Origin of the sequence: Mycobacterium colombiense (genome assembly GCF_001665835.1) — a bacterium.
Classification (GTDB): domain Bacteria; phylum Actinomycetota; class Actinomycetes; order Mycobacteriales; family Mycobacteriaceae; genus Mycobacterium; species Mycobacterium colombiense_A.
The window spans coordinates 1-56042 of record NZ_LZSX01000027.1 but is presented as its reverse complement, the minus strand read 5'-3'; the positions used below and the strand labels follow the sequence as shown (position 1 = coordinate 56042).

General features: G+C 64.3%; 59 protein-coding genes (1 of these 59 running past the window's edge). 13 read left to right on the top strand and 46 right to left on the bottom strand.

Translation table 11 applies throughout. The features are described 5' to 3' along the window. Both A5760_RS05780 and A5760_RS05775 read left to right on the top strand, forming a co-directional pair. On the top strand, nt 1-621 hold the final stretch of the coding sequence (locus A5760_RS05780; protein WP_064878541.1) for a WS/DGAT/MGAT family O-acyltransferase. 738 nt of this gene lie to the left of the window's left edge; the window shows 621 of its 1359 coding nt (coding positions 739-1359); its start codon lies beyond the left edge, outside the window; its stop codon occupies nt 619-621. Nucleotides 622-787: 166 nt separating this feature from the next. After that, nucleotides 788-2005: a cytochrome P450 gene (locus tag A5760_RS05775; RefSeq protein WP_064878539.1), complete on the top strand. Its 1218-nt coding sequence runs from the start codon at nt 788-790 to the stop codon at nt 2003-2005. Here the strand turns inward: A5760_RS05775 and A5760_RS05770 are convergent. Beyond that, nucleotides 1994-2449: an ATP-binding protein gene (locus tag A5760_RS05770; protein WP_064878632.1), complete on the bottom strand. Its 456-nt coding sequence runs from the start codon at nt 2447-2449 to the stop codon at nt 1994-1996. The genes A5760_RS05775 and A5760_RS05770 overlap by 12 nt on opposite strands. A gap of 147 nt (nt 2450-2596) precedes the next feature. Continuing rightward, nucleotides 2597-3601, bottom strand: coding sequence for a 2-hydroxyacid dehydrogenase (locus A5760_RS05765; protein ID WP_419538223.1), 1005 nt, complete (start codon nt 3599-3601; stop codon nt 2597-2599). A gap of 210 nt (nt 3602-3811) precedes the next feature. On the opposite strand from A5760_RS05765, the gene A5760_RS05760 reads away from it, so the two are divergent. Next, the gene (locus A5760_RS05760; protein ID WP_064878537.1) at nt 3812-4669 is read left to right on the top strand and encodes an LLM class F420-dependent oxidoreductase; all 858 of its coding nucleotides are present in this window, start codon (nt 3812-3814) and stop codon (nt 4667-4669) included. 13 nt (nt 4670-4682) lie between these two features. On the opposite strand, the gene A5760_RS05755 is transcribed toward A5760_RS05760, so the two are convergent. Both A5760_RS05755 and A5760_RS05750 read right to left on the bottom strand, forming a co-directional pair. Further along, nucleotides 4683-6266 carry a SulP family inorganic anion transporter gene (locus A5760_RS05755; protein ID WP_064878628.1) on the bottom strand — a complete coding sequence of 528 codons (1584 nt, stop codon included), beginning with the start codon at nt 6264-6266 and terminating at the stop codon, nt 4683-4685. A gap of 291 nt (nt 6267-6557) precedes the next feature. After that, on the bottom strand, nt 6558-6980 hold the full coding sequence (locus A5760_RS05750; protein WP_064878535.1) for a nitroreductase family deazaflavin-dependent oxidoreductase: 423 nt from the start codon (nt 6978-6980) through the stop codon (nt 6558-6560). 154 nt (nt 6981-7134) lie between these two features. On the opposite strand from A5760_RS05750, the gene A5760_RS05745 reads away from it, so the two are divergent. Both A5760_RS05745 and A5760_RS05740 read left to right on the top strand, forming a co-directional pair. Continuing rightward, nucleotides 7135-8040, top strand: a complete 906-nt coding sequence (locus A5760_RS05745) for a class I SAM-dependent methyltransferase (protein ID WP_231122556.1) — start codon at nt 7135-7137, stop codon at nt 8038-8040. A 139-nt stretch (nt 8041-8179) separates the two neighbouring features. Next, a complete protein-coding gene (locus A5760_RS05740; protein WP_064878533.1) occupies nt 8180-8869 on the top strand; it encodes a class I SAM-dependent methyltransferase in 690 nt (229 codons plus the stop codon). Nucleotides 8870-8890: 21 nt separating this feature from the next. Here A5760_RS05740 and A5760_RS05735 read toward each other — a convergent pair whose 3' ends face one another. Continuing rightward, the gene (locus A5760_RS05735) at nt 8891-9283 is read right to left on the bottom strand and encodes a hypothetical protein (protein ID WP_064878531.1); all 393 of its coding nucleotides are present in this window, start codon (nt 9281-9283) and stop codon (nt 8891-8893) included. A gap of 124 nt (nt 9284-9407) precedes the next feature. Between A5760_RS05735 and A5760_RS26945 the strand changes: the two genes are divergently transcribed. Next, on the top strand, nt 9408-9575 hold the full coding sequence (locus A5760_RS26945; protein WP_196772001.1) for a hypothetical protein: 168 nt from the start codon (nt 9408-9410) through the stop codon (nt 9573-9575). 56 nt (nt 9576-9631) lie between these two features. Here A5760_RS26945 and A5760_RS05730 read toward each other — a convergent pair whose 3' ends face one another. The 13 genes from A5760_RS05730 to A5760_RS05670 form a co-directional block, all read right to left on the bottom strand. Further along, nucleotides 9632-9979 (bottom strand): hypothetical protein, encoded by a 348-nt coding sequence (locus A5760_RS05730; RefSeq protein ID WP_064878529.1) that lies wholly within the window; start codon nt 9977-9979, stop codon nt 9632-9634. A gap of 9 nt (nt 9980-9988) precedes the next feature. Next, entirely contained in the window at nt 9989-10213 is a 225-nt protein-coding gene (locus A5760_RS05725; RefSeq protein WP_064878624.1) for a hypothetical protein, read from the bottom strand. Between the two features lie 282 nt (nt 10214-10495). Then, nucleotides 10496-11758, bottom strand: a complete 1263-nt coding sequence (locus A5760_RS05720; protein WP_064878527.1) for a TetR/AcrR family transcriptional regulator — start codon at nt 11756-11758, stop codon at nt 10496-10498. Nucleotides 11759-11887: 129 nt separating this feature from the next. Then, nucleotides 11888-12667, bottom strand: coding sequence for a mannan-binding family protein (locus tag A5760_RS05715; protein WP_064878525.1), 780 nt, complete (start codon nt 12665-12667; stop codon nt 11888-11890). Between the two features lie 12 nt (nt 12668-12679). Then, nucleotides 12680-13273, bottom strand: coding sequence for a hypothetical protein (locus A5760_RS05710; protein ID WP_064878523.1), 594 nt, complete (start codon nt 13271-13273; stop codon nt 12680-12682). A 36-nt stretch (nt 13274-13309) separates the two neighbouring features. Then, nucleotides 13310-14560, bottom strand: a complete 1251-nt coding sequence (locus tag A5760_RS05705; protein WP_064878622.1) for an MlaD family protein — start codon at nt 14558-14560, stop codon at nt 13310-13312. Beyond that, nucleotides 14557-15789 (bottom strand): MlaD family protein, encoded by a 1233-nt coding sequence (locus tag A5760_RS05700; protein ID WP_064878521.1) that lies wholly within the window; start codon nt 15787-15789, stop codon nt 14557-14559. The genes A5760_RS05705 and A5760_RS05700 overlap by 4 nt, the downstream gene beginning before the upstream one ends. Nucleotides 15790-15791: 2 nt before the next feature. After that, nucleotides 15792-16907, bottom strand: a complete 1116-nt coding sequence (locus tag A5760_RS05695; RefSeq protein ID WP_064878519.1) for an MCE family protein — start codon at nt 16905-16907, stop codon at nt 15792-15794. Further along, nucleotides 16904-17950, bottom strand: a complete 1047-nt coding sequence (locus tag A5760_RS05690) for an MCE family protein (RefSeq protein ID WP_064878518.1) — start codon at nt 17948-17950, stop codon at nt 16904-16906. Before A5760_RS05690 ends, A5760_RS05695 begins: the two co-directional genes overlap by 4 nt. After that, on the bottom strand, nt 17943-19022 hold the full coding sequence (locus A5760_RS05685; protein ID WP_064878517.1) for an MlaD family protein: 1080 nt from the start codon (nt 19020-19022) through the stop codon (nt 17943-17945). Before A5760_RS05685 ends, A5760_RS05690 begins: the two co-directional genes overlap by 8 nt. Continuing rightward, the gene (locus A5760_RS05680; protein WP_064878515.1) at nt 19019-20578 is read right to left on the bottom strand and encodes an MlaD family protein; all 1560 of its coding nucleotides are present in this window, start codon (nt 20576-20578) and stop codon (nt 19019-19021) included. Before A5760_RS05680 ends, A5760_RS05685 begins: the two co-directional genes overlap by 4 nt. Further along, complete coding sequence (locus A5760_RS05675) at nt 20579-21436, bottom strand: ABC transporter permease (RefSeq protein WP_064878513.1); 858 nt, start codon at nt 21434-21436, stop codon at nt 20579-20581. 1 nt (nt 21437) lies between these two features. Beyond that, on the bottom strand, nt 21438-22307 hold the full coding sequence (locus A5760_RS05670) for an MlaE family ABC transporter permease (RefSeq protein ID WP_064878512.1): 870 nt from the start codon (nt 22305-22307) through the stop codon (nt 21438-21440). A 320-nt stretch (nt 22308-22627) separates the two neighbouring features. Here A5760_RS05670 and A5760_RS05665 point away from each other — a divergent pair, with 320 nt between their 5' ends. Both A5760_RS05665 and A5760_RS05660 read left to right on the top strand, forming a co-directional pair. Next, on the top strand, nt 22628-23236 hold the full coding sequence (locus A5760_RS05665; RefSeq protein ID WP_064878510.1) for a hypothetical protein: 609 nt from the start codon (nt 22628-22630) through the stop codon (nt 23234-23236). Beyond that, on the top strand, nt 23227-23982 hold the full coding sequence (locus A5760_RS05660) for a hypothetical protein (RefSeq protein WP_064878508.1): 756 nt from the start codon (nt 23227-23229) through the stop codon (nt 23980-23982). The genes A5760_RS05665 and A5760_RS05660 overlap by 10 nt, the downstream gene beginning before the upstream one ends. A 55-nt stretch (nt 23983-24037) precedes the next feature. Here A5760_RS05660 and A5760_RS05655 read toward each other — a convergent pair whose 3' ends face one another. From A5760_RS05655 to A5760_RS05640, 4 genes are all read right to left on the bottom strand, one after another. Continuing rightward, nucleotides 24038-24601: an arsinothricin resistance N-acetyltransferase ArsN1 family B gene (locus A5760_RS05655; protein ID WP_064878507.1), complete on the bottom strand. Its 564-nt coding sequence runs from the start codon at nt 24599-24601 to the stop codon at nt 24038-24040. Between the two features lie 42 nt (nt 24602-24643). Then, entirely contained in the window at nt 24644-25081 is a 438-nt protein-coding gene (locus A5760_RS05650) for an SgcJ/EcaC family oxidoreductase (protein ID WP_064878505.1), read from the bottom strand. Between the two features lie 35 nt (nt 25082-25116). Further along, entirely contained in the window at nt 25117-25842 is a 726-nt protein-coding gene (locus tag A5760_RS05645) for an esterase (protein ID WP_231122554.1), read from the bottom strand. A gap of 113 nt (nt 25843-25955) precedes the next feature. Beyond that, on the bottom strand, nt 25956-26879 hold the full coding sequence (locus A5760_RS05640; protein WP_064878501.1) for a DMT family transporter: 924 nt from the start codon (nt 26877-26879) through the stop codon (nt 25956-25958). Nucleotides 26880-27049: 170 nt separating this feature from the next. Here A5760_RS05640 and A5760_RS05635 point away from each other — a divergent pair, with 170 nt between their 5' ends. Continuing rightward, complete coding sequence (locus A5760_RS05635; protein WP_064878498.1) at nt 27050-27901, top strand: LysR family transcriptional regulator; 852 nt, start codon at nt 27050-27052, stop codon at nt 27899-27901. A 28-nt stretch (nt 27902-27929) separates the two neighbouring features. On the opposite strand, the gene A5760_RS05630 is transcribed toward A5760_RS05635, so the two are convergent. The 5 genes from A5760_RS05630 to A5760_RS05610 all read right to left on the bottom strand — a co-directional run bounded on the left by A5760_RS05630 (nt 27930) and on the right by A5760_RS05610 (nt 32815). After that, complete coding sequence (locus tag A5760_RS05630; RefSeq protein ID WP_196772000.1) at nt 27930-28565, bottom strand: TetR/AcrR family transcriptional regulator; 636 nt, start codon at nt 28563-28565, stop codon at nt 27930-27932. 62 nt (nt 28566-28627) lie between these two features. After that, nucleotides 28628-31504 (bottom strand): RND family transporter, encoded by a 2877-nt coding sequence (locus A5760_RS05625; protein WP_082279358.1) that lies wholly within the window; start codon nt 31502-31504, stop codon nt 28628-28630. Beyond that, a complete protein-coding gene (locus tag A5760_RS05620) occupies nt 31501-31938 on the bottom strand; it encodes an MmpS family transport accessory protein (protein WP_196771999.1) in 438 nt (145 codons plus the stop codon). The genes A5760_RS05625 and A5760_RS05620 overlap by 4 nt, the downstream gene beginning before the upstream one ends. A 330-nt stretch (nt 31939-32268) precedes the next feature. Next, nucleotides 32269-32448 (bottom strand): hypothetical protein, encoded by a 180-nt coding sequence (locus A5760_RS05615; protein WP_064878496.1) that lies wholly within the window; start codon nt 32446-32448, stop codon nt 32269-32271. 13 nt (nt 32449-32461) lie between these two features. Further along, on the bottom strand, nt 32462-32815 hold the full coding sequence (locus A5760_RS05610) for a UBP-type zinc finger domain-containing protein (protein ID WP_064878616.1): 354 nt from the start codon (nt 32813-32815) through the stop codon (nt 32462-32464). Between the two features lie 163 nt (nt 32816-32978). Here A5760_RS05610 and A5760_RS05605 point away from each other — a divergent pair, with 163 nt between their 5' ends. Together A5760_RS05605 and A5760_RS05600 are read left to right on the top strand one after the other, a co-directional pair. Then, entirely contained in the window at nt 32979-33317 is a 339-nt protein-coding gene (locus A5760_RS05605) for a nitroreductase/quinone reductase family protein (RefSeq protein ID WP_064878614.1), read from the top strand. Nucleotides 33318-33432: 115 nt separating this feature from the next. Beyond that, nucleotides 33433-34308, top strand: coding sequence for an alpha/beta fold hydrolase (locus A5760_RS05600; RefSeq protein WP_196771998.1), 876 nt, complete (start codon nt 33433-33435; stop codon nt 34306-34308). A 25-nt stretch (nt 34309-34333) separates the two neighbouring features. Here the strand turns inward: A5760_RS05600 and A5760_RS05595 are convergent, their stop codons facing one another. From A5760_RS05595 to A5760_RS05590, 3 genes are all read right to left on the bottom strand, one after another. Beyond that, entirely contained in the window at nt 34334-35011 is a 678-nt protein-coding gene (locus tag A5760_RS05595) for a Crp/Fnr family transcriptional regulator (RefSeq protein ID WP_064878494.1), read from the bottom strand. Between the two features lie 165 nt (nt 35012-35176). Further along, the gene (locus A5760_RS27535) at nt 35177-35308 is read right to left on the bottom strand and encodes a hypothetical protein (RefSeq protein WP_269198673.1); all 132 of its coding nucleotides are present in this window, start codon (nt 35306-35308) and stop codon (nt 35177-35179) included. A gap of 118 nt (nt 35309-35426) precedes the next feature. After that, nucleotides 35427-36860 (bottom strand): FAD-binding oxidoreductase, encoded by a 1434-nt coding sequence (locus A5760_RS05590; protein WP_064878492.1) that lies wholly within the window; start codon nt 36858-36860, stop codon nt 35427-35429. A 240-nt stretch (nt 36861-37100) separates the two neighbouring features. Between A5760_RS05590 and A5760_RS05585 the strand changes: the two genes are divergently transcribed. Further along, nucleotides 37101-37742 carry a DUF5134 domain-containing protein gene (locus A5760_RS05585; protein WP_064878611.1) on the top strand — a complete coding sequence of 214 codons (642 nt, stop codon included), beginning with the start codon at nt 37101-37103 and terminating at the stop codon, nt 37740-37742. Between the two features lie 25 nt (nt 37743-37767). Here A5760_RS05585 and A5760_RS05580 read toward each other — a convergent pair whose 3' ends face one another. The 3 genes from A5760_RS05580 to A5760_RS05570 all read right to left on the bottom strand — a co-directional run bounded on the left by A5760_RS05580 (nt 37768) and on the right by A5760_RS05570 (nt 39359). After that, nucleotides 37768-38508: an SDR family NAD(P)-dependent oxidoreductase gene (locus A5760_RS05580; RefSeq protein ID WP_064878490.1), complete on the bottom strand. Its 741-nt coding sequence runs from the start codon at nt 38506-38508 to the stop codon at nt 37768-37770. 11 nt (nt 38509-38519) lie between these two features. Further along, nucleotides 38520-38804 (bottom strand): hypothetical protein, encoded by a 285-nt coding sequence (locus A5760_RS05575; protein ID WP_064878609.1) that lies wholly within the window; start codon nt 38802-38804, stop codon nt 38520-38522. An 81-nt stretch (nt 38805-38885) separates the two neighbouring features. Next, a complete protein-coding gene (locus tag A5760_RS05570) occupies nt 38886-39359 on the bottom strand; it encodes a GtrA family protein (RefSeq protein ID WP_064878488.1) in 474 nt (157 codons plus the stop codon). 183 nt (nt 39360-39542) lie between these two features. Between A5760_RS05570 and A5760_RS05565 the strand changes: the two genes are divergently transcribed. Further along, nucleotides 39543-39848, top strand: coding sequence for a hypothetical protein (locus A5760_RS05565; RefSeq protein ID WP_064878486.1), 306 nt, complete (start codon nt 39543-39545; stop codon nt 39846-39848). Nucleotides 39849-40721: 873 nt separating this feature from the next. Here the strand turns inward: A5760_RS05565 and A5760_RS05560 are convergent. The 13 genes from A5760_RS05560 to A5760_RS05495 form a co-directional block, all read right to left on the bottom strand. Next, the gene (locus A5760_RS05560) at nt 40722-41834 is read right to left on the bottom strand and encodes a UvrD-helicase domain-containing protein (RefSeq protein ID WP_196771997.1); all 1113 of its coding nucleotides are present in this window, start codon (nt 41832-41834) and stop codon (nt 40722-40724) included. After that, nucleotides 41815-43446 carry an ATP-dependent nuclease gene (locus tag A5760_RS05555; protein ID WP_064878482.1) on the bottom strand — a complete coding sequence of 544 codons (1632 nt, stop codon included), beginning with the start codon at nt 43444-43446 and terminating at the stop codon, nt 41815-41817. Before A5760_RS05555 ends, A5760_RS05560 begins: the two co-directional genes overlap by 20 nt. Nucleotides 43447-43515: 69 nt before the next feature. Beyond that, nucleotides 43516-43728, bottom strand: coding sequence for a hypothetical protein (locus tag A5760_RS05550; protein WP_155764217.1), 213 nt, complete (start codon nt 43726-43728; stop codon nt 43516-43518). Between the two features lie 1037 nt (nt 43729-44765). Then, nucleotides 44766-45152 carry a hypothetical protein gene (locus A5760_RS05540; protein ID WP_064878479.1) on the bottom strand — a complete coding sequence of 129 codons (387 nt, stop codon included), beginning with the start codon at nt 45150-45152 and terminating at the stop codon, nt 44766-44768. Nucleotides 45153-45328: 176 nt separating this feature from the next. Then, on the bottom strand, nt 45329-46234 hold the full coding sequence (locus A5760_RS05535) for an alpha/beta fold hydrolase (protein ID WP_082279355.1): 906 nt from the start codon (nt 46232-46234) through the stop codon (nt 45329-45331). Nucleotides 46235-46299: 65 nt separating this feature from the next. Beyond that, entirely contained in the window at nt 46300-48330 is a 2031-nt protein-coding gene (locus A5760_RS05530; RefSeq protein WP_419538222.1) for a CoA transferase, read from the bottom strand. A 106-nt stretch (nt 48331-48436) separates the two neighbouring features. Then, entirely contained in the window at nt 48437-49462 is a 1026-nt protein-coding gene (locus A5760_RS05525; RefSeq protein WP_231122551.1) for a serine aminopeptidase domain-containing protein, read from the bottom strand. Nucleotides 49463-50053: 591 nt separating this feature from the next. Beyond that, nucleotides 50054-50830: an SDR family NAD(P)-dependent oxidoreductase gene (locus tag A5760_RS05520; RefSeq protein ID WP_064878475.1), complete on the bottom strand. Its 777-nt coding sequence runs from the start codon at nt 50828-50830 to the stop codon at nt 50054-50056. A gap of 4 nt (nt 50831-50834) precedes the next feature. After that, entirely contained in the window at nt 50835-52277 is a 1443-nt protein-coding gene (locus tag A5760_RS05515) for an MmgE/PrpD family protein (protein WP_064878473.1), read from the bottom strand. A gap of 47 nt (nt 52278-52324) precedes the next feature. Next, on the bottom strand, nt 52325-52744 hold the full coding sequence (locus A5760_RS05510; RefSeq protein ID WP_064878471.1) for a carboxymuconolactone decarboxylase family protein: 420 nt from the start codon (nt 52742-52744) through the stop codon (nt 52325-52327). Between the two features lie 34 nt (nt 52745-52778). After that, complete coding sequence (locus tag A5760_RS05505) at nt 52779-54056, bottom strand: cytochrome P450 (protein WP_064878468.1); 1278 nt, start codon at nt 54054-54056, stop codon at nt 52779-52781. A 3-nt stretch (nt 54057-54059) separates the two neighbouring features. Beyond that, entirely contained in the window at nt 54060-54494 is a 435-nt protein-coding gene (locus A5760_RS05500; protein WP_064878466.1) for a nitroreductase family deazaflavin-dependent oxidoreductase, read from the bottom strand. Nucleotides 54495-54532: 38 nt separating this feature from the next. Then, a complete protein-coding gene (locus A5760_RS05495; protein WP_064878464.1) occupies nt 54533-56002 on the bottom strand; it encodes an aldehyde dehydrogenase family protein in 1470 nt (489 codons plus the stop codon). Nucleotides 56003-56042 lie beyond the last annotated feature (40 nt).

Below are 56042 nucleotides of genomic sequence, written 5' to 3'. Positions count from 1 at the left end.
GCGGTCAAGGCGGCCACCGATACGACGATCAACGATGTCATCCTCGCCATGTCCGCCGGGGCTTTACGCGCCTACCTCCTGGACCAGAACGCCCTTCCGGACGCGCCCCTGACCGCCATGGTCCCGGTGAATCTGCGCAAGGACGACGATGACCGCGGCGGGAACAACGTCGGGACCTTCCTGTGCAACCTCGCAACCAACCTTGACGACCCCGCGAGGCGGCTGGAGACGATCAGCGCGTCCATCCGCGAGACCAAAGAGGTGTTCTGGCAGCTACCTCCCGTTCAGCAGCTGGCCCTGTCCGCCTTCAACATCGGGGGATTGTTCTTCGGTCTGATCCCCGGCTACCTGTCCGCGGCCTCACCGCCGTTCAACATCGTCATCTCCAACGTTTCGACCGGTAACTCCGACCAATTGTATTGGCGCGGAGCGCGATTAGACGGAAACTATCCGCTGTCAATCCCACTCGACGGCCAAGCGGTCAACATCACCGTCACCAACAACGCAGACAACCTCGACTTCGGTCTGGTCGGATGCCGCCGCAGCGTCCCGCACCTGCAGCGGATGCTCGGCCACCTCGAGGCCGCCCTGAAGGATCTGGAACTGATCGCGGGCATCTGAGACGCGTTGCATCGCTCGACGTCTCCCGGGCGTGTGAGCCCGCCAACGCGGCGCCCCGCCGACGAGCGGCCCTGACACCGACCGTGCCGAAACCTTCTGTGGGGAGTACCACAGTTCCTACTGTAAGGTCCACGGTAAGTCAGCGCAGGCGGGAGAAGGGTGAACCGTGCCAAGCACCATCGATACGCGCAGCCAGCTGCGGCCCGACATCGACCTGACCGACGGGGCCTTCTACGCGGGCGACTCGCGGCCGGTCTATCAGTGGATGCGCGAGAACGAACCGGTCTTTCGGGACCGCAATGGCCTGGCGGCCGCGGCGAGCTACCAGGCGGTGATCGACGCCGAGCGTGCGCCGGAGTTGTTCTCCAATGCCGGCGGTATCCGGCCGGACCAGGACGCGCCCCCGATGATGATCGCAATGGACGACCCCACGCATCTGCTGCGACGCAAGCTGGTCAATGCGGGCTTTACCCGCAAACGCGTCAAAGACAGGGAGCACTCGATCGGCGCGCTGTGTGATGCGCTGATCGACAACGTCTGCGAACGGGGCGAGTGCGACTTCGTCTGGGACCTCGCCGCGCCGCTTCCCATGGCGGTGATCGGTGACATGCTCGGGGTGCTTCCGGAGGAGCGCCAGATGTTCCTTCGCTGGTCGGACGACATGGTGACCCTGCTCAGCAGCACGACCGCGCAGGAGGATTTCCAGGTGTCGGTGGATGCATTCGCCGCTTACACCGAATACATGACGGGCATGATCGCGGCGCGAAAGGCGGACCCGACCGATGACCTGGTCAGTGTGTTGGTGCACGCGGAGGTGGACGGCGAAAAGCTGGCCGACCACGAGATCGTCACCGAGGTGTTGTTACTCCTGATCGGCGGCGACGAGACCACTCGGCACACGCTGTCCGGCGGTACCGCGCAAATCCTGCGGCACCCGCAACAGCACCAGCGGTTGGTCAACGACGTGGCGCTGCTACCCAACGCGATCGAGGAGATGCTGCGGTGGACCGCCCCGGTCAAAAATATGGCCCGCACCATGACCGCCGACTTGGACTTTCACGGCGCGCAGCTCAAGCAGGGCGAGAAGATCATCCTGCTTTTCGAATCGGCGAACTTCGATGAGGCGGTGTTCGGGGATCCGCAGAACTTCCGCATCGACCGATACCCCAACAATCATCTGGCCTTCGGGTTCGGAACCCACTTCTGTCTGGGCAATCAGCTGGCGCGCTTGGAGCTGTCGATGATGCTCGAGCGCCTGCTGAAACGCCTGCCGGATATGCGGCTGGCGTCCGGGGACGCGCTGCCGCTGCGTCCGGCGAACTTTGTCAGCGGTCTGGAAAAGATGCCGGTCAAGTTCACCCCATCGGCGCGATCAGGCGCCTGATTCGGGCGGTACCGGGGCGTCGAGGTGGTAATGACCGGCGGCCTCCGCGTCGGTCGCGTAGTCCAGGTAGACGCTGGTGCCGTTGGGGCGGGCATGGATGGTGCAGTGGTCGGCGAGGCCGTGCATCAGCGTGATGCCGCGCGACGCGTAGGGGTCGCTGGAGTGCGTGGACAGGGGCTTCCGCCAGTTTCCGCGGTCGCTGACGCAGACCCGGATCGACTCGGCGTCGGGGTCGTAACTGGCCTGAAGTTTCATAGCGCCGGCCTCGCGATGCGTGCGGTAGGCGTGCTCAACACAATTCGCCAGCGCCTCGTTGACGCCCAGGACGACGTCCTCACGAATTTCTTCCGGCGCGCGCACCTCTTGCTGCAGCCACCGTTGCAGCGCCCGACGCCACTCCGCCGCCGTATCGGGGCGGGCTGTGCCGGCCAGCGTCAGCCGCACCGGCGCGGCAGTCTCCGACAGACTCATAAAAGCCGCATACCCAGATGCGGAGGGGGCAATAACCTTCGGCGAGTATCGCTTCGGGCACAGATGGATAGCCGTCCCGAATCGCCAGGTCATGGCGCCGAGCCGCGTTTCAAGCAGGTTCTAACGGCGCCGCGGCAGGACGGGTGTGACCAATTCGCCGGTATCGAGGTAGCTGTCCAGGTTGCGGATCGCCAACAGTGCCATGGCCCGCCGGGTCCGCGCGGTGGCGCTGCCGATATGCGGGAGCAGCACCACGTTGTCCAGGTCGAGCAATTCGGCCGGTACCTGCGGTTCTTCGGCGAAGACGTCCAGCCCGGCGCCCGCCAGTTCCCCGGCGGCCAGAAATTCCACCAGCGCATCCTGGTCGACGACGCTGCCCCGCGCGATGTTGATCAGGTAACCCTCGGGACCCAAGGCCTGCAGCACCGCACGGTCGACCAGCTTGTGTGTGTTGCGGTCGCCCGTGGTGGCGATCACCAGGACGTCGACCGACTCGGCGAGCTCCATAGGCGACCCGGCATAGCGGAATGGCGATCCCTCCATGCGGTGGCGGTTGTGATAGGCGATGGCGCAGTCGAATCCGAGTAGCCGGGTCGCGATCGCCGAACCGATCCGGCCCAGTCCCAGGATGCCGACCTGCAGGCCGCTGACATCTCTGGCATAGGGAAACGCACCGTCGCGTGCCCATCGACCGGCGCGCACGTAGCGATCGGCGGCACCGAAACGGCGCAGTGTCATCAGGATCAGGCCCACTGCCGTGTCGGCGACCGTGTCCGACAGCACGTCGGGAGTGTTGCTCACGCCGATGCCGCGGCGCTTCGCCGCACCCAAGTCGATCAGGTCCACCCCGGCCCCGTTGTTGACGATGGCCTCCAGGTTGGGCAGGGCCGCGATCGTGGCGGCATCGACGCCGGGTGATCCCGATGTCACCAGCACGCGCACACCGGCGCCGTGCTCGGCCAGGAACTGCCTTCGCGCGGGTCCGTCGGGAAGCTTCGGAATCGCGTAACGCGCCGCCAACTCTTGTTCGAATGTCGGCTCCATCTCGCCGACGCCCAGCACCCCACGGACCCTGTCCACCGTCACGACTACATCATGCTGGAAGCCGGCTACCGACTCGGTCATCCGGCAGTGGAATATCCCGCCAACTACCGTGGTTGATGAGCCTGGCGGTGTCGGCCATTCCCCCGGGTACCACACCAGAACCGTCGCTTCGAGCGACCACTTGCCGAGAGGTGAGAAGACGACACCGCCCCCAAAACATTTGCAGTGATTGGTGCGCTGCGTCTTTCGTCGCACGGGAAGTAAACCCGATCCCATGCGGTTGCACAGCCAATGCGCATTGGAGTCGTCTTCCCGCAAACCGAGCTCGGCTCGGACCCCGCCGTCCTCCGCACGTACGGTCAGCGCGTCGAGGAACTCGGGTTCACTCACATCCTCGCCTACGACCACGTCGTCGGCGCCGACCCGACGGTGCATCACGGCTTCCAGGGGCCCTACGACATCGACTCGACCTTTCATGAGCCGTTCGTCATGTTCGGCTACCTGGCCGCGGTCACCTCACTGGAACTCGTCACCGGGGTGATCATTTTGCCGCAGCGCCAAACGGTGCTGGCCGCCAAGCAGGCCGCCGAGGTCGATGTGCTCACCGGGGGCCGCTTCAGATTCGGAATTGGTTTGGGCTGGAACGCCGTTGAGTACGAGGCGCTCGGAGAGTCGTTCACCAACCGCGGCAGACGCTCCGAGGAGCAGGTCGAGGTGATGCGCAAACTGTGGACCGAACGGTCGGTCACCTACGACGGCAAGTACCACACGGTGACCGCGGCCGGCCTGGCCCCGCTGCCCACCCAGCGCCCGATACCGGTGTGGTTCGGCGCGGCCTCCGATCGCGCGTACGAGCGTGCCGGTCGCCTCGGCGACGGCTGGTTTCCGATGCTGGAGCCCGGCCCCGGCCTCGACCACGCGCTCGAACAGGTGAACCGCGCGGCCGAATCGGCCGGTCGCGACCCGAAGAGCCTCGGAATGGAAGGCCGGGTCAGTTGGATCGAAGACCGCGACAAGCTGGCCGCCACCATCGCCGCGTGGAAAGCCGCCGGTGCCAGCCATCTTTCGGTGAACACCATGAAGGCCGGTTTCGCGAATGTCGACGAACACCTCGCCGCCTTGGAGCAGGTCGCCGCCGACCTGAGGTAGCCGCGCCGGGCGGTTACTTGGCCCCTGACGCGGACAACTCCTCGACGAGGCTCAGGTGCACGTTACGGCGGTTAGCCTTCGATGACTTCCCTGCGGGACCAACGGATTCCATGAGACCGGTGGCGGCCAGGGCGTCAGATTCACTCGTGTCGACCATGTCACGAACATGGACCTGTCCGCCGGTAGCGCAGTGCCGTCGTTGCCAGTCGCTGATCGCTTGGTGCGCCGCGTGATCGAGATAATTCGTGAGCAGGTGGATGGTGACCGAAGTGCGTTCGGGCACTGACGCCAGGACTCCGGTCAGCCGGGGTAGAGCCAGGAAGGTGCACGCGCCCTCGACGACGACGTGCCACCCGTCACCGACGGGCTCGGCCTCGATCCTGGCTCGCACCACCCGCCAACCGGTCACGGCGACGGCCAGCGCCAGGCCGATCATGACGCCGTGCAGCAGGTTGAGGAAGACGACGCAAACCACGGTCACCAGGTAGACGGCGAGATCGCCGTTGCGCAAAGCGGTTTCGATGTGCGCGGGCTTCAAGAGCTCGATGCCGATGACGATGAGCAGGCCCGCAAGCGCTGCGGTGGGGATCTTTTCGACGAGTCCCGCGAATGGCACGGCGAACAGCAGTATCCAGACGCCGTGCATGATCGTCGAGGCGCGCGTCTTGGCGCCGGCGTTCACGTTGGCGGCGCTGCGCACGATGACGCCGGCTATGGGAAGCCCACCGATGGCACCCGACGCGATGTTCGCCGCGCCCTGCCCGATCAGCTCGCGGTTGAAGTCGGTTCGCGCGCCGGTGTGCATGCGATCGATCGATACCGCCGTCAGCAGGCTCTGCACGCTGGTGATCAATGTGACGGTGATGACGGCGACGACGACAGCACCCCAATTCCCGTGCGGCACCGACGGCAGCCGCAGTGCATCGAGCACTGAGCCATCCAGCAGGATGCGGGATACGTTGAACGGGAAGATCACTGAAATGGCCGTGACCGCCACGATTGCGACGAGTGGGCCGGGGACCTTGGCCACCCGGGCCGGAACCCAACGCCAGGCAACCAGAATGGCGATCACGAGGAGACCCAGGACAAGCCCCGGCCGGTGCGCACCCATGATCTGTGCGGGCAGTCCGGTGACATTGCTCCAGGCCGAGCTCTTCGAGGCGCCGCCCAGCAGCACATGCACCTGCTGTAGCGCAATCGTGATGCCGATGCCTGCCAGCATCGCATGCACCACCACCGGTGATATCGCCAGGGCGGCTCGGGCAATGCGGCTGAACCCCAACAGGACTTGCAGGATCCCGGCGATCACCGTGATGAAACATGTGATGGCCCAGCCAAACTGCGAGACCAGTTCAGCGACGACAACGGTCAGCCCAGCCGCCGGGCCACTGACCTGTAACGGCGATCCGCCGATCCATCCGCCGACGACTCCCCCGACGATCGCTGCAATCAGGCCGGCGAGAACTGGCGCGTCCGAGGCGATCGCGATTCCGAGCGACAACGGCAGCGCCACCAGGAAGACCACCAACGAGGCCGGCAGATCGTATTGCAGGACCTCACGCACCCGGTCGCGTCGAGACGGAGCGCCATCCTCCATGCCCTGCGGTTCTGGCTGTTTCACGTGTTGCACTGGCCCTCCCCTGAATTGGTCATCGGCGGTGGGCTTTTCGATATCCGCCCGGTCACGGCAGGCCGAAGATATGTAAAGCCGTGTAGCGCAGGCGATTACAACTACCTGAACGTCATTGTTCGTCGGGGCATGCCTGGCCTATGCGTTCGAAGGTAGGTGGGCAGGACACAGGGGGTCAACCGGACCAGCCGAGTGCATATCGAATGCAAATTTTTTCGGCACCCAGTGCCAAGGGGCCCGCCAGGGGGCCGAAAGCGACTACTCCAACACGAAAACGGGGATCTGTCGCGCCGTCTTCGTCTTGTATTCCGCGTAGGGAGGAAACGCCTCAACGGCCCGCTGCCACCACTCCTCGCGCTCGGTTCCCTCGAGCTCACGAGCCGTCAACCTGACAACCTTGTCACCGTCTTGCAGCGTCACCGCAGGATTCGCCTTCAGATTGAAATACCAAACCGGATGCTCAGGGGCGCCGCCGTGCGACGCGACGATGACGTAGCGGCCATCCTTCTCGACCCGCATCAACGGGACGTAGCGCTGCTTGCCGGACTTCGCCCCGGTGACGGTCAGCAGAACGATCGGCCGATCGAAGACCTCGACTCCATCGGTCGTGCCCCGACTCAAAATCTGTTCGGTCTGGTCGCGCACCCAACCCCGCGGGCTCAATTCGATTTCGTCAGCCATACCTACAGCGAACACCCGCGCCCTACCACCACATTCCCCGGGGCCTTGCCTGGCACGGTCGGCGCCGCTTGAATCGGCGGCCCGCGCGCCAAGGAGTACAGTTGAGGAGTCGCTTAAATAAGCTAACTAAATGCGCGCAGGTCGCGGAGAGGAGATGGGCGTGGCCCGCACCGAGAACGACACATGGGATCTGGCGTCCAGCGTCGGGGCCACCGCAACGGCAGTCGCCGCGCAGCGAGCGATCGCGTCCCAGGGCCCGGACGCCTTGCTGAACGACCCCTGGGCCGATCCGCTGGTCCGTGCGGTGGGAAGCGATGTCTTCATCAAGCTCCTCGACAACCAGCTTGACCGCAGCGACGATCCGCTGCTGAACCGCCAAGCCGTGAAGGAGCAGATCACGGTGCGCACCCGGTTCTTCGATGACTTCTTCGTGCGGGCGACCGAATCGGGTATCCAGCAGGCCGTCATTTTGGCGTCCGGCCTGGACACCAGGGCCTACCGGCTGCCCTGGCCGGCGGGCACGGTCGTGTACGAGATCGACCAGCCCGAGGTGATCGAATTCAAGACCCGGACCCTGGCCGATCTGGGCGCCACACCCACCGCGGAGCGCCGCACCGTGTCGATGGACCTGCGCGACGACTGGCCGTCTGCCCTCGCGGCCGCCGGGTTCGATGCGCAAAAGCCGACCGCGTGGAGCGCCGAGGGGCTTCTGGTTTACCTGCCGCCCGAGGCGCAAGACCGGTTGTTCGACAACATCGTCGCCGTTTCGGCGCCGGGCAGCCGGATCGCCACCGAACACATGGACCTGCGCGACATTCCCGCGGATTGGGCGCAGAAGCTGACCGAGCGGTCGCAGCGCATCGGCTCCAACATCAATCTGGCCGAGTTGTTCTACACCGGCGACCGCAATCCCGCCGGCGAATACCTGGCCGCACGCGGTTGGCGAATCGACATCGAGACCACCGAGCAGGCTTTCGCCGCCCAGGGTTTCGCGGTACCCAAGGACGAGCTGGCCTCATTCGGCGAAGCGTCCGGCTACCTGACCGCGACCCTCAAGTAGGAGTAACGCCAACCCCAGCTGGGGTTAGTGGCGCGCGAATTTCGTCCGGCACCCAAGCCGCCATCCAGCGAGCCGGCGACCGCGGCCCTCTATATCAGCCCCGTTGACATATATCAGGGCGGTTGATATAAACGATGTCATGACACAACCGACTTCAGAGATGTTCGAATCCGCCTACCGAGGTGAGGCTCCCGAGATGGGTGAGGGCAACCGGCCGCCGTGGAGCATCGGTGAGCCGCAGCCAGAGATCGCGGCCCTCATCGAGGACGGCAAGTTCCACGGCGACGTGCTCGATGCCGGTTGCGGCGAGGCGGCGGTATCGCTGTACCTCGCCGAGCGCGGCTTCACCACGGTGGGTCTGGACCAGTCGCCCACCGCCGTCGCGCTGGCGACCGAGAGAGCCGCTCGGCGGGGCCTGGCCAGTGCCACCTTCGACGTCGCGGATATCAGCGCCTTCACCGGCTATGACGGCCGCTTCGGAACCATCGTCGACAGCACCCTGTTCCACTCGATGCCCGTTGAATTGCGCGAGGGCTATCAGCAGTCGATCGTGCGCGCCGCCGCGCCGGGCGCCTCGTACTTCGTGCTCGTCTTCGACCGCGCCGCAATGCCGGCCGATGGCCCCGTCAATGCGGTCACCGAGCCCGAGTTGCGTGAGGTGGTCTCGAAGTACTGGGTGATCGACGAGATCCGGCCGGCCCGCATCCACGCCAACGTGCCCGAGAGTTTCCTGGCGGGCTTTGAGGCCTTCGCCGGTGCCGACATTCGCGACGAGGACAACGGTCGCAAGTCCGTGGGCGCCTGGTTACTGTCCGCGCACCTCGGCTGACCGCACCACGGAGGGCGCGCCCTAAGGGCCGCCCCAGCTCTCCGGCAGCATCGGTATACGGGCGCCGTCACCGGATTCGTTGCCGGCCAACGTGATCAGGCCCGAAGCGCGCACGTCCGGCTTGGGTAGCGTGCCGGCGAAGCCCTGTATCGAGCCGCCGGAGCCCGAGGGCCGATACCGATCCGGCGCTGCCGATGCGACCTCGGCTGCTTCGTCATCGGCCTCGATGAATTCGTAGCGGTATCCGGGGTCGACGACCGATCGCGGCCGTCGGCGGGAGCGTCCCTGCTCCTGGTCCGCCGCCGCGACGCCGGCCGCCGATGTTGCGGTCTGTCCGGCGGCCAGGGCGCTTCTGGCCCGGGTTTGCGCCTTCGATTCCATGCCGAGGCCGAGGGCGCCGCGCTCGGTGGTCAAGCAATATTGACCCCCGCGGCGCCGTGAGCAGCGCGATCGGCACCGTCAAGGTTGGCCGGGTTTCGGGGCCCGCCATTCGGGAGATCCTGAGTAGAGGCAGTGCAGACGTTCAGAGGAGATCTCGGTGGATCAGCAAGTCAACTTCGACCCGCCCGCTGCGCCCGAGGACGCGCGGAAGGCAACCGAGGAACAGCGCAAGCTGCAGGAGGAACTCGATCACCAGGACGAAGATCCTGACGGCCCGGGATTGCATCAATCTCGGCACGATCTTCCCGACGAGAGCACGCGGTAGTCGGCGAAAGCTAGTTATTCACAGGGTGTTTGGTCCTGCATTAGCCGCCATCGGTCTCAGGATGGAGATTGCGCCGCGGACCTTGATGGCGCCGGCCGCCGGTGGTCATGGGCGAGTACCGCTGCTGCCCGCCAAGTCAGGGCCATCCCGCCCAGGACCGCCGTCGGGATGGCCCACAGGCGTCGCACCATCAGCGCGTTACCGCATTGGTCAACGTAGTTGGTGCCCGCCGGGCCGACCGCGCTTGACGCCTGGTTCAGCTCTGTCGTAAAACCGTTGCCGCACTTGACTTGCCAGCCGAACTGATCGTAGGCGTCGATGAATACCGGGAGGTACAGCGCGAAGAGCCCCCCGGCCAGGAACACCACGGCAGCGAAGACGATCAGCGGCCCGCGGTTGACCATGCGAGCCCCCTAAGTCATACACACGTTGGCGAAAAGCAGCACCGGCCATGACACGATCGAGCCGAGGAACGACACCACCAGATCGGCCCCATGCATGTCGTGCAGATGCTGGGTGTGGGTGCTCGACCAGATCACGCCGACGATCAGGTACGGGGTCCCCAGCAGTATTGCCAGGCCCAGCAGTTCGGCGATGGTCAACTGATACTCCAGGAGTGTGCGAATCCTGGCGAGCATGGGCATGCCTTTCGCGCGGGGCGCTGCCGGGTCGAAGCCGGCCCACCCGAAGTGATGAGCACCGCCCGCCCCGGCGCGCGGATTAGACGCATCTATGTTAATGGTTGTTCGTGCGACCCGGTAGTGCCGTCCGCCGATCGGCAGCGCTCAGGAACCGCGGTCCATTACGGAGATGCGGTGCCGGAACGGGACGTTCGAACGGCCCGGATGCTCCGGGAGGGTGAATGTCCAACTAGCAAGTGGAGATTCATTCTTCGGCCGAGGACCGTCCCCGAAACCCTGTCAGTGCCGCTGCCGGCCGGCCCGGGGCGCGTTACGGGCTGCTGCGGCCGGTCGTCCCAGCACCGTGACCTCCATCAGGCGGCGCACCGTGAGGCTCGCGGCCGCACTGGTGTTGGGGTAGACCAGGCGCCCGGTGTCCACCGCGAGCGCGAACGCGGCGTGTACGGCGTAGCGGGCGCGGCCGAGGGTGAGTTCCGGGCTGGCCGCGACGGCGAGGCTAGCCCAGGATTCGACGGTGGAGCGCTGAATGTTGTAGAGCAACACCGCGTCTGTGTCCGGAAGGTTGTGACGCTCGGTGTAGTACACGCAGGCCAGTTCGGGGTTGGCGAATGACCGGGTGACGTAGGCCTCGATGAGTTGCGCGAGCGCCTGTTCCGGGTCGGCGTTGGTGGCCAGAATGCTGGACAGGTCGCCGGAGAGTTGGTCGGCGGCGCGCCGGTAGTAGACCGCCAAAATGGCGGCCTTCCCCGGAAAGTATTGATAGATGCTGGCGACCGGTATGCCGACCGCCGCGGCGATGTCTTCCATCCCGGTTTCGCGATAGCCGCGCTCGTTGAATAGGCGCATCGATTCGTGCAAGAGAAGCTCATAGCTTCCGGCCGCGCTGGTCAGCGTCGAAGACCGCGACTGGTCGGATCCGCGATCCCGCAGGCTCGGCAACTCGGCATGCAACACCGCGGTAGCGATATCGGCCAGGGCCGCGCGGATCTCGGCATTACCCAGGCGGGACCGGTGGTCGGTGATGCTGCCGATGACACTCAGGGTGGCCGCGGACAAGATCCAGCGTTGCCGCGACGTCAATTTCGGCCGCAGCCTCATCAGCGGACGCTGCAGGCGCCGGTTGATCAGTTTGATCTGTTCGGCCAGGGCGCGCTGATCGTCGCCCCTCAGGTAGCGACCCTCCCACCGATACAGTCCGCCGGCGGTGCGGTTCACGATTGTGGTGTCGATGAGCGCAGCGGTGAGCGCGCGAAGTTGTTCCTCGGGATCGCCACCGGCTGGCAAAGCATCCGCGAATGCCGTGGCGTCGACGAGTTGCTGCCCCAGCGCCAAGAAGACGTCGCGGAATAAGTCGTATTTGCCCTGCGAGTGGCGGTACAACGCGGCCGCGGAGATTCCCACCCGCGCCGCGATGTTCTCCATGCTGACCGCGTGATAGCCCAACTCGCTGAACGCATCGGTGGCGGCGCGGGCGATCTGGACCTTGCGGTCCTTCGGGCGCCGCTTTACCTGATCTGCGGACGAGCGGCCAGCCGACGGCATACAGATCACCGTAGCCGCAGCGGCGGCTGTCCGGGCGATCGGTAGACGACCGGAATCGCGCAGTCGGTGAGCCGACCACGCACGACTGGACGCAGCGTTGTACCCGAGGTCATCAGACGTCTATCCCCGTTACGCTCCGCCGAATTCCGTACGCAGCACCGAGCCGAGTGCGCTGAGCGGAATGTGTGGCTCGACGGCGCCTCCGTCCATCGACCATTGCTCGGACTGCCCGTACTGGATGGGAGAGTCGTGGCCGACCGGGTAGTCCGGCATGTACAGGATCAGCTCGTCGGGCGTGAGCGCCCACGCCTTGTAGCCCCCCGAGAACACCTTGTCCGGTGTCCATCGATCGACGGTGAACGGATACGTGCCCAGGTTGTGCTGCCATGCCGCGCGGTCGAGCGCCTCCTGGATGAACGGCTCGGCCAACGGCGGAATGGCGGTCAGCGGATCGACCCCCGGCTTGGTGATGTCGGCAAGCTGTAACTGCCTGCCTCCCGCCATATCGAAGGTGAAAGTGCGATAGGCGTTGTTGAACGCCGGACCGTCGGCGTGGTAGTCCTCGTGGAAGGCCACTGTGAGCGCGCGCCCATGGGGGAACACCTGATAGTTCTCCTCACCCCAACTGTCCTGGACCATTGAAGCGCCCTTGGTACGCCAGTTGTTCATCAGGTTGCGCAGGTATTCGCGGATGGGTGGCCCGCTGGTGGGACTCTCGACCAGATCACCGGGCAGCGCCATCTTGATGTCGCGAACGGCTTTTCGCTCGGACAGCACCGAGGTGTTGCAGTACTGCCCGTCCCAATCGCCGCCGAGATCGCCGCAAAACGACTGCGCCGACGCCGATGCCACCGGTGCGCTCAACACCGCCGTCGCCGCCGCCGCGACCCAAAGCCGGATCATCCGCATAATCGAAACGTCCTAAGGTAATTCGACTTTGCTGGCCAGCCAGCGGCCACCGACGTTTTCCATCGTGACCTTCATCCGGCTTCGGTCTACCCGGCCGTCGGGACGCACCGCGTTGTTGACCGTCTGGTCCACCATCAACAACACCACCACCTTGTTTTTCGATTGCGATTGGATCGCAGAGTCCACCACTGTGCCGTGCGCCGCGGCCTTGTTGTCGATGAGCAACTGCCGAAGCTGAACACTGGCTTTGGTGTAGGTGTCCTTGAATTCCCCTGTGGCTCCGTCAAGTACGGCAGCGAAGTTCTGGTCCACCTGGTTGGAATCGATGCTCGTCAGCACCTGGGCATAGTTGACCGCCGTCCGCTGGGCGGCCTGCCCGGCCTGGCCCACCGCGTGCTCGTCCCATAGCTTGCAGCCCAGCCCGCCGGCGAGGCCGACCGCTCCCGCGTAGGCGGCGACGACGAGCATGATGCGGGCGTAGCGTTTCCACGGCCGGGCGCCTTTTGCGATGTGCTTGCCGGCGTCCACCGGGGCCAATTGCTCGTCGGCGGGCGGCTTCTCGATGTCGTCGCTTGTGCTGCATTCCTGGTCGGCGGTGATCGTCATGGTGGTGCCTCCTTGCGTTCTCGAATGCTCGTGTATTTAGTGGGGCGGCTCTATCGGCAGCACCGGTCCGCCGTACGGCGTGGGAATGGTGAAGCGCCCCTTCGGGGTTGGATCTGCCGTTTGACCGAGGTCGGCGCCCGGCGGTGGCCCCGCGGTGTCGTCACCGCCCGGTCGGGGCGCGTTCTTGGCGCCACGGACCAATACCTGGGGGTCGTCGTCTCGGCAGTAGGTGTACAGGAAGGGCTCGGGGTAATCCGCCGATGACGACGGCCGCCGGGGGGTGCCGTAGTCGCATGTGTAGCGCGGGTAGATGTCGGCGGTCGCCCACAGTCCATGCTCGTGCATGGTGGTCATCAGGGCCTCGAGTGTGGAGCCGCGATAGTCGGGGAAGACCGCGTTCAACGCCGGGACACGGAGGTAGATGATCCGTGCGGTGGTCACCAGATTGGCCAGCAGCCCGACCATGGTGTCGGAGTTGTCGTCGAACAGGTTGTCCACCGTGGACAGGGCGTGCGGGGTCTGATCGACCAATTTGCGGTAGCCACGGTCCATCTTGTTCACGCCGGTCATGAGGTCGCCGACATTGCGCGACGTCGCACCCAGGCCGGCATTCTTGTCGGAGAGGGTGGTCAGCACCACCCGGCTGGTCTTGAGCATGCTCACCGTCTGCGGCAGCACCGGGTCGATCGTCGACAGCAGGAAGGTGGAGCCGTCGATGATGTCGGTCAGCTTCTGCGGGCCCTCCTTGCTCAAACTCAGTTCCCGCTTGACGATTTCGAGCTTCTTTGGGTCGGTTTGGGCAAGCAGCCCATCGGCGTCGGCGAGCACTTGTGAGAGCGGGATGGGCGTGGCGGTGTGTTGTGGGCCGATCACGCTGCCGTTCGACAGGAACGGGCCGGTGTTAGATGCCGGCTCGAAATCGATGTACTGCTCGCCGGCCGGGGACAACCCGGACACTCGTACCGGGCTGGTGGCGGGGATCTTGGTATTGGCATTGATAGTGGCGATGACCTCGACGCCGGTGGGTGTGGGCCTCAGCGACTGGATCCGCCCGACCCGGATTCCGCGGACCGATACGTCTTGGTTGGCCAGCAGCCCACCGGATTCGGGTAATCGGATGGTGACCCGGTAGGTCGATTCCAGGGGATTGATCCGTAGCGCCCCGAGCGCCAGGTAGGTGATGCCGACCACCAGTGTCAGCGCCAGCGCGAGCCCGGATAGCCAGGCGCGCTGGCGGTGGCCGGCTCTGACGGCGCCGACGATGAGGCCGCCGATAGTCTCGATCATCGCGGCGGCTCCGGGATCGTCGGATCCGGCGGCGCCTCCCCGGCGGGTGCGGGCGGAAGCGGCGGACCGACCGGCGTCCAAGGGCTTTGGCCCATCGGTGTTTGGGGGCCGCGGCCCACGACCCGTTCTTGCAGGCGCCACAGGACGTATTTGATCGAGCCGATCATGTAGTTCCAGTCGCGGCGCATGGGTCCGTGAAATGCCGGATCGCCCTTGAATCCCCCGGTTTCCGCCCCGGTACCCGGCCGCGATCCCATGACCAGCCGATCGAAGCTGCCGCGCACCGAAATCGCGTCGCTGGGAGTGGCTTTCACGAACGGGGGGATCAACCTGTTGAGGCCGGCAAGGCTGGTATCGGGGCTCAACACGACGTCATTCCACGCGGCGGCGATGGTGTTGGCGTCCTTGATGACGCTGCGGCCCGTCTTGTCGGTGCCGGCGATCGACGGGAATTTGGACAGCTGATGGGTCGTGGCGCCGAGCTCGTCGACCACGTCGGCGATTTCGTCGGCATTGCTGGACAATACGTTGGTGGCCGGGCCTACGGCTTGCAGAACGTCGGTGAGCGCTTGGTTCTTCTGATCCAGCCGGTCGGCGAGTCCTGCCGTTTCGGTCACCGCCGCGTCAATCTGCTCGGAGCGCGAATTGAGCTTGCTCAGAAGTAGGTTGGTCCGGTTGATCAGGTCGCCGAACGCGCGTCCCTGGTCGCCGGTCGCCTTGCCCGCGCCGTTGACGATATTGGTGAAGTTGCGGACTGCGCCGCCGTTGACCAGCAGTGCGGCCGAGCTCAGGACGCTTTCCACGGTGGCGGCGGCGCGGGTCGCCGGCAGGCCGATGGTGTCGCCACTTTTCAGCAGCGGCGCGCGGGGGTCGATCGGGGTCGGTGGCTTGATCGCGACGAACACGTCACCAAGCGGTGTCGCCGACCGTAGCTCTGCGGTGCTGCCGACGGGGACCCGGACGCCGTCCATGATTCGCAGGGTGGTGACGGCGGTGTAGTTGCGCGCGACCATCGATTCGAGTTGTCCGACGTCGGCGCCGGCGAGTTTGACTTTTGCGTGGGCCGGAAGGTTCAGCGCGTTGGAGAAGATGGCATTCAGTAGATATCCGCCGTTGCCGATTCCTGGTGCCGGCAGCGGCAGGCTGGACAGTCCGTTGGTGGCGCAACCGGAACTGACCATGACTGCGCTGAGCGCCAGTGCCAACGTTTTGTTCTTGACCACCTTCATCGCTACTGCCCCATCGCCGAGAGACCGTCGAGAATGTAGGTCAGGCCGAAGTCGGGTCCGTAGTCTTGCAGTGTGCCTGTGCTGCAGCCGAGTTGGCGCAAGTGCATGAGGTTGCAGAGTTCCTTGGCGGACTGGCTGTCGGTAAGGGCCTTGTCGAGCAGCCCGTGCACACGTATCGCTCCGTTGTTCTGATCGACTGTGTTGTACAGGTTCTCCAGTGTCATGGGGAGCACGTCAAGCATTTCGGACACTCCGCGCTGATCTTCGACGATCGTCTTGGCGACGGTGTCGCCGTTACGCACCGCCTGCTTGAGGTTGTCCCGGTTCTGCTCGAGCAGCGTGGTGATTTCTTCGAGGATCCGGTTGATGGTGCGTCCGGTGGTACCGGCGCCGAACTTCTCGTCGGCGAGCATCTGACTGAGTTGGCGCGTCGTCGAACCGAATTGACGCACTTTGGTGTCGTTACGGGCGGCGGCCTCCGTTATCGAGCTGAGGTCGGTGATGATCGTGGTCAACTGCTCGCGGGTGGTCCCACCACGCTCGGAGCTCAGGCGCAGCGCGTTGGATAGCTGGTCGAGAGCAGACAGAATTTTCTTGCCGTTGCCATCGGTGATGGCGACCGCGGAGTCACTCAGGTCGGCGACGGGGCCCCCACCCTTTCCGTCCCCCTTCAGCGATTTGGAAACCTTGTCGAGCATGTCGAGCACGCGATCGAAAGCCACCGGCGTCTTGGTTCGGGTCAGCCCGATCGTGTCGTGGTTCTTCAGCACCGGCCCGCCCCGGTAGGGCGGAGTCAATTCCACCTGCCGGTCGGTGAGGATGGAGGTGGTGATGGTGACCGCGCGGGCGGCCGCCGGGATCTTGACTTTCTTGTCCACCGTCAACTCGGCTTCCACGTAGCTGCCTTTGGACGTGACCTTGCTGACCTTGCCCACCGGCATGCCCAGCACCGCCACCACATTCCCTTCGTAAAGCCCCGCGGCGCTGTCGAATTGCGCGGTCACCGTCATGGTGTCCAAGCGTGACTTCACGTAATGACCGACCAACCCGATGGCGACGGCGGCCAGCGCCGCGACCGCGGCGCCCACGGCGATGAGTTTGGGCGTGCCGGAGGTCATTTGCAGTCCTTGAAGTACTGGATCATTTTGAACTCTTTGGCGCGACCGCTGATGGCACACATCCATGAATCGATGGCGAGGCCGTTGGGAAGGTTGAACTCGACGACCGGCCCGTAGCCCGTGGCGTTGGTCAGGCCCCGCAGCGCCACCGGCGCGACCTGCAGGAGGTTGCGCAGCAAGTCATCGTGTTGGCCGACCATGTTCGTCAGCTGGTGCAGGTTCGCGAACAGCTCGTCGAGCAGCGGCCGGTTGTTGACGATGATCTTGTCGAGCTGGTCGACAAGATCCGTCAGTCCGGCGAACATGGCGTGGAAGGTGGCCTCGCGGGCCACCAGGTGTCCGAGCAGATCCTGCCCCTGATCCATCAGATGCCCGATGTTGGTCTGCTGGCGCCTCAGGGTATTGACTACTCGCTGAGTGCTTTTCAGTAATGTGCCGAGTTGGCCTCGCCGATCTGCGGTGATGGTCGAGAGTGTCTGCAGATTCGCGACCGCCTGCGGTATCAGTGGTGGCACGCCGCCAAGTTGCTTGCCCAGCACCGCGAGTGACTGCGCGAACTGGTCGGAATCAACCTGCTCGAAAGTGGTGGTGGCGTCTTCGAGTAGTGACTGCAGGTCGTAGGGCACCTCGGTATGGGCCAGGCTGATCGTCTGGGCCGGCAGGGAGCCCGAGCCGCCGGGCACCAGCTCGAGATAGCGCGAACCGAGGATGGTCATCACCTTGATCACCGCTCGGGTGTCCTTGCCGAGGATGATGTTGTCGCGCACGCTCAACCCGGCTTCGACGTGATCCCCATCGAGCTTCATGCTGGTGACGTGTCCGACCTCTATGCCGGCGATGGTGATGGGGTTGCCGGGTCGCAGCGTTGCGGCTTGCAGGAATTCGGCGGTGTAGTGGGTGTAGCCGATACCGAGCAGCTTGATACCCAACGACACCGCGACGAGAACGGCGACGACCGCCAGTCCCGCCAGCCCCAGCCAGGTCCTGTTGTATGACTCCAGCGGACGACGCCGCGACCACCGGGCCTTGAGTGAGTCAGCCATTCGCCATGTTCCTGCATCGCGGGGTATGCCACCCCATGTTCTTGGTGGTGATCGGATAGGCGTTGCCCGGTGTGGCCGCGTTGACGATGAATGTCGTGATGTCGTTGAGCCCCGGGAAGAAGCCGGTGGCGTTCAGGTCGCACGCGTAGGCATTGCCGTAGGAACCCTCACTGACGGCTCGCGCAAACCCCTTGAGTAGCAGTGGGAGGTTGTCTCCGGTAAAGGCCAGCTGGGGTTCGATGCCGACCATATGCTTGCTGAACCCGGGCTCTCGGGTGATGAGGTCGTTCAACGACGGATCCACGTCGTCGGCGATCGCCGAGAGCCGACGGGTCACCCGGGCGATCGACCCCACCGAGTCCTGCAATGACGCACGGCGGACGTCGAAATTGGCGACCACATCACGTGTTTGGTCGAGCGCGTGATCGAGGTCGTCATTCTGCCGGGCGACGGTGTCGGTGACCCTGGTCAGGCTGCCGATGAGGTCGCCCAGGGATTGATCGCGCGCCGACAACGTCCGGGTGATCGTCGACGTCTGCTCCACCAGCAGCGGGATGGACGCCTGATCACCCTGTAGCGACTGCAACACGCCCTTGGTCAGGTCGTCGGCGTCCTTGGCATTGAGCAAGGTGAACAGCGGCTCGAAACCGTTGAGCAACTTACCGACATCGAAGGACGGGTCGGTCTGCTGCACCGGTATCACGCCTCCGGCGGGGAGCAGGGCCCGGTTGCCGATTTCGCCCAGTGACAAGCCCAGGTACCGCTGCCCGATGATGTTCTGGTAGGTCACCGACGCGACCGTGTTGCCGTACACGTGCTGCTCGTTTTCGACGATGAACGAGACCTTCGCCAATTTGCCGGTCAGTTCTACGTTTTCGACGCGGCCGACCCGTACGCCAGCCATTCGGACGTCATCGCCGACGCGGAGCCCGTACACGTCGGTGAACATCGCCGCGTACCCAGTGGTCGGCCCGGCCACGTCTCGCCGCAGGGTGGCGTACACCATCCACGTCACGGCGATGGCGAGCGCCATGAACATCGACAGGCCGATCAGCGGGCCACGCACTTTCATTTCGGCCCACCCGCCCGCTGCCGCTGGGGCTTCAGCGAGACCGTTGTGCCGCGCGCCACCGGGCCGAGCAACAACTGCGTAGCCACCGACGCCGACCGCCCCTGGCCGGTGATCCAACCCAGCTGGTCACGCTCGTGTTGGCTGCCAACCGGACCGACGTTGCCGCCGTACCCCGATGGTGCGACCGCACCGGGTGGTCCTGGGCTTGGCGCCGGCGGCGGACCCGAAGGGGGTGGCGCGTCGTCGGGATCGGCGGTTCCCGGGACTCGGGGAGCCGGGCCGGTCGGCCACGGCCACCACGGCAACGGCGGATTCGGGTCCTGCAGGCTGGGGTTGGGGTTGTACAGCGGCGGTCCGACGGGAACGAGGTTGTTGTCGGGCCCGATCTGGGTTCCCGGGGGCGGCGCCAGATCGGCGGGCGGATGGTAGTTCTGCGGCAGCAGAACCTCGGGCAGGTCGGGGCGCACCGCGATCGTCGGGGCGGTGTAGCAGCTCGGTCCGACTAGCTGGCCGTAACGCGGGCAGTCGGCGCGCGTGTAGGTGTAGGTCGGGGTCAGTGCCAGATTGACCCGCATGTTTCCCGTGTCGAGTTCGGGATCCCACACCTCTTCGAAGAACTTGTCCGACAACCGGTTCAGCCTGGTGAAGATGGGCACGAACTTGTCGCTGTGCAACGCGAAGACACCCAGGGCGGGCGTGAGATTCTGCGTCATCTCGATCAGCTGATCGGTGTGGTTGTCGAACGCTTGCCGGCTCACCCCGAAGGTGTGGTGCGAACCGGTAACCAGAGACCGGAACTGCTCACGCTTTTCGGCCAGTGTCTGCATCGGTTTGACCGCGTCATGCAGGACGTCGACAAGGTCGGGCGCTGTGGACTGCAGGCCCCGGGTGGCATCCAGCAGCGCGGAAACTGTGGACGGTCCGGGGTCGGTGGTAACGATGCCGTTGAGCTCATCGAGCACCCGCGTCATCTGCGCACCGGCGGTGAGCAGCGCGCCGCGTCGGTTATTGGTGGCGGCCGCGACGGCGGCCAGTATTCCGATGCTGTGGTCTTCGCGGCCCCGGCCGGTCGCGGCGAGGATGTCACGCAGCTTGCTGATCGTGGTCTGAAAGATCACCGTCGAAAGCTGCGCGTCTTCGGGGATGCGTGCCCCGCTGCGGATGCTCGAACTCGGACCTCCGTCGACGAGTTGCACCGACGAGACCGCGAACACGTTACTGGGCACCACACGCGCGGTTACCGCACCCGGAATGTCGTTGGCGTATTCGGGTTTGAGGTTGATGTGCACGTAGTTGGGTTTGCCGTAGGCCGCCGGGACGACGTTGTCGACGGCGCCGACGAGCAGCCCGTGATACTTCACATCGGAGCGGGCGGGCAATCCGTCACCCACGTTCGTCAGCTCGGCGACCACGCGGATGTAGGCGTTGAGCCGGCCGGTGGACTTCAGCAGGAGGCTGCCCGTGACCAAGCCCGCTATCAGCAGCACCGCGACGCCCATGGCGAGCAGCTGGTGGTCGGAAGGGCCCCGCCCGTCGAAGTCCAGTGAATTCGGCATTCAGCCACCGAATCTCGCGCCGGCGTCGATGCTCCACAGCGCCATCGTGAGCAACATGTTGACCATGATCACCACGGTGATGCTCGCCCGCATCGCATGCCCGGCGGCTACCCCGACACCCTCGGGGCCGCCGGAGGCATAGAAGCCGTAGTAGCACTGCACGGTGGACGAAAGCCAGACGAAGACAACGCACTTGACCACCGAGTAGGCAATGTCCTTGGCGCTCAGCATCATCGTGAAGTAGTGCAGGTACGGCCCGACGGACCCACCACTGATCACCTCGGCGACGACCTGACACGTCAGATAGGTCACGGCCAGGCAGGCGACGTAGAGCGGGATCACGGCGATCACGGAGGCCATGAGCCGCGTCGTGACCAGGAACGGGATGGGGCGGATGGCCAACGACTCCAGCGCATCGATCTCTTCGGCGATGCGCATGGCACCCAGCTGCGCGGTGAACCTGCAGCCGGCCTGCATCGCGAAAGCCAGCGACGCCATGATCGGCGCCAACTCGCGGGTGTTGACCAGCGAGGAGATGATGCCGGTGGCCGGCCCCAGGCCGAGGAGATTGAGGAAGTTATAGCCCTCCACGGCGACCAGTGCGCCCGCGGTGAATCCGAGCACCACCGCGACGCCTGCCGTGCCGCCGCCGACGACGATCGAGCCGTTGCCCCACGCGATATTCGACAGCAATCGCTGGAATTCCGTGCGGTATTGGCGCAGCACGGACGGGACGGCGAGCACGGCCCGCACGAAGAACAGCAGCATGTGCCCCAACCGCATGGTCGGGGCGGTCGCGGCCCGATAGGCGCCGACGATCGGTCGGGCCAGCGTGGGGACGTAGGTGGACGCCGTCATGTCACAGCCCCGTCCTGGGGTACAGCGCGTTGTAGAGCTCGCTGATCCCGACGTTGACGATCATCAGCACCAGGATCGATTCCACGACCGCCGCATTCACCGAGTTCGCGACTCCGGCCGGGCCGCCCTTGGTGAATAGTCCTTTCTGGCAGGCGATTACCGCCACGATCGCGCCGTAGATCACGGCTTTGAGCAGCGCGACGATCATGTCCTCCGTGGTGGCGAACGACGAAAACGTCGCTACGAAGCTGCCCGGCGCGCCGCGCTGGAAATAGACGTTGAAGAGGTAGCTGGCCAAAAACCCTACGAAGCAGGTGATTCCGGTCAGGGCGACACCGACCATGATGGCCGCGGCGAAGCGGGGCACCACCAGGCGGCGGATCACCGAGACTCCCATGACCTCCATGGCGTCGGTCTCCTCGCGCATGGTGCGGGAGCCGAGGTCGGCGGTGATGGCCGAGCCGACGGCGGATGCCATGAGGACCGCGGCCACCAGCGACGCGGCCTGCCGGATCACCGCGAGTCCACTGGCCGCCCCGGCGAGTGACGTGGCGCCGACTTGGTTGGCCAGCAGGGCGAACTGGATGGAAAGGGTCACCCCGATCGGCAGCGCCACCAACACCGTCGGCAGCACCGCCGTGGCAGCCATGAACGCGCCCTGGCGGATGAACTCCGCCCATTGGAACCGCCCGGTGAACAGGTCGACCATGCAGTACTCGATGGTGCGTATCGCGAGGATGTACTGCTCGCCGAGGGTGTTGAGTGACGCCAGGGGGTGCCGTACGACGTATCCCGTGGACCACTCTTGGAGAGTGGCCACGCTGTCGGGCGCTCGGTCGTCGTTGAGCGAGCGGTCGTTCTGGGCTGTCATCGCCGGACGCGCCGCAGGTAGCGATGTTTGTCGGTGAACGTTCGTTGTGCCCCCACGGGCGGCTATGTTAACTGTTGCTCAGCTTCTGGGGAAGGTCTCGGTTAACAGAACTGAGCCGGTCCTGCCGACGCACGGGCGCTTACGCATGCGTAATGACTAGTGGTCATTACGCTGTTTGCCTGCTAGCAGCCACTTGACGCATTGTCGACTTCGCGGGAAGATCGCCTACCTAGACGCTGATGTTAATGGCGGTTTCGCAACGAAATTGGTGGTTCGGTATTCGCTGGCCGCGCGATATCGTACTTCTTGAGGAAGAGCGGATGGATCTGACGAGGTTGCGACGGGCAGGTAGCGGCCTGGCGTGCGCCGGAGCGGCACTCGCGGCCGCCCTCGTGCTCCCCGGCCAGGCCGCCGCCGATCCGGGTCAGCCGCCGCCACCGTTACCGGTGTTCACGCCGGCACCCAGCGAGTGGTCGCCGAACTTCGATATCTGGCCGTACAACACATTCACGGCACGCGTGACACCGGAGATGATCGGGGGCATGTCGGACTCCTGCCAATGGTTCAAATCGCAATTCGATCCGCTGATGGGCCAGATCAACGACTTCAACCGGTACCTCGGTGACCAGCATGACGACTACTCGGTCGGTGGCGTGCAGGGGGACGCTCACGCCGTGGTCGCCAATATCGACCAGTCGACGGCCTTTCTGGCACCGCGAGTCAAGCCGCTGATCATCACCAATCAGCCCGATAACTTCGGGCCGTATTCGCCGGTGTATGGCGGTGAATCAATGACCCACTTGGCATTTCAGCTATCGCGAATCAGCGACAGCATCAAGAGAAAGGATCCGTCAGGAGTCACCCATGCGAACATCGTCTCGGCCACCGGCTGGGCGAACGCGCTTCGTGATTCCGGCGCATGCAACTGATGAACTCTCGCCCATCGCTACGAACAGTCGGCAACCCAGGAACATGGTTGGTGAATCGCTTCCGCGCCGCCGCGGAGGGGGTCGGAGACGAAGCGCCACGCCCACCAGCGCCCACAACGGCGGAAGCCGGTGGGACAGGCGAAGATACGCCGCCTGCCGACGCTACCCCCGACGCCGACGGTGATGGCGCGGACACAGCCGTTCCTGACGAGGCGCTTGACGAGGGCGCGAATGTCACCGGCGATGCGCACCCCGATGGCCAAAAGGGACGGCGCAGCAACGTCGCTCGCTGGGCGGCGGCCGGAGTGTTGGCCACGGTGCTCGCCGGGGCGGGCTATGAGGGCTGGCTGGTGTTTCAGCATCACCAGAAGGATGTTGCGGCCGCGCAGGCGCTCGATGCCGCAAAGAAGTACATCATCACGTTGACCAGTGTGGACACCAATGCGATTGACAAGAACTTCACCGATGTCCTGGACGGCTCCACCGGTGAGTTCAAGGACATGTACACCAAATCCAGTGCCCAGCTGCGTCAGACGCTCATCGACAACCGGGCGGCGGCGCATGGAAGTGTGATCGACGCCGCGGTCCAGTCCGCCACCGAAGACAAGGTGGACGTCGTGCTGTTCGTCGATCAGTCGGTGAGCAATGGGGCCGCGCCCGCGCCGCAGCTGGACCGCAGCCGGGTCAAGATGACCATGGAAAAAGTGGACGGCCGTTGGCTGGCAAGCAAGGTTGAGCTGCCGTAAAACCGTTGTGCCGCAGGGGGTGCGGTTAGGGGTGACAGGCCCTTCCTTTGGTCCGCTATCGGGTGTATGCCACGAGCGCGGCGTCGAGGGCCTGATCGGACAGCCGGCACCAGGGCTGCGGCTCGGCCGGGGCCGGGGGCGGGTCGACCAGCCGGCGATGCCACCAGCCGACATCCCACCATGTTTCGTGCTTGAAGCCCACGCCGTAAAAGACGCCTACCGGTGTGAAGCCCAACGCTTCGTGCAGCCCTACGCTGGCGGGGTTGGGCAGCGAGATACCCGCGTAGGCGTTGATGTAGCCCTGCGCGACAAGCACATTGAGCAGCGCGGTGTAGAGCCGGCGGCCGTGGCCTTGGCGGTGAATCGATCCGTCCAGGTACAGCGACACATCAGCAGACCAGCGGTAAGCCTCGCGCGCCCGGTGCGGGCTCGCATAGGCAAACCCCTTGACGCGCTCGTCATCGGTGACGACCAGCCAGGGCAGACGCGCGAGCGTTGTGGTGATCCTCGACCGCATCTCTTCGGCATCTGGGGGCGTCGCCTCGAAGGAAATCGCCGTGTCGCGCACATAGGGCAGATAGATTTCCGCTACCGCATCGGCATCCTGCGGTGTCGCCATTCGCGCCCTCATGACCACACAACGCTAGTCGGGCGGCAATGGTCAGGAAAACAATTTTGCCATTAGTGCTTCAGCGACCCGCCGATGTGTGGTGTTCTGCGACGCGGCGAGCTGCCAGCGGCCGTCCGACCGGACGGCGACACTGGTGTTCACGCGGGCTCTGCGCCGATTGCGCCGTCGCCCCCCTTTGCCCACCGACGCGTTCGCGTGGACGAGCGCGACATCGGGGGTGAGAAATCGGACCTCGGTGATGTCTATCAGCAGCCGTGTTCCCTTGAGGAGCCGTCGGAACAGCGGAACATACGATGCCGTGATCGCGTCACGCCCCGTGTAACGCCTGCCCAGAAAGGTGATGTAGTCGGCGTCGGCCGTGAAGACGCCGGCGTAGGCGGCTGGATCGCCTGCGGCCCAACCTTTTACTTGCTGATCGATGAGCGCACGAATGGCTTTTTCGTCGGCCCGCTGGTCGCCGCTTGTCATGATGCCTCCCGCAGTTGCACCACTATAGCGGCCGGTTACGCGATGTCGGGACTGATCATCGAAGCGATCATGTTGCGCGGCACCGATACTTGGGTGGCCTCCATCGCCGGCTGCAGCGCGTTTTGGTCGAAGAAGAACACGATCGCATCATTGGTGATCGCGAAACTCTGGTAGTTCGCCGGCTGGAGTCCGGTGGCCGGCGGAATCGACACGGCCGCCCGATAGCGGTCGGCGAGGGTCTTCTGCACGATCGGCAAGATGGACTGCAGCGGTTGGGTTCCCGGCTGGAAAAGGGAATCGAAGGTGATCGGCTGCTGAGTGGCCACGTTGTAGTTGAAGGACTTGTACCAGACCAGAGGATGGGCGGCGCCGAGGTTCTGATAGATCTCGGTGACCACGGACTGGGTACCCGTCGGTTGGGGACCGGAGCTGTATCGCGTACCGGTAACCTTCAGCGCGGTGGGCGATTTCAACGAATTCAGCGGTCCGCGGGCGTTGCCGAAATCATCGTTCACCCTGGTCAGATAGCCAATGATCGCCTGCTCATCGGGGTAGTTGGCCGGAAACGTCATGCTGATGTCCGAAAATGGCCCCGAGGCTTCGAAGCGGCACATTTGATTCGCATCGACACTCGCCGGATTGCACAGTTGCACGTCCGCGCCGGCCACCGCAGGGCCGGTGAATGCGGCCGCCGTCGCAAGGACCGCCACCGTCATCGCTACCCGCCGTGATCTGATCCGCCGCCCGTTGTCCGAGTTCACCACGCCTCCGTCGAATGTTCCGCAGGGAGCATTGTCACAGATCGGCTGCGGTGGACGAGCGGATGGTGGACAAGCCTATTGGCAGGGCCTCCCGGCCGGATGCGGGCGGGAACTCATCGCGGTGCGTCCTGCAGCTCGACCTGCGGCAGGGTGGCGGCGGGCGTGCCGGCCCTCGCCGCTCGGCGCCGGCCGGATGCCCGGGTGTTGATCCAGCACGCGACTCCGCCCAGCACCAGCCCGACCGCAATGCCCTCGTCGGGACGTTGGCCCAGGATGATCCACGACAGCACTCCAGCCACGGCGGGGATGACGGCGAACAGCATCGCGACCGCCGTCGCGCCGTGGGTGTTGATGGCACGCACGTAGAGGCTCACCGCCAGCGTGGCGTTCAACAACACCATGCCGCTGACCGCGATCACCGCCTTGATGCCATCGTGCACCGTGAACGGCGTGACCATCGCGAGTGCCGATGCGGGTATCAACCCAACGGCATTCTGCATCGCACTCATCACCCGGAAGTCAACACCGGTGCAGAATCGCTGTTGATAGACACCGCCCGCCGAAAGGCCAAGCAGCCCAACGACAAGCAACGCGATGACAGGGTCGGCGCCACGGGTGCTCATCAGCCTGTGCGAGCAGGCGGCCAGCACCGCGACGACGCCGAACACCAGCGCAATCACGCGCAACGTACCGAGCGGTTCCCGAAGGAACATCGCCGCCAGGATCGCGGTAGCCACCGGGTTCATTGCGATCACCACCGCGCACAGCACCGCCGGCGCTCCGAGCTGAACGGCCTCGTACAGGCAGCAGAACTGCACGCCCTGGATCAGCAGGCCGGTCACCAGGACGTGGCCGAATTGCGCTCCCCGCGGCCAGCGGGCCCTGGCCAGCAACGACCAGATCGCCAGAATCGTTGCGGCCAAACTGAACCGCAGCACGAGGGCGGCCATCGGCGTCATCGCCGTTACCGCCAACGTGCCAATGGGATATCCGAGCGCGTAAAAGAACGTCACCGCCGTGGCGGTGGTCGCAGGCATGCGCGGCAAAGACATGCCACCCATGTTCGCGTGGTCGACCGACGCAGTCCAACGATTATTGGCGATCACGATTGATTACAGGACCTTATCGGTCGTGCTGCCTGGGACGTTAATTCGGGGGACCACAGGCGATGATTGATTAGTCACACTGATCGGATTACAGTGCGGCTATGGCCCAGGTGCTCGATATCGCGCCGCTGCGCAGCCTTGTCGCCGTCGCCGACTGCGGCGGCTTCCACCGCGCGGCCGCAGCCCTGCACCTGAGCCAATCCGCGGTCAGCCAGCATCTGCGCCGAATCGAAGCTGTGGTCGGCGAACCGATAGTGCAGCGCTCGGGACGCGGGGTCGTCTTCACCGAGGTCGGCCAGAAGGCACTGCGACATGCCCGCACGATATTGGCCGCGCACGACAACGCACTCGACGACCTGGGCGCCACGGAACACAAGGTCCTGACAATCGGCGCCACCGAGCACGGCGCCGACGTGATGCTGGCCGGCCTGTCCCGGGTGTTGCGTGAGCGCCTCCCCGACCTGCGGGTGCGCTTCCGGCTCGACCGCAACGTGTCGCTGGCCGACTCGATCGATCGCGGTTTGGTCGATCTGGCCATCATGCTGGACGGGGCGGGTCTGGATCGCGCTAACGCATCGGGATTGGTTCGGTTGCAGTGGGTTTCAGCGCGCGCGCTGACGATCTCGCCGCGAGAGCCGCTGCCGCTGGTGATTTTCGCCGAGCCGTGCACATTGCGCGAGCCGGCCTTCGCAATTCTGGAAAGCCACCACATCGAGTACGAGATCGCCGCCGAGTCCAGCGATTTGTCCGGCCTCTACGCGGCGGTGCGATCGGGGCTCGGTGTGGCTCTGCTGCCGATGATCGGCAAGTTCCCCGACGGGCTCAGCCCGGCCGAGGGGCTGCCGTCCGCCAACAGCGCCTCGATACTGGTCCGCGGTCGTACCGGCGTTGACCCCGACCTGCTGAGCACCGTCGACAGCGCGGTCCGCGACTTACTCGCCGCCGCAACCTGATCCGCTCAAGCCCGGCGTCGAACCGAATTCACCGCTTTCTGACGTCGCGCCCAGCGTCCGGTGTCTGCACGGCGGGCAGAATCAGCGTATCGATCACCTGCCGGATGAATTTCGCATCGACGCTCTGTCCGCTGATGACGCGCAAGAGGCCCATTGCGGTCAGGACGTCGGCGACCAGCGACCAGTCGCGGGTGGCGGAGATTTCGCCGCGGCCTGCGGCTCGCGCCAAAACGGCCGACAGCACACGTCTGCCCTTGAACAGGATCAGGTCATTGAGCGCGGTGGCGAGTTCGGGATCATGCGCAGCCCCCAAGGCCACTCGCAGCACGAGGTCATTGGTGATCAGGGAGTTGTCATTGCGCTTGGCGCGCTTGACGACGGCGTCGAGGTCGCCGGCCAGACTACCGGTGTCAGGGGCGTCGTCCTTGAGTAGATCCGGCCGCCAGTAAACGAGAGCGTCGGTCATCAGGGCGGCTTTTGATGACCAACGCCGATAGATTGCGGCCTTGCCGACGCCGGCCTGTGCCGCGATGTCATTCATGTTCGCCGCGTCATACCCGTGCTCGGCCAGAGCCGCCAACGCGGCATCAAGGATCGCGGGATCGCGGGATCGATCCAGCCGCCCCTCGGTGCGCTGGCGAAGTTTCGATTCGGGTTCTGCCATTGGTCCCGGCCTGTCAGCTGACATTGTCATTGTCGACAGCTTGGCAGACCGGCCGATGCGTTTCACCTTGCCGTCAGTTGTGGGATCGGCGCGGTGCGCGGATCGGCGTCCCGATCTTCTCGATTTTTCTGCCTGGTCATGCGGATGGTGTTGATCGGCCACCAGAACCAGTGCCCGAGCGCAGCCGCGATCGAGGGGGTCATGAAGGAGCGCACGATCAAGGTGTCGACCAGCAGGCCCAAGCCGATCGTGGTGCCGAGCTCGCCGATCACGCGCAGCTGGCTGACGATCATCGACATCATGGTGAAGGCGAATACCAGCCCGGCGGCGGTGACGACCCGACCAGAGGCGCCCATGCCTCGGATGATTCCGGTGTTGAGCCCGGCGTGGATTTCCTCCTTGAGCCGGGAGACCACCAGCAGGTTGTAGTCCGATCCCACCGCCAACAGGATGACGACCGACAGCGGCAGCACGATCCATTGCACGCCGAGCCCAATGAGGTCTTGCCACATCAGTACGGACAGGCCGCAGGCCGTGCCCAGGGATGCGGCCACCGTGCCGACGATGACCAACGCGGCGACCACGCTGCGGGTGATGATCAGCATGATCGCGAAAATGAGGATCAGCGAGGAGATGCCGGCGACCAGCAGGTCGATGATGACGCCTTCCTGCATGTCGCTGTACATCGACGCGGTCCCGGCCAGGTACACCTTCGAGCTCTCCAGCGGCGTTCCCTTGATGGCGTCGGCGACCGCGTCCTTGACGCCGGCGACGTGCTTGATTCCCTCGACCGAGGCGGGGTCGCCCTGGTGGGTGATGATGAACCGCACGGCGGTGCCGTCGGGCGAAACGAACATCTTCAGGCCACGTTTGAAGTCGGGGTTCTTGAAGACTTCCGGCGGCAGGTAGAACGAGTCGTCGTTCTTGGCTTCGTCGAAGTACTGCCCCATCAGCGTCGAGCCCTCGGCTCCCTCCTGCTGGTGGGCTTGAATGCCGGCCATGGTGCTGTGGGTCGAGAGCATGAAGTTACGCATCGTCTTCATCGAGTCGATGGTCTTCGGAAGATCCGCCAGCATTTGCGGCATCAGCCGATCCATATGGTCGAGATCCACTGTGAGCCCAGATATCTGGTCAGAGAGCTCGTCGATGCCGTCGAGCGCATCGAAGAGGGAACGCATCGACCAGCAGACCGGGATATCGAAGCAGTGCTTTTCCCAATAGAAGTAGCTTCTGATGGGTCGGAAGAAATCATCGAAGTCGGCGATATGGTCTCGCAGTTGGTTGGTGGTGTCGACCATCTCGTGTGTCCTGCCGACCATGCTGTGCGTGGTCGCCGTGAGCTCTTTCATCACGCCGTACATGTGCTCCATGACGGCGATCGTCTTGTCCAATTCGTCTGCCTGCTCGAGCATGTTGGCCATCGTGTCGTTCATGAACTTGGCCGTCTGCAGCGTGCCGGAGTTCTGCATCGCGATTTGGAACGGAATCGAGCTGTGCTCGATCGGCGCACCGAGCGGCCTGGTGATCGTCTGCACGCGCTCGATGCCGCGAAGATGGAAGACGCTCTTGGCGATTCGGTCGATCACGAGCATGTCCGCCGGGTCGCGCAGATCATGATCGGCCTCGACCATCAGCAATTCGGGGTTCATCCGCGCTTGCGAGAAGTGCCGTTCTGCTGCGGTCATCGCGGCATTGGCGGGCATATCACTGGGGGTGAACTTCTGGTCGTCGTAGTTGGGCACATACGTCAGCAGGCTGATGAATCCGATGACCGCGATAGCGGCGGTGACGACGATGATCGGCTTGGGCCACCGCACCACGGCGGTACCCACTTTGCGCCAGCCACGCACATCGACTGCGCGTTTGGGATCGAACAAACCGAAGCGCGAGCCGACCGCCAGTACCGCCGGCGCGAGCGTCAGTGCGGCGAAGACGATCACCAACAGCGCTATAGCACACGGCAATCCCATTGTTTGGAAGTACGGGAGCCGGGCCGCGGTCAGACACAGGCAGGCACCCGCGATAGTCAGGCCCGAGCCCAGGATGACGTGCGACACGCCGTGATAGGCCGTATAGAACGCCTCCTCGCGATCTTGGCCGATCGACCGCGCTTCGTGATAGCGACCCAGCAGGAAGATGACGTAGTCGGTACCCGCAGCGATGCTGAGCATGGTGATCATGCTGACCGCGTACGGCGTCAGGCCGATGATGTTGAGATTGCCCGCCGTGGCCGCAACGCCTTGCGCCGCAAAGAGTTCGATGCCGATGACCATAAGGCACAGGATTGTCGTGACTATCGACCGATAGACCATCAGCAGCATGACGAAGATGACGCCGATGGAAACCAAGGCCATCATCGCCATGCTCTTATGACCGACGAGACTGGTATCGGCATTGAGCACGGTGGTGCCGGCCACGTAGGCCTTGACGCCCGGTGGCGCAGGCGTGTCGGTGACGATCTTGCGTACGGCGGCGACGGACTCGTGGCTAGGAGTCGTACCTTGCGCACCGTTGAGGAAGACCTGCACATAGGCCGCCTTGCCATCCGGGCTCTGCGACCCGGCAGCGGTTAATGGGTCGCCCCAAAAGTCCTGAACATTCTGCACATGCGCGTGATCGTCCTTCAACTTGCTGACGATGCGGTTGTAGAAGTCATGCGCGCTGTCGCCGAGTTTGTCCTGTCCTTCCAGGACCACCATCGCCGTCGAGTCCGTATGGAATTCGTTGAACTTGTCGCCGATGTGCATCATCGATTTGAACGCCGGGGCGTCCCGCGGGGTCATCGGCACCGAATGCTGGTCCGCGACGGCGTCAAGAGATGGGGAGAGCACGCCCAAAGCGACCGCGATGAACACCCAGGCCAACGTGATCGGCAGCGAGAGGGCTCGGATCAGGCGCGGAATGGCCGGCCGCCTGGGCTGTAGATGCGGGTTGCTCATACGGATTTCACCAAGCAGTAGATGAACGGTTGGTAGTCATTGGTTTTGCGGTCGTCGCGAACCTGGTCGTCGACGATGACGCGACACCGGAGCGCGTGTACCTCTGTGCTGGCCTGAGCGACGATATTGGCCGACATCGACGGCAGTGTGGTCACGATCGTGAACGACCACGGCAGCGGGGCAGCTTCGACGAGGTGGGGCTGGCCATTTTCGTCGAGGTAATTGGCGTTCACCGTGCCGCTTGGGGTACCGGTTATTTCATACGTGATGTGCTTGGGGTGGAACGGTTTCGTATTGTCGCCACCGCCTTCGCCGCTCGTGACACCGCCGTGCGCGCCGAACGTGTCACGGATGCGGATCACCGCGTAGGCGCCGACGGTTATCACGACGACGAGAAGCAGGGGCAGCCATGCTCTTCGCGCAATGCCGAGCATCCGTTGCCTCCCTCCCACTCTTCGCACGACCGTGGCAGCGCGCAGCGGGGCACCCTCGCCGGACGCCACCCGCGAACCCCGGTCGCGAGACGGAACTCGAGTTCCGTGAACCGGTCGTCGAGAACTGTACAGCATGGCTCGGCAACTTTCTCACCGGAGCCGGGGCACGACATCCCTCGCATTCGCACCACGGCTTGGCAGTAAGTCGACCCGGCAGTGACGCAATTCCAAGAGGGGGTGCTGCCCGCTCTCGCCGAGCGATGGCGAAATCACCTGCCGCCAAGGGTTTCCGCTTTTATGCCGACTGGTTCGCCGGCTCCGCGGCACCGCTCACGGCATCATCGGCGACGGTATGCCCAGCGCCGTGGTGACGCCATCGGTGTCGTATTCCAGCCGCTCGGATTCGGTCCAGGACGGTACCGTGAATCTTTCGAGGAACGTATCGGGTTGCCCAACACTGTGATACAGCGGCCAACTGTGGCCCAGCGCACCCGCCACGCGAAGCTTCACGGCGACCAGCGCGTCAGCCGTCTCGATGGCGGAGCACCTCGAACCAGTTGTGTGGCACGCGCCCGCGGGGCCCCGGAACCGACTGGTCCTCGGGCCGGCACTCGGGTGGCGCCAGCTCCGGGCCATCGTAATAGTCGTTGGCCTCGTAGTTCCAGAACCAGTCCTCGCCGGGCTCGAACGACCGGATGATCGGATGCCCCGTCTGCTGCCAGTGCTTGGTCGCATGACGAGACAGCGAGTCGTCGCAGCAACCGATGTGCCCGCAAGCGGCGCAGCGCCGCAAGTGCACCCACCAACCACCGACCTCATCGCACTCGAGGCAGCCCATGCCGCTGGGCGGCACCGAAGGGTCGACAGGAGCAGTCATCAGCGCCTTCTTCCTCGCTTGCGGCAACCGCTGGAGCATCTGCGCGGGATGCTACCTCCATGTGTAGCGGGGCGACATCACGTCGAGTTCCAACGGTCGACTATTCGCCGGAATTTGCTGCGATACTTTTAACGTGAGTCCCAACAACCTTGGCCGCCTCCTGATGCGAGCCGCACCTGTTTTCAATGCGCCGATAGCCGCGCTGGCCAACTCGCGCCGCTTCGGCCGGCTGATTAATCGCAACATCACGATGCTGACCTACACGGGGCGACGCTCCGGACGCACGTACAGCATCCCGGTGGCCTACCGCCGTTCCGGCGGCGACATCGTCATCAGCGTCAACATGCCCGACGCGAAGACGTGGTGGCGGAACTTCCTCGACGCCGGTGGGTCCCTGACGTTGCGGCTTGACGAGACCGAACGCGCCGGACACGCCGTCGCCACCCGGGACGAAAAGGGAGCGGTAACCGTCACGGTGCGGCTGGCCGAGACGAATTCGTGAATTCCACATTTCCCGCCCCGGCGAGCCGCTATTGGCCGTGCCGAGCGAAACCTGGATTAAGACAACGCGGTTGAATCCTCAGGAGGTCGGAAAACTGTTTTCCCGCTCGCGCCAGATGCCTATTACACCGTCCTGGTTCACCACCGCGCTCGATCAAAAACCGGACCACTGTGACGTCGACGTCGACGGTTGCCGCATACACCTGCGCGTCTGGGGCGATGCCGACCAACCTCCGGTGGTGCTCGTCCACGGTGGCGGAGCGCATTCAGGGTGGTGGGATCACGTCGCGCCGTTCTTTTCCCGCACCCATCGGGTGATCGCGCCGGATCTGTCGGGCCATGGCGACAGCGAAGCACGTGGCAGTTACGACCTGCGAATCTGGGCAAGTGAGGTGATGGCGGTCGCCGCAGCAGCCGGGCCCGCCGGACGTCCGACGATCATCGGCCACAGCATGGGCGGCTGGGTCGTGTCCACGGCGGCGATGCACTACAGCCAGCAGATCAACAGCATGCTGGTCATCGACTCCCCGTTGTGGGAGCGTGCGCCGGAGGAAGGGCGGCTACGTAGGCACAAACACAACCACTACCGGACGAAAGATGAGATCCTGGCCCGCTTTACGGCCGTGCCCTCGCAGGAGTTGATCCTGCCCTACGTCCGGCAGCACATCGCGGGCGAGTCGGTGCGCAGAACCGACGAAGGATGGATTTGGAAGTTCGACCCGGCCATCTTCGGCGGTGAGTTTCTCGAGCCGACGCCCGCCGACGAGAAGTCGTTAGAGACCATGCTGACCGCGATGCGTTGCCGCGTAGGGTATTTGCGTTGCGAAGCCGGCTTGGTGCCACCCGATATGGCCGAACGGATCCGTTCCCTGCTTCAGCTGCGCGGCCCCTTCGTGGAGCTGGCCCTGGCCGGCCACCATCCCATGCTGGACCAACCGCTCGCGCTGGTGGCGACATTGCGAACCCTGCTGGAGTTCTGGTCGATCACCTAGGGCGTGAAACTTGGCTATGCGAGCGTCAAGCCCTTGCGCGGCGGGCCAACTTCGCGGGTTGGTCGATGATGATGGCCTTGCCCTGTTGCCGGATCCATCCGCGTTGGGTGAAGTCCGATAGCGCCTTATTGACCGTTTCACGCGAGGACCCCACGAGTTGCGCGAGTTCCTTCTGCGTGAGGTGGTGCTCGACCATCACCGAGCCCCCGTTGCTGGTGCCGAAACGCATTGCCAGATCGAGGATTTGCTTGGCTACCCGGGCGGGGACGTCAGTGAAGATCAGGTCGCACAGGGTGTTGTTGGTGTGCCGAAGTCGGCGTGCCAACACCCGCAACAGCTGCTCGGCGATTTCGGGGCGTTCGACGATCCAGGTCCGCAACGCGTGGCGGTCCATCCGCACGGCTTCCAACTCGGTGAGGGTGATCACCGTCGAGGTTCGCGGGCCGGGATCGAACAGCGCAAGCTCACCGAACACGTCCCCGGGGCCCAGCACCGCGAAGACGGTTTCGCGACCGTCGGTCGTCTGATGGCGGATCTTCACCGAGCCCGACAGGATGACGTAGAGGTCGTCGCCCAGCTCGCCCTCGACGAAGACGGTGCGCCTGCGCGGGAACGATACGTGCTGCAGGTGGCGAGCCAACGCATCGACCGCATCGGGAGCGATCCCCTGGAAGATGCCGGCTCGCGCCAATACCTCGTTCACGCCGCCCCTTTCAACGCGTTTCGCACGGCGTTGCGCGCACTAGGCGCTGCTCCAGAGTGGGGGGCGTCTTTGCGCGCGGTCCAGACCTTACACCAGGGCGCGGTTCCGTAACGTAGCAGGTCGCGCCCGCCAACTTCAGCCTGGAACGAGAGCCGGGTGAGCCATTCAGGCGGCCGGCGTGGTCACCGCCGACGCGATGGTCACCTCGGAGTACAGGTTTCCGCACGAATCGCAATGCACCTGATATTCGAGCTTGTCGTCATCGCGCTCAAGAAACCGGTACTGCGCCCACGCCATGCAACGCGGGCACCGTGCATGACCGTGCTCGATTGCCATTCGCCAACCCCTTAACTCACCACAGACACACTGGAAAGTACCCAGTGCGGAGCCGGGCTAACCATCGGTTGATTGGCGGCTAGTAGTTCAGCCCCGAGTACATGACGCGGCCGGGATCGTATTTCTGCCGTACGGCGCTCAGCCGGGACAGATTCGGGCCGAAATAACGCGACGGAGGCTGGTTGGCTTCGATGTAGTTCACGTAGCCGCCGACCGAATACTGTTGCACCGCTTGATGTGCCGTGTTGAGCCAGTTGGTCGCGGCCGCGGGATCGCCCGTCTCCACATACCACTGCACCAGCGCCGACTGCCGGCGCCATGGAAAGGCGGTGGCGCCTGGCCCCACCGTGGCGAGGGCGCCGTCCATAGCGTGCATGATGGCCAGCATTCGGCCGGCACCGCGGGGAAAGGCATTGACCGCCGACGCGATCCCCTGCGCCACCCCCGCATTGACGGTGGCGAAGACGTCGGATCCTCCGACGTACCCGAGCGGTGACGGGTTGAGGTTGCCGACGGCCAGATAATTCACCAGGTCCATGTAGTTGAAGGTGTGGTTCTCGGTACCCGATGGCTGCAGCCCCACCGCCTGGGTGATCGCGGCCGCGGCGCTGCCACCCGACCCGGCCGGGCAGGTCGCCAGGATTCGACAGTGCACGCCCATCGGGTCGACGGTGGCGTCTGCGAGCGCCCAACTGTTGCGATCGGCGGTACGAAGCCAGTTCTGCCAACCGACGAGGACCTGCGCGAACGACTGCGGCGGGAAGTTGAGGTTGACGACGTCGACGTCCTTGGTGGGGAACGTGGCGAAGGTGAGCGAGGTCGTCACGCCGAAGTTGCCGCCGCCGCCGCCGCGCAGTGCCCAGAACAGGTCCGGGTTGCTGGCAGCGGAGGCGGTGACCGCCTGGCCACTGGGCAGCACCACCGACGCTGACGTCAACTGATCGCAGAGCAGGCCGGCGTGCCGGGATTGGGCTCCCATGCCGCCGCCCAGCGCGTGCCCCGCGGCACCGACCGACGGACACGTACCGGTTGGGACGCCGCGACCGGCCGCGGCCAGCGTCCGGTGCATCGTGTACAGGCTCGTCGCCGGCGTCACCGTCACCTGCCCGGTGGCGGCGTCGTAATTGGCATCCCCGGGCAGTTGGCGCAGGTCCAGCACCATGGCGCCGTTGGCGGTCGACGCGCCGATGTAAGAGTGCCCGCCGCTGCGCGGGGCGACCTTGAGGTTGTGGGCGGCCGCGAAGGCCATCGCCTTCTGCACGTCGGCCGCCGATGTCGGGGTGACCACCGCCGCGGGAGTCAGCCCGTTGTAGTTGGTGTTGAAAACCTGCTTGGCCCCGGCGAATTGGGGGCTATCGGGAAGCAGCACCTTACCGCCGAGAGCGGTGGACAGACCCTCCCAACCGGTAGCCCTTGGATCGGCGGCGACCCGGGGTGCGCCGAGGACCGCGCCGGTGGCCAACGCTCCCACAGCGCCTCGCAGAAACGTCTGCCGCGAGAACTCACGCGCCATCGTCGGACTCCCGCGATTGCGTCATGCCCGAATTGTCAACGACGAGAAGCGTGGTGCCGCACGACGTGTCGCGGGGTGATTGAAACGTGCCCGAACCGTTACCGCACCCCGGTCTGCGGGCCGGGTTGCCGACCCTTCGCCGACACCCTCGATGGTGGTTGGCTCAAATACCCCATAGGGGTACGGTGGCGCCATGGGCGCAGCGCAGGCGATTTTCGTCAGGTCACGATGTTGCATGCCATGATCGGCGAACCGGCGCTGCGCTGGGCCGTCACCGTTCTGTTCGGCGTGAGCGTCGCCATGTACGCATATCTCGCTGTCGCACAACATGCTCGATGGATGAGCCGGCTCACTCACCTGCTGCACCTGACGATGTCGGTCGCGATGGTCTTGATGGTGTGGCGGGTTGGGCTCGATCTGCCGGCAATCGGTCCGACCCTCTTTTTCCTTCTGGCCGGCGTCTGGTTCGTGGGCGTTGCCGTCCGGGCGTCTTCGGCATCCCGTAAGCGACTGAAGACGTGCTACTACGCGGCGATGATGGCGGCGATGGCGTGGATGTATGCCCTGATGAGCGGCGCCGTGCCGGGTGTTTCCACACACCTGCACGCACAACCGGAGTCGGCGGCCATGGACATGCCCGGCATGCAACTGCCCTCACACGACATGCCCCCGGCCGCGGCCGGCTTCTCCTGGTTCGCCGCGGCGAACTGGATCGGGGCGGTGGGGTTCGCCGCCGTGGCCCTGTACTGGGCCTGCCGCTTCGTCGGCGAACGCCGAAGGGCGCGGATGCCGGCCGCCGCGCGGCTGCTGCGGTGGGAACCGCTGTATCAGGCGCTCACCGCCACCGGCACGGCGCTCATGTTCGACGCCCTCGTCTGGTAGCCAGGGCAGCATCGTGCTGCGCTTCTCAACCGGCGCCTTTGCCGTTGTCGACCCGGTAGACGGCGCCGTGGACCGCGGCCGCGGCATCGCTGGCGAGGAAGGCGATCACGTTGGCGACCTCTGAGGGTTGCATCATTCCGCGCGGCGACGCCGTCCGCATGATCAGGTCGTAATTGGGATCGTCTGGCGCGCTGAACTGTTCGATCTGCGGCGTGAGCATGCCGCCGGGACAGACCGCGTTGACGCGCAACCGATCGGCGGTGTACTCCACCGCCAACGCACGGGTGAGGCCGATCAAGCCGTGCTTGGCGGCACAGTAGCCGGCCGAATACGCCTGCCCCTCGACTCCGGCGATGGAACTGACGTTGACGATGTTTCCGCCGCGTTGCAGCAGCTGAGGCAGTGCCGCCCTGCACAGGTAGAACGGCCCATTGAGGTTGACCGCGAGGTCTTGTTCCCAGTCGTCGTCGGTCATCGACTCCGTCCGGCGCATCTGGTGGCGCCCCGCGACGTTGACGAGGATGTCCAGGCCGCCGAAGTCGCGGACGCACTGCTCGACCGCGTCCCGGCAGGCCTGCACCGAACCGATGTCCACCGCGGCGAATCCGCCACGTTCGATGTCAGTGAAAACATCGGTCAGGCGTCCGCTGTCACGACCGATGCCGAAAACCGTTGCGCCCTCGCGGGAAAACAACTTCGCCGTTTCGGCGCCCAGGCCCGACGACGCTCCGGTCACCAACGCCACTTTTCCCTGTAGTGCAGCCATGCCAATGCACCTTAATAGGGCCGCAACCGCACCGCTCCGCCGCGCCGAAATTGGAGGGGCGCAACTACTCTCAGCCCGTGTCTGGCGGCGATGTCGGAGACGATGCGCTCGGCCCGAAAGCGCTGCTGGATCCGGCGTGCGGTGATCATCGCGAGCAGGTTGATGGCCTGCCTGCTCAGTGCGACCCGACTCGTTCGCTTCTTCCAGCTCGGCGGGGCCGAGGCCGCGCGCCGTCCGAAGTAGTAGCCGATGCAGGTAGCTGTCGCGAGCGCGGCGATGACCGCGATTACCGTCACGTGTCGAGCGTCCTTCGTCGCCGTCGCGAGAAGGTCACGCACGGGCTACACCTCGGCCAACAAGTGCGGTCCGGCCGCGGGTCAGCGGCGGAAGACCACCCACCTCATCGCGCTGTACATGTACACCGCTTCACACATGCCCGCCGCCAGCCGCGACAGCTGATACTGCACTCCAATGGCGGTCAGGGCGGTGGTGACCCCGAGGATGAAAGCCAGGTAATTGACGACGACCACCCCGACGTAGGTCACGACCTGCGGCCCGACGGGTGCGTGGGACCGGAAATTGAGCATGCGATTGAGCACGTAGCTGAGCGTCAACGCGCAGACGTAGGCAGCCGTGACCGCGATCGGCACCGGAAGGCCGAGCGCGCCACGCAAACCCGTGAGGACGCTCAGATCAACGCCGAAGGTGAAGCCGTTGATCACGCAGAAGCCGACGAACGTGGGTGCGACGAACGCCCCGAGCCCGAACGGCAACCACCCGACGAACGCCTCACACCAGGTATGGAACCGGCCGGCCAGCCGTGATTGGCCCGTCGACGGTTCCGCTCGCACATGAGCACGGTGACATGACCAGGTATCCACCACGTGATCAGCTGGCCAACTGCGGTCAACGGCGCAGTCTGCGCTTCGCCCCTGTTGCCGTGGATCGCGCCCCCACGATCTGGGTTGTGGACGAGATGCCCCAGTACACGGGCCCGATAGATCCCCCGCAACCGCAATATCTTTGGCGCTTGTGTGTCGCTGGTCGGGTTGGCGGCGATGATGCTCGCGCTTCTTCTGTTGCTGATTGCCGAGAGCAATCGCGCTCTGGCGTTCAAATTGGAAACCGGCTTCTTCCCGCTGTTCTCCGAATCCGCGGTGCAGTCGGCGCGCATCGAAGTCGTCATCGCTGCCGGGTTGACAGTACTGGCGACCGCTTCGGCGGTCACGGCGGTGATCTTTCGGTCGACCATTACGTGGCGGATCATCGGGGGCGTCACCTTGCTGGCTTTGATCTTGGTCGGCCCCCTGCCCTGGGTCTGTTACGACATGGCTTTTTGAAAGCTACCGTCTCGGCAGTTGGCAAGACTGGCGCGAGTAGCGGCTCGAGCCCCATCAAGCCCGCCAGTAAACATGTTGGACCGCAAGGGGTTTGCGGCTGCGACTGCTTAAGGCGACAGCCGATTGGGCAAGTCGAAACGCCGCAACGCGGCGACGTCCATGAAGGCCACGACTCGGCCGATGCCTTCCGGCGCGAGCGGTTGACTTAGCCGTGCGGCGGGCGTTTCACCCCATCAGCTGCCGCAGGTGACTAGCAGATGACGGCCGGGCCGCCGGTGAGGGGGCAGTAGGGAGGTACGCAGCTCACCGACGTTGTTGAGACGGCGAAGGCGAGCAACAGCGCAAACAAGACTCTCGTAACCTTGTTCATAACTGGAGTGTAAGTCCAGCCAGGATCCTCCGGGGTGGTTCGGGCTTGTCCAATCGATGATGGCCGAACCATAGCCAACAGAGATCGGCGGTTCGGTTCCGATCACCCTGCGCACCGACGCTGGACGTGCGCTTCGGCCTCTTCGGTTGAGACACAAGGCCACTACCGTCGGCGAACAACGCGGTCACGATTTACATGCCTAAGACCGAAAACAGAGTGCACCCATTAAAGCGGCGCCACCGCTTAGGCCAGGTAGCGAGATTCCCATGTTTGTGGTGGATCCGCCATCTGTACGTCACGAAGATGGAATTCCGCCATCTTGGATGGGAACCTAAACAGACGCTGTCGAGATGCAGCGACGATTGACAGGACACGCCTGCCTACTTTGACAGGATCCGGGCGTGTCGCGAGAGCTTGTCAATCTTCGTTGCAAAAGCGCAGTTCAGAGCGGTTTCAACACCAAGGGCCGCGTTGGTTGAGCAATCCTCTCTGCGAGTCCGCGCTCAGCTGCCTACGATTCCTGCCTCCGGCGTCCATACGGGAATAACGGTGTCCTTGGGCGGCTTGATGATGAACCCGACGCTGTGCCGAGCCCGAGTGACCGCCACGTAGAGATTCGCTGCCTGCTGGTCATTTAGCTCGCGTGCCTTGGTTATGAGCTTGCCAATAGGTCCGGTGGGATGGATCAGGACTCGCGGTCGCTCCAGTCCCTTGGCCTTGCCCCAGTTCAGGCACTCAAGGTGGTCATACTGCTTGCCGCTTGCCTTGCTGTTACGCAAAAGAATTGGATGGTAAAGGGCGTCATACTCATCGACATGGCCTGGTGCGATCAGGAAGATCCCATCGTGGTCTGTGCGAACAGTGTTTAGCGATACCGTCGGTTCGAATCCCCACTCGGGGCCGAATAATGAATCGGCGAACGCTGCGATCTCCGGTGCGCAACGCCAAGTTTCGCATCGTTGCTCGATGGCCAGGCGCCCGGCCTGTTCCTGCGTCTGAAACCATTTCCAGATTTTCATGTACATGAACGGCTTGTGTTTGGCTTCACGTTGGTTGGTGGCCAAGATGGCCTGACGAATGTCGCCGACCATCTCGAGGGTGACCGAGGATGCCATCAGCAGGTCCAGAATCTCGAGGTCATAACCGCAAAGGTCCTGAACCTCGTCGATCATGAGCCGGTCATACACCCGTTCAAGTCGCTGCAGGCATATTCCGGCACCAGCCTGGTTGATTTGCACCGCGAGCTCCGGGAGGTGTACGCGCCGGACGTCGGCTTGCTCATTTATGTACCGCTGCCAGCTACCTGTCGCGGCGTAGGTCTGGGGTGGGCTGTCGAAGTCGAACCCTTCAACGCGCCTGCCTTCAAACATCAAGGGCAGGAAGGGGTGGACGAAATTTTGAAGCAGGAACGAGAACCAGCCACGCACCTCGATGTGTGGGTGGTCGCCCGCCAGCCGATCCAATCTGGAGGACAGCTCGCGTTGGTTATGGCTAGTGTAGGTAAGAACGAGAATGCGCTCGCGCGGATCGGCCGCTTTGCAGGAATCGACAAGCCCTTGGGTCTTTCGGGATCCGGCGACAGCGAGCGTGAGCCGGTTACTGGGCTGATTCGTCAACGAAGGCAACCGCTTCAATGATGTAGCTCGGCGCATTGAGCGTCGTGTCGCTTTCCAAAATTCGTAATGCACCCTCGGTCTTATTGTTGTCCATCCAGGTGACGAGGACCGCCTTGTCCGTGATCGCCAATACCTTGCGTAACGTCTGCTCGTCGTTGGCGTGCACGATTTGGGGTTCAAGCGTGTTTCCCTGACCGGATGCTCCGATGAAGATGCGGTGGTCATCGTTGAGGTACTCGGCCAGGTCCTCGAGCAGTTCGGTTGGATCTTTGCCGTCGTTGTCACGCAGAACCGCGCATCGACTCCCGAGCGCCTGGACCAGGCGCAGGCAGTGCTTCAACGACAGTGCACGCATGCTGATCACGTCGATACCGTCATCAATGGGCCGCCGCCCGTGGTGCGTATCCATATAGAACCGTTCGACGACAATCTCGTCGGACGGGCCCTCCACGAGGATCAGACGCCCCGCCAAAGCCATACGCAGTGTGTCGTATCCGGGCAGCTTCTTGAAGTAGGCAACGGTGCCCTCAGGGAGTGCGCCCAAGACCGTGATGCCGTTTTCTCCGACCAGTTGCAGGCCGTCAACACCGATGCGGTTGAGTACGTATGAGCTGTGTGTAGTGACGAACAGCTGCTGATCGTTGCCAGCAAGATCCGCGATGCGCGCTAGCAGCTTTCCCAAATTGGTATGGGACAGGTGGTTTTCCGGCTCTTCAATCATCACCACCCGTGCCGCGGATGTCGTCCGCCCCATGGCTAGCGCAATCTTGATCGCGGCCTGCTGACCTTGCCCAGACAGCAGGAAGGGGACTTCGGCGACATGCGGGATTACGCTGGAATCCCAAGCGCCACGACCGGTTTGATCCATGGCAAGCTCTAGCGCTTTGTCGTCCAGTGGCCCTGGCAGCTCTGCCATCTTTTCGTTCACCACCTCCAGATGTGGCGACGCCAGGGTGTCGCGCGTGGCGCGCACGGCCAGGGACACCTTCGCCTTCTCGGAGGCGTCGAGGTGATCGTTGAGAATCTGTTTGAGGTGGACGTCCATCCCACTGTTCGACCGAATAGTGCGGGAATCGATGACGGCAGTAGTCAGCTCTTTCGGGCGTGCCGTCAACGTCTTGTTGGAAAACGTGCGCCAGTCCACGCGGTAGTACTCCACAGGCAGCGCCGAGGGCCCAGCATCGTCGGACTCAATCTGAGATAGGTAGGCCTCGATCTCGTCACCGTAATCGGGATCGGGCTCAACTCTGAGACGGATACCCGCGCAAGCCCTTGTCGGCTGCTCTGAATTATTGGCGCCGAACAGGTTTCGCTGAAATTCGTCGTGGTCGCGGAGAAATACTTCGATCTCGATCACTGGTGGCGCTGGTGTATCACCCTTGGTTCTGGCGGCGAAGAACTCCCTCACCAACTGGGCGTTAAACCAGAACGGGTTGACCTCGTCGCTGGCGAGACGCCCACTGACCCGCCCAGTCAGCGCCAAAGTGATTGCTTCGAGGAGGGTCGACTTCCCCGCGTCATTGTCGCCGACGAGAATGTTGAGACGCTGGTGCGGCTCGAAATTCAACTCGCGAAACTTGCGATATCCCAGAATCCGCACCCGCTCGATCACTGATCACTCCAGTCCGCCGCTATCTCGCCACCGCATCTGGCCACGGCTTCCCCCATACGGCCGCCGGGTTCAGCCGCGTCCATACACACGGCGCACCCGCACAGCTCGGCTCATGCCGTCGACGAGCATCAGACCGTCACGGGTAACAGTCGCCTCCGGGCGGTATGCATAGTGGTATTCGTAGTGGTACTCAGCCTGCTTCCACTTCGAGCCGTCGGTCATCTCGACGAACGTCTTTCCGTCCCAGCCATTCCAGGCCCCTTTGACGGTCATCGTGGTCATCTGATTCTCCAATTGCACTCACGGGTTGCTACTACGACACCCGCACTAGGTACCGACACTCGGCCGCAACCACAGCGAGGTCGCGCTTGGGCTCACCCCAGACCACCTGGCCGTGCCCCAAACCCTCGCGGAGTCGCCTGCTGAGTCTCAGATGAGAAGTCGCTTGCCCCTAGTTTGCATCTGGAAAGCAGCACGCGATTTATTTTGCTCTGTATCCGGCGTGTCTGCCGCGAATAAGGGCCTGTTATTCACGCTCTACAGCGGATGACATGCTAGTTTATGGTGCAATTGCTCGCGATTTATTTGGATGGAGATGGATAACCGCGTTGTGCCGTTACGGTCCGCTAGCTCGGCCCGTAACCGCGGCGTGCGTCAGCCCGTCCAGACCGTCACCGCGGTCTGCCTGCGGCCGCAATGCCGCGCCGAGTTCCAACGCAAGCTGTCCCGCGGACGGCGGCAGGACTACTGCTCACCGCAGTGCCGCCATCTGGCAGATTCTGAGCGCCGTCGCGCACAGGCGAAGCTCAAGCACTACGAGCAGAACACGCAAAGGTTGCGCACCGATGTTGAGGCGCTGAACCCGAACGGCAGGGGCCCCACAGCGCCCTCCGACGACGCTCCATTGGGCCCGTCATCCATCTGCTCGGACCTCCAACTTGCCAGAGCTGTAGGCCGCGCCGAAGCTACCCTCTCACTGTCTGACCAGATGCCGGACGCCCGGAATGCATTGGCTGCTGAACTGGAGGCCCTCGTCGAGGCCGTCCAGAGGCATCTCGATTTGCGATGACAGTGAGGCCCCCGAGAGGGCCTACCGGTGCGGAAATTAGGGCGCTAAAAGAGGTCCCTTTAGCTTCGCAAAGCAGCCGAGATCGCGCGGTGCATCACCGTAGACAGGCCGTGCGTGCGTAATAGGCCCGATGGTCTGGGGGCGAATCCGCATGCGGACCGCCTTCGCCACGAAGGTGGGGGCCGCGTCGATGAACAACCGGCTCGGCAGCTCGGCGGATTCGGCGCGCAGGTAGCGTCCAACTGGTGGGCTACCTCAATCGGGGCGCCTGAAATGCCAGATTCGAGATGACACGGTCGATGGCCGGCGTGTCGAACATTGAGAGCTCGAATAACGCGTCGGTGGACAATTGGCCGCTGAACATTGGTACCGAAATGTTGTATGGCTCTGGCGGTTTGCCGTCTGTTTCGCCGAGTTGGATGCGGCCGCGTTTGCGGTTGGGCATTGGGTCTGTCACTTCGATTAGTCCAAACTCGGCCAACTCGTGGAGGGAGACATAGGCCTCGTCGGTGAGCCCGAGCAAGCTGTAGCGGAACTGTTCGGCGAGGAACATGCTGGTGCTGCGGTCGTGCAGGAGCCGGAGGTCGGCCACATGGCAGAGCACCAGGAACGTCACCAGCTCGTTGGGGGTGAGCACCAGATGCCATCCGGCGGTGAAGAACTCAGTGGGGATGCAGAGGTGCTTAGGCGCGGTGGGGGTGCCCCGCGGGATGGTCTAGCCCCGGCCGGATCCGTCTTCGCGTCGGAATTTGAAGTTGGCGTAGCGCTGCCCCGTGTCGCTGAGGGAGACGAATCAATCATTGACCGCTTTGGTCACCTTCTGTGTTGAGTGGGTATCGAGGCAAGGAATCCGGTGATCGCTTCGGCCAGTCCACGCGGGTTGCTTGACTGAATGGTGTGACCGGCATCGGTGACCCGGCTCCACGTCGCACCGTCGATCAGGTCGGCGAGCTCGCCGGCTGCGGCGTCGGACACGACCCTGCTGCGGTCACCCCGCAGGACGATGGTCGGGCAATGGATGCGGCGCGCCAACTGCCGCATCTCGTCCCCGACAGGTAGCTGGGTGTTGCCCAAATGGAACTGCGAGTCATCGTATTTGAAGGCCAGTCGTCCGTCGTCGCGCCAGCGCAGGTTGCTCGCCACGCTGTCGCCACCCGGCCCGTCACCGGCAACGAAATCGTCGACCTCCTCTAGGTTGGCGAAGGATGGCTGCGATGTGATGAAGCCCCGGACCGAGTCGGTTGCGGATTTGTCGAGGTCGGCTCCGAGGTCGATGACGATGAGACCGGCGAGTTCGGGGGCGCCTCGAGCAGCCCAGGCCATCGCGCCCATGCCGCCCATCGAATGCCCCACCACGACAACTCTTTTCAGACCCAAGAGCTCCGCGGTTGTCGAGATATCGTCGGCTGTGTGCTCTGCGCCGTAGCGGCCGGGCGACCACTGGCTTTCGCCGTGACCACGCAGGTCGAGCGCAATGCAGCGGGCATGGTGACGCAGCAGGTTGCCGACGACGTCGAACGTGTGGGCATGCAGACCGCCGCCGTGCAGGAAGATCACCGCAGGATCGGCACCGGCGCCTGGCCATTCGAGGTAGTGAACGCCGACGCCGTCGGCGCTGACGATCATTGCCTCGGCGGGCAGGACAAGACCCGCAGGATCGACACCGTGCCGCTGCGCGGTAGCCAGTAGACGGGCGTAACGGGCGCCGAAGGATTCCATCCGCAGGGTCCGCGCAGTCGGCCTGTCCGGGGCGGTGGAGGGCCGCGGGCGACGGATCCGGTCGGTCACAGGCCCGCTGGGCGGCCGCTGATCGCGCCGACCCCCTCCAGGGCGGACAGGTCGTCGGCCGTCTTCATCAGTACCTCGGTCAGTACTTCGGCGGTGTGCTGCCCGTAGAGCGGCGCCGGCGTGGTGATCCATCTGCGGGGACGCCCCGCGAAGGCGAATGGCAAGCCGATGGTCTTGAAGCGGCCAACGACGGGATGGTCGACGACTTCCCAGAAGCCCCGGGCCTCGAGCTGTTCATCGTCGAGCAAGTCGGCGGCAGACACCACCGGGGCGGCGCCGAGCCCGCGTGCGCGCAGGCAGGCCACCACCTCGGCTGGGCTGCGGTGCGTCGTCCACTCTGCGATCAGTTTGTCGATCTCATCCGCGCGCTCGCGGCGGCCAGGTTCGCGTCGAAAGCTTAAGTCGACGCCCAGGTCTGGGCGCCCGATCACCTCGGCAAGGGCGGGCCATGTGTCGTCCTCGAGTACCGCCACCGCCACCCAGGCGTCGTCGCCTGCGTACCGAAACACACCCTGTGGGCTCGCGTGGGGACCGCGGTTTCCGTTGCGGCGCAATGTGACTCCGTTCAGCGAGTGTTCCAGGACCGCCTCAGCGGCGGCGTTGAGGGCCGCCTCGATCATCGTTGACTCGATGTGCACGCCGATACCGGTGCGATCCCGGATCTGTAGTCCGGCGATCGCCGCAAACGGCGCGTGCAGGCCTGCGAGGGGGTCGCAGACTCCCCGGGGGATCAGCGGAGCTGCGTCCGCAGTTCCGGTCATCCAGGCCATGCCGCTGGCCTGTTCCATGGTCTGGGCGAATCCGACGCGGTCACGCCAGGGACCGTCCAGTCCGAACGCCGGCATCCGCACCATAGTGACTTGGGGATTGGCGGCGTGCACGGTGTCCCATTCGAGGTCGAAGTTGGCCATCACCCTCGGCGAGAAGTTCTCGATGACCAGATCGCTGTGCGCAATCAGCTCGAGTGCCGTCTGGCGGCCCTGCGGTGTGCTCAGCTCGAGACTGACGCCGCGCTTGTTGGTGTTGCTGCACTGGAAAACCGGTCCCCACTCCCACGACTGATCCCAGCTGGGCGAACGGCCGCCGGCGAATCGCATGCCGTCAGGGCGGCGCACGCCTTCGATCTTGATGATCTTTGCTCCCAAGGCGGCCGGCAGCTGGGTCGCCATCGGCCCGGCCCAGAAGGCGGTGAGGTCGCTGACCCGAAGACCGGTCAACGGAAGTGCGCCCGTCGGGTGCTCGCTGGCCGCCCGTGGGTCCGTGCGTGCCGACCACGACACCTCGCCGTTGTCGGCACCCAGATCCGGCGCGAGGGCAAGAGGCCGGACTTGGATAGCCGAGCTGCGGTAGGGGACTCGCGGTCCGACGGCTCCGGTTCGTGATTCGAGGAAGACACCGCGAACGACGAAATGGTCGATCGTCGTTATGGTCTGCGGGCTGGCGATGGGGGCTACCGGAATCCGGAAGGCCGCGGCCCGTTCCACGATGTCGGTGGTGGTCTTGTCAGCGGCCCAGTCGTTGACCATCGCGAGGAATTCGTCGCAGCGCCTGATCCGTCCGGCCATCGACGCCAAGTCGTCGTCGAGCAGGTCGGCGCGCTCGATGAGCACCAGGAAGTCCTGGAACTGCTGCGCCGTGATAGTGCAGAACCCCACCAACCCATCGGCGGTCGCCACGATGGACAGCAGTTCGAAGCTTCTGTTGCCAAGGTCCTGATCGTCGCCGAGCACGCTGGCCGACGCCGCCCCCAACGAGCCCACCGCGATGACCATCGCCTCGTAGATGGAGAGGTCGATCGTGGCGCCGGTACCTGTGCAGCCGGCATGGCGAACCGCGGCCGCCGCAGACACCGCCGCGAATGCTCCCGCAGTCCACTCGCCGATGCGCCCGCCTGCCTGCACAGGCATCGAACCCGGCCTGCCCCGGCCGCCGATTGATCCGCGCAGCCCGAAAATACCGACATGTAGGGCGGTGCCGTCAACAGATGTGACCGGCTGTTCACAACCGGCTGTCAATTCTACAACCATCTCGCTACGCCTCCTCGGCGGTGATTTCGTGCGGTCGCTACAGACACTCGCGGGCCGATAACCGATGCGGTGAACGCGGCGGTGGATCGGAAAAAGCCACTGCGCACTAGTGATTGGCATCCGCGGATCCACCGAGTAACACCGCTGGCAGCCACGCCGCAATGCGGTCCCAGAGACGAGTGCGCGTGGATGCCAGGTTGTGCGCGTGGGCGGCACCCTGAGCGACGAAGGTGGTGATGTCAGTGGCCGACGGGTAGTTCAACGCTTCCGCGCGCGGATCGCTGGCCATGTCACGCACTCCGCCGAACCCGAGGAACACGGGCACGTCGATGCCAGCGGCACAGGCTTCGACGATGCCCGCCGTCATTATCTCGGCGACCACGCGGACCGGTATCCGCGTGGCGTGCGCTTCGTCGGCGGCGATCACCGGCTCTGGAACATCAGCGGCGTAAAGCATGTCGCGAAGGGGACCGCGCGGGATCGTGCACGATAACGCATCGTGAGCCGCACCGGTCATCGTCCGTATCAGCATCTCGTTTTGTCGCATCGCGGCTTGTAGGCCCATTCCCGAATCTGCGGTCGCCACGTGTTGTTCGATCCCACCCGGCGCATTGACGTAGCTGCGGGCGGCATAGCCCAGCAGCACCAACGCATCGAAAGGCCGGACCGAACCGTCGCCCGCATGCGCGGCGAGGGCCAGCCCGGCGCCAAGCGAATGGCCGACTCCCACAACGGGAACCGACATCGCGGGCAGGCTCGAATGCAGTGTCTTACTAGCCGCACGCGCCCGTACCTGGTTGACCACTTCGGCGTCGCCTCGGGCCAGCATCGCAGCGGTCACCTGTCCCGCAGCAACGGGGTCCGTACTGTCGCCCACCCCAAGGTGGTCGACGGCCACCACCACGTACCCGCAGGCCGCGAAGTGCTCGGCGAAGCTGTAGCCACGGTAACCGTGCACCTGCAGATGCCAGTAGTGCTTGTCGTAGCCAGCCCCGGCCAAACAGACGAGGATGGCGCGAGGCGGGACTGCCTGCTTCGGTATGAAGAGCCAGGCCCGTTGCTTGAGCTGCTCGCCCCCTCCGACCGCGGCGGTGACGTTGAAGTCGAGCTCGGCCCGCCGGATTTCACTCACCCTGTCGACAACATCGGCTTCACCCCCTCGCGGCCGCATCGTCAACTCGCGAGGGATCAATCGACGTCTCCGGTTTGTCGCTTACTCAAGGTCGTTCCTTTCTGACGAGTGGCCGCCGTGCGCCCCGCGGCGATGATCGGGCCCACGTGGTTATTCCGGGCGGGGATCGAGCATGAGCTCCTGCCACGTCTCGGCCGTGCGCATGTTCTCGCCCGTCGCTAAAGTGCCCGGCTCACCGTGTGGGGTCACAAAAGATCCCGTGGGCCGGTCCATAGCTGGTCAACCCCGCCGCTGCAAGCCGTACGAACAGAACGCTGCGTCGGTGGGTCTGCATGGTGGCCGCCTACTCAGCAATCGGTTCGACATGCCGAATGCTTGCGCCAGACAACGGTTCCAATGCTGAAAGTGCCTCGTTTCCAAGCGCAATCACTAGCTGGTTACTCCGAACACCGCCACCCGATGGTTGAGATCCCACGACCACCATCACCGGGATACCATCGGAACCGTCGGGTCTGCCGGCCACTGGGCTGCTGATACCGGCACTATTCGACTTCCTTCGCTGACAGCCAGTTTGGCCCGCCTACAGGCGGACTACTTGGCGACGTAGCCGCCGTCGATGGGCAGCAGCACCCCGGTGATGTTCTTCGCCTCGTCGGAGCTGAGGAACACCGCCGCGTCAGCGCAGTCCTCTGCCGTGATGACCTGACCAAGGGGATGAAGCTGGGCGACGTAGTCCACCACGTTCTGATCGGCGGGTTCGAACTTCTTGTCGTCGGTCGCCGAAAAATTTGTCAGCGGCATGCCGGCCGGGCAGATCGCGTTCACCCGAATGTTTTGCGCGGCAAACTCAATGGCAAGACCCTTCGTCAACTGGTTGACAGCCCCCTTGGTCGCGCCGTAGAGGACGCTCCCGAAGCCGACCATGCCCGCGACCGAGCCGGTGTTCAGGATCACCCCACCGGTGCCCTGCTTCTTGAACTGGCGGATCGCGTACTTGCTGCCGTAGAAGACACCGCTGACGTTGATCTGGAGCAATTTCTGCCACTCCGCGTCGGTGAAGTCCTCGGCCGTGCAACCGGGCTTCAGCCCAGTGATCCCGGCATTGTTGTGCATGATGTCCAGTCGGCCGAAGTGGCTCACCGTCGCGGCCACCACCGCCTCGAGATCACCTTCGACGGACACGTCGCAGGGAACCCCGATCACCGAACTCTCAGGGGCACCAGCGAGTTCGAGGGTCTGGTCGACCCAGTCTTTACGCACGTCGGCGCACACGACCTTCGCTCCCTCTGCCAGGAAGCGAAGAGCCGTGGCACGCCCGACGCCGGAACCCGCCCCAGTGATGATGGCGACTTTGTCGTTGAGTCGCATCGTCTCAGTGCCGGCTTCCCACTCGGTGGAAGGTGAGAATGTCCATCAATTCCAGGATGTCGCGCTGCTGGTCGAGGTTGAGCACGAGGTCCTCCACCCGGTCGGCGGTGGCGGTGTCCAGCATCCACTCCAGGTATGGCCTGCTGACCTTGCGGATCTCCTCGGTACTCAGCGGAGCTTCCGGGGAACCCAGCCAGCCGTCAAGACGCTTGGAGTAGGTCTGGCCAGAGGTAGTGGTAACAAACACCTCCGCACCCGGGTCGTGCACACCGAAGTCTTCGTGATCTCCGGTAGCGACGATCTTGCCCATCGCCTCGCGGTAGCGCGGATCCTGAAGTGAGGAAAGGTCTTCGAAGGTCTGCTCGCTGATCCCGCCCTTAAGCATCACCTCGGCCAGCAGATAGTGCACGCTGAATCGCGACCCCTGCAGGTCGACCGGGTCCGGCGTGATGCCGACGGCCAGGTTTCCGATCACGCCCTGGCGGGTCTTGACCGACTCGATGTCCTCGTAGCTCAGGTTGTGCTCAGACATGAGCAGCCCCAGCGCGTCGATCGAGGTATGCGCGTAGGTACAGGCCGAGTACTTCTTGATGCAGGCCCGATTGATGCGGTACGGCGCGATGCCGAGATCGGCATCGATGATCGACAGATCAATCTGGTTATTGGCGATCAACGGTGCATACAGGCCGGACTTCCCTTCCAGCACACCGAGCTCCCCGGTGGCGCCGAGCCGCGCCAGCAGCGCCGACTGCACGCCCATCTTGGCGGTGTGACCGGATTCGATGAAGTGGGTGTCGCAGCCGGCCTGCCCCAGGCCACACGCCCAGGAACCCGCCATGGTGATGGCGTGCTCGGTGCGCCGGGCGTCGAGTTTGAGCAGTTTAGCCGCCCCCGCCGCAACCCCGAGCGGACCGAACCAGGTCGGGGGGCAGATGTGCACCGACATCAGCGCCTGACCGGGACCGGCAGAGTTGTACCGCGAGGCCACTTCCCACGCGGAGATCGCCGCGGTGATCAGGTCCTTACCGCTCGAGGTTTGCTTCTGCGCCAGCGGGAACAGGCCCGGCAGCACCCAGTAGGCACTGGTGAAGTTGGGCATCTCGTTGTCCTCGAGTTCCGAGGAGTGCGCGAACGTGGCATTGGCGAACGCGGCGTTCTCCACCGTCGTGCGGTAGCCGGCGCCCACCACACCCGCGTCGGGAGCACCACCCTGTTCGGCATAGTAGGTGGTCAGGATCCGGGCCGCGGGTTCGCGGCACCCGGCCAGCATGCCCGCAATATTCTTGAGCAGCAGCGCCTTGGTGAACTCGACGGTCTGCGGATCGAAATCCTTGTAGTCGACCCGCTCGACCCATTCAGCGACGTTCTGCGCCCGGCGCTTCTGTGGATCCTTATTGGCCTTAGCCTCGACGTATTCTTTCCTGGCATCTTCCAAAGTGTCAGTCATGACGCTTCTCTCTTTCCGATCTTGTTGACTGTTGATGGTTTTGGAGTTCAGCTGTTCTCGGCTGCAGCCTTGGTGAACAGTTCCTGGATGGCCTCCCCTGCGACGCGCAGCGCTTGCACAGCTTTGGGAACGCCGATGTAGGGAATCAGATGCAGGAGGATCTCAAAAATGTCCTCATGGGAATGCCCATTGGCCAAGGCGGCCTCGACGTGCAACTTCAATTCCTCTGGGGCACCCATCGTGGCCAGCGACGACAGGCAGATCACGCTGCGCGTCTTGAAATCCAGGGTGTCACGCGCCCAGGCATCGGCATAGCAATGTTCGACGGTGATGCGCTGGAAATCGTCGACGGCCTTAAAGCCGGTCTCCCTGGTCTTGTCCCGCCACGAGGGACCGAAAATGTTGTCGAGGATCCCCGCACCTGTCTCATAGCGGGACGATTCTTGAACGGTGCTCTCAGTGGTCACGTGATGGCCCTCTTCTTTTCTTTGTGGTTGGTTGTCATTGAGGAACGCCCGGTAGATCCCAGACCACCGGCACGCTGGTGACCCCCCGTTCGTACATGCCGATGATGCGCGGGGTCTCGGCGTCGGGGTCCAACCGCAGCCCGGGCAGCCGTTGAGTCAATGCCGTTATCGCAGCAGAGATTTCAGCGCGTGCGACATGTTGACCCAGACAAACGTGGGTTCCCCGGCCGAACCCGAGATTCGGCTGAATCGGCCGGTCCGGGAGAAACTCGTCGGGGCGGTCCCAGCGCAGCGGGTCCCGATTGGCCGCGGCGAAGCACGCATGCACAACCGCACCCTTCGGAATACGCACTCCCCCCAGCGTGGTGTCGCAACGCGCGAACCGCCCGAACGCCGGATCGGTCGGCATCCACCGCAATGTCTCCTCGACAAACGGATGGACCAGTCCCGGGTCCGCCACCACGCGTGAAAGCCACTCGGGGCGCTGCAGCAGCGTCAGCATCGTGATGCCCAGTTGCTTCCAAGTCGTGCCAGAGCCGGCCGCCAACAGCAGCAGCGAGAACATCTGGACTTCCGCGTCCGAGAGATGGTGCCTGCTGCCGTCCTCGTCTTGGAATTCCTCACTGACCAGCATGCTGATCAGGTCGTCGCGCGGGTCAAGCCGACGGGCCTCGACGATCGGTTTGACGATCTCGGCGATCGCCGTAATCCCGGCGGCGTCGGAGACGATCGCGGCGCGCACCTGCAGCGCCTCCTCCACACTGACGCCGAAGCTGCTACAGATGGTCAGCAGTGGAATCGGTGCGAAGAACTCGACGTTGAGGTCCGACTTGCCCTTGCGCGCAATAAGGTTGAACAGCGCTTCGACGATGTCGTCGATCCAGTTGTCCACCCACCAACCGGCCCGCTTGGGCGTGAACGCGTTTCGTACCAATGACCGCAACCGGCGATGGCGCTGGCCGTCCATGAACAGCAACAGCGCCTGACTCTCGTACTCTGCCGATCCCGGTTCATGCTGGGACGCGGCGAAGGTTTCCGGATCCTGCAGCATCTCACTGCACGTGGCGTAGTCGAACGCCGTGAAGTGCGGACGCTCGTCGAACGGCAGACCGGAAAAGAACGCGGGTCCGTCATAGCCGACGAGCTCGCCCGGGGTGCCCGCGTGTACCGGCCCGCTCTCCCGCAACTCGTTGAAGGCGGGGTAGGGATCGTCTTCAAACGACCCGCCGCGCATCTCGTAGACCTCACTGCGCAGATCGAACAGCTCCTTAAGCCGCTTCGGATCGAGCGCAATTATCTCGTTGGACAGCATCTTTCAGGCCCTCTCCAGCACCACGACGGGGATCACCCGGTCGGTGCGGGTCTGGTAGATGTCGTAGCTGGGCCACGCCTCGGCCATCAACTGCCACAGCCGCTCGCGTTCCGGCCCCTCGGCGGTGCGCGCAGTAGCCTCGAAGCGATCGCCCTTGACCTGTACGTGGACTCGTGGGTTAGCCACCAGGTTCAGGTACCACTGCGGATGCGCGGGGGCTCCGCCCTGCGATGCGATCACGACGTATTTGTTGCCGTCATCGCCGTCGGCAGCGCAGATCAGCGCCGTGTCCCGCTGCTGGCCGCTGTGGCGGCCAATGGTGGTCAGGATGAGAGTCGGCACACCGTTCCACAGGTAACCGACCTCACCGCCGGTCTCGCGGTAGCGGCGCACGTGGTCGGCACCGAACAGCGAGAGGTCGAGATTGGGGGTCGACATTACTGTATTCCCTTCAGCAACAAGTGAATTTGAAGTGGTCAAGGCCCAACGACCAGGTGTTTGACCTCCTGGTACTCGCGCAGGCCAGCCACACCGCGTTCCCGACCGATCCCGCTTTGCTTATAGCCGCCGGTCGGCGTGTACGCCGTAGGGGCCCCACGGTTGACATGCACGGTGCCCGACCGGATCCGTTGTGCGACAGCCACTCCGGCCGGCAGGTCGGCGGTATAGACGCCCCCGCCCAGTCCGTACTCCGAGTCGTTGGCGATGGCCACCGCCTCGTCAAGGTCGCGGTATCCCTGAATCGTGACCACGGGTCCGAACACTTCTTGCTGCGCAACCGGATTGGAGTTGTCCTCGATGCGCAGCACGGTCGGCTCGATGAAGTACCCCCGTTCCAGGCCCGCGGGCCGCCTTCCTCCCGCAACTACTTGCGCACCGGCCTTGATGCCGGCGGCAATGAGGTCCTCGATCCGCTCTCGCTGCCCAGCCGAGATGACCGGACCGATCATTGTCTTTTCGTCACTGGGGTCACCGACGGGCAGGAATGGAAGAACTGAGGTGATCTTCTCCAGCGCGGCGTCCACGGCGTCTTGTGGTACCAGGACTCGGGTCTGAGCGGTGCAGGCCTGGCCAGAATGCGACGCGAACACGGTGAGGACTCCGGTCCCGACCCGCTCGAGCGCGTCGGGCAGGTAGAGCTGGACTGATTTGCCGCCCAGTTCCAGGATCATGCGTTTCACGGTCGGCGCAGCCTGTGCGCCGATCTGGCGCCCGACGACCGTGGACCCAGTGAACGAGACACAATCGACGCGCGGATCGCTGGTGAGCTGCAGTGCTCCCGAGGTGCCCTGCTCGACCACGACGTTGAGGACGCCGGGCGGCAGATCAGCGGCAAGCGCAGCCTCACCGAGGGCCAGCGCAGTCAACGGGGTGAGCGGACTCGGACGCAGGATCACCGAGCAGCCGGTTGCCAGCGCCGAGAAAACCTTCCAGATATTGGTCTGCAGTGGGAAGTTGTACGGGGTGATGGCGGTGACCACGCCGACAGGCTCATAGCGACGGATGCTGAGCAGAACGTCTTTGGCGGTCACCAAATCGCCCAGCGGCATCTCGTTGTGCTCCCACTGCGGCAGACCACTGAAAAGTTCGGGGAGTTGTCGAGCCTGGTCCAAAGCCATGCCCACCTGGGCGATGCGGGCGATTCCCAGCGGGGCGCCGACCTCGTGGACGGCCGTTTCAACCAGCTCCTCGCGGCGCTCCTCGAGCCATTGCGCCATCCGTCCGAGCGTCTCCAGGCGCTCGGACACCGACCTGTCCGCCCACACACCACAGTCGAAGGACCTGCGTGCGGCGGCGATGGCCGTTTCCACCTGGTCCGCTGACGCGGTCGCCACGGTGGTGAGAATCTCCTGGGTCGCCGGGTCCTCGACCGGCAACGCCACTCCGTCGCCGGCGACGGCGCGGCCGTCGATCAGCAACCGGTCCACCTCGAGGTGAACGACCATCCCGAGAATTCCCCTATCTGCTGATATTTCAGCGTTCTAG

What these genes read in the sequence shown, in the direction of transcription:
- A5760_RS05765 (WP_419538223.1), bottom strand. Translation starts at nt 3,601, where the DNA reads ATGACCGAGTCGGTAGCCGGCTTCCAGCATGATGTAGTCGTGACGGTG.
- A5760_RS05760 (WP_064878537.1), top strand. Translation starts at nt 3,812, where the DNA reads ATGCGCATTGGAGTCGTCTTCCCGCAAACCGAGCTCGGCTCGGACCCC.
- A5760_RS05755 (WP_064878628.1), bottom strand. Translation starts at nt 6,266, where the DNA reads ATGGAGGATGGCGCTCCGTCTCGACGCGACCGGGTGCGTGAGGTCCTG.
- A5760_RS05750 (WP_064878535.1), bottom strand. Translation starts at nt 6,980, where the DNA reads ATGGCTGACGAAATCGAATTGAGCCCGCGGGGTTGGGTGCGCGACCAG.
- A5760_RS05745 (WP_231122556.1), top strand. Translation starts at nt 7,135, where the DNA reads ATGGGCGTGGCCCGCACCGAGAACGACACATGGGATCTGGCGTCCAGC.
- A5760_RS05740 (WP_064878533.1), top strand. Translation starts at nt 8,180, where the DNA reads ATGACACAACCGACTTCAGAGATGTTCGAATCCGCCTACCGAGGTGAG.
- A5760_RS05730 (WP_064878529.1), bottom strand. Translation starts at nt 9,979, where the DNA reads ATGGTCAACCGCGGGCCGCTGATCGTCTTCGCTGCCGTGGTGTTCCTG.
- A5760_RS05725 (WP_064878624.1), bottom strand. Translation starts at nt 10,213, where the DNA reads ATGCTCGCCAGGATTCGCACACTCCTGGAGTATCAGTTGACCATCGCC.
- A5760_RS05720 (WP_064878527.1), bottom strand. Translation starts at nt 11,758, where the DNA reads ATGCCGTCGGCTGGCCGCTCGTCCGCAGATCAGGTAAAGCGGCGCCCG.
- A5760_RS05715 (WP_064878525.1), bottom strand. Translation starts at nt 12,667, where the DNA reads ATGCGGATGATCCGGCTTTGGGTCGCGGCGGCGGCGACGGCGGTGTTG.
- A5760_RS05710 (WP_064878523.1), bottom strand. Translation starts at nt 13,273, where the DNA reads ATGACGATCACCGCCGACCAGGAATGCAGCACAAGCGACGACATCGAG.
- A5760_RS05705 (WP_064878622.1), bottom strand. Translation starts at nt 14,560, where the DNA reads ATGATCGAGACTATCGGCGGCCTCATCGTCGGCGCCGTCAGAGCCGGC.
- A5760_RS05700 (WP_064878521.1), bottom strand. Translation starts at nt 15,789, where the DNA reads ATGAAGGTGGTCAAGAACAAAACGTTGGCACTGGCGCTCAGCGCAGTC.
- A5760_RS05695 (WP_064878519.1), bottom strand. Translation starts at nt 16,907, where the DNA reads ATGACCTCCGGCACGCCCAAACTCATCGCCGTGGGCGCCGCGGTCGCG.
- A5760_RS05690 (WP_064878518.1), bottom strand. Translation starts at nt 17,950, where the DNA reads ATGGCTGACTCACTCAAGGCCCGGTGGTCGCGGCGTCGTCCGCTGGAG.
- A5760_RS05685 (WP_064878517.1), bottom strand. Translation starts at nt 19,022, where the DNA reads ATGAAAGTGCGTGGCCCGCTGATCGGCCTGTCGATGTTCATGGCGCTC.
- A5760_RS05680 (WP_064878515.1), bottom strand. Translation starts at nt 20,578, where the DNA reads ATGCCGAATTCACTGGACTTCGACGGGCGGGGCCCTTCCGACCACCAG.
- A5760_RS05675 (WP_064878513.1), bottom strand. Translation starts at nt 21,436, where the DNA reads ATGACGGCGTCCACCTACGTCCCCACGCTGGCCCGACCGATCGTCGGC.
- A5760_RS05670 (WP_064878512.1), bottom strand. Translation starts at nt 22,307, where the DNA reads ATGACAGCCCAGAACGACCGCTCGCTCAACGACGACCGAGCGCCCGAC.
- A5760_RS05665 (WP_064878510.1), top strand. Translation starts at nt 22,628, where the DNA reads ATGGATCTGACGAGGTTGCGACGGGCAGGTAGCGGCCTGGCGTGCGCC.
- A5760_RS05660 (WP_064878508.1), top strand. Translation starts at nt 23,227, where the DNA reads ATGCAACTGATGAACTCTCGCCCATCGCTACGAACAGTCGGCAACCCA.
- A5760_RS05655 (WP_064878507.1), bottom strand. Translation starts at nt 24,601, where the DNA reads ATGGCGACACCGCAGGATGCCGATGCGGTAGCGGAAATCTATCTGCCC.
- A5760_RS05650 (WP_064878505.1), bottom strand. Translation starts at nt 25,081, where the DNA reads ATGACAAGCGGCGACCAGCGGGCCGACGAAAAAGCCATTCGTGCGCTC.
- A5760_RS05640 (WP_064878501.1), bottom strand. Translation starts at nt 26,879, where the DNA reads ATGCCTGCGACCACCGCCACGGCGGTGACGTTCTTTTACGCGCTCGGA.
- A5760_RS05635 (WP_064878498.1), top strand. Translation starts at nt 27,050, where the DNA reads ATGGCCCAGGTGCTCGATATCGCGCCGCTGCGCAGCCTTGTCGCCGTC.
- A5760_RS05630 (WP_196772000.1), bottom strand. Translation starts at nt 28,565, where the DNA reads ATGGCAGAACCCGAATCGAAACTTCGCCAGCGCACCGAGGGGCGGCTG.
- A5760_RS05625 (WP_082279358.1), bottom strand. Translation starts at nt 31,504, where the DNA reads ATGAGCAACCCGCATCTACAGCCCAGGCGGCCGGCCATTCCGCGCCTG.
- A5760_RS05620 (WP_196771999.1), bottom strand. Translation starts at nt 31,938, where the DNA reads ATGCTCGGCATTGCGCGAAGAGCATGGCTGCCCCTGCTTCTCGTCGTC.
- A5760_RS05610 (WP_064878616.1), bottom strand. Translation starts at nt 32,815, where the DNA reads ATGACTGCTCCTGTCGACCCTTCGGTGCCGCCCAGCGGCATGGGCTGC.
- A5760_RS05605 (WP_064878614.1), top strand. Translation starts at nt 32,979, where the DNA reads ATGCGAGCCGCACCTGTTTTCAATGCGCCGATAGCCGCGCTGGCCAAC.
- A5760_RS05600 (WP_196771998.1), top strand. Translation starts at nt 33,433, where the DNA reads ATGCCTATTACACCGTCCTGGTTCACCACCGCGCTCGATCAAAAACCG.
- A5760_RS27535 (WP_269198673.1), bottom strand. Translation starts at nt 35,308, where the DNA reads ATGGCGTGGGCGCAGTACCGGTTTCTTGAGCGCGATGACGACAAGCTC.
- A5760_RS05590 (WP_064878492.1), bottom strand. Translation starts at nt 36,860, where the DNA reads ATGGCGCGTGAGTTCTCGCGGCAGACGTTTCTGCGAGGCGCTGTGGGA.
- A5760_RS05585 (WP_064878611.1), top strand. Translation starts at nt 37,101, where the DNA reads ATGATCGGCGAACCGGCGCTGCGCTGGGCCGTCACCGTTCTGTTCGGC.
- A5760_RS05580 (WP_064878490.1), bottom strand. Translation starts at nt 38,508, where the DNA reads ATGGCTGCACTACAGGGAAAAGTGGCGTTGGTGACCGGAGCGTCGTCG.
- A5760_RS05550 (WP_155764217.1), bottom strand. Translation starts at nt 43,728, where the DNA reads ATGACCACGATGACCGTCAAAGGGGCCTGGAATGGCTGGGACGGAAAG.
- A5760_RS05535 (WP_082279355.1), bottom strand. Translation starts at nt 46,234, where the DNA reads ATGGAATCCTTCGGCGCCCGTTACGCCCGTCTACTGGCTACCGCGCAG.
- A5760_RS05530 (WP_419538222.1), bottom strand. Translation starts at nt 48,330, where the DNA reads ATGGTTGTAGAATTGACAGCCGGTTGTGAACAGCCGGTCACATCTGTT.
- A5760_RS05520 (WP_064878475.1), bottom strand. Translation starts at nt 50,830, where the DNA reads ATGCGACTCAACGACAAAGTCGCCATCATCACTGGGGCGGGTTCCGGC.
- A5760_RS05515 (WP_064878473.1), bottom strand. Translation starts at nt 52,277, where the DNA reads ATGACTGACACTTTGGAAGATGCCAGGAAAGAATACGTCGAGGCTAAG.
- A5760_RS05505 (WP_064878468.1), bottom strand. Translation starts at nt 54,056, where the DNA reads ATGCTGTCCAACGAGATAATTGCGCTCGATCCGAAGCGGCTTAAGGAG.
- A5760_RS05500 (WP_064878466.1), bottom strand. Translation starts at nt 54,494, where the DNA reads ATGTCGACCCCCAATCTCGACCTCTCGCTGTTCGGTGCCGACCACGTG.
- A5760_RS05495 (WP_064878464.1), bottom strand. Translation starts at nt 56,002, where the DNA reads ATGGTCGTTCACCTCGAGGTGGACCGGTTGCTGATCGACGGCCGCGCC.